Origin of the sequence: Pseudofrankia coriaricola (assembly GCF_001854805.1) — a bacterium.
GTDB lineage: Bacteria > Actinomycetota > Actinomycetes > Frankiales > Frankiaceae > Pseudofrankia.
In genome coordinates this window covers 115,343-166,348 of record NZ_MBLO01000222.1, presented here as the reverse complement: position 1 = coordinate 166,348, position 51,006 = coordinate 115,343, and the positions used below count along the sequence as shown (strand labels likewise).

Genomic DNA, 51,006 nt, shown 5'->3' with positions numbered 1-51,006 from the left:
CGCCGCCTCGCCCGCGACTACGAAGCCCACCCCACCCGTTCCGAAGCCATGATCCACCTTGCCATGATCGACCTCTTGGCCCGCCGCGCCACCGGCGAATCAACCCCAACCTGGCGAGGAACATGAATCCGAATTAAACGAAACCCGCGGGATCGAACACCCACTTATCCGCGGCGGCGTCGCGGCCGCCGTCTCGAGGAGGTCCTCATCGCCGAGGTCGGGGCCAGGAGTCCTCGTCGTCGGATCGCAAGTGAGTCGTCCCGTCGCTCAGCTGATGAATCTTCCTATTTGCCGTGGCCCGAAACGTGGATCGTCGAGTGCCACCGCAGAGAGAACGCAGGACCTCGCATTTGTGATGCGAGTTCGTCGTGATGACGAGGCGTCGTGGCATGTCTGGCGCGCGCAGGCGCTCTGACCAGGACCGTCACCGCCAGCCGGTGGGTTGGACGATGTGCGGGGCCGCCTGTGTGTGGTGTGGGGATGTAGCGGTAGTGAGGCGCCGGTAAGGCTGCCACGCCGCCGGACTCCGTTCGCCGATCTCACGCTGCGTTACGGCCCGTCGAACGGCACCAACGGATCGATGACGCCGACGTGACGCCGAACGGAACGACACAGGCCAGCACTGTCACGCACAGTACGGGATGAGCGTACGGCGACGAACGCCTATAACACCTCGCCCGCCAGCAAGGACATCACTAAACGGCACGCCACGGCATACGGCGAATCTCTACGACAACCCGCATATGTCAGGGAGAGTCATCCTCACAGTCCCCGGGCCATGGGTCCGAGCCCCACCCGCCCCACCACGCTGCGTGACGAGACATCTAACCTGGGCGAATAGGTTAGTTCTGTGAACCCTCGTTGGGTCGAGGTGCGGGAACGCCGAGGCCAGAGGCCAGTGCTCCCGGTTCGAATCCCAGTTGGCTCCAGAGCAATCGACTACAGCGAGTAGATATGCGCGGCCTCGCGGCGAGCGAGCCACGGTCGCAGGCACAACCACGGGCGGGCCGCTGGAGCGGCTGTTCCTCTCCCATCGCACGGTCGGCTCGCACCTTCACCGGATCTTCCCGAATCTCGGCGTCACTGGGCGGGCGCAGCTCGGTGCCGCGCTCGCCGCGCTCGGCTACGCGGCGGACTAGCCCGGACCCGCGACCCGTCCTCGTGACCACGACGGCTCGACCGGCCGAGATTCGACCGACCAAGACTCAACCGGCTGACACAGTCAACATGCGGATTCGCGCGCGCGGTCGACGGCACACGCTGAGCAGGCAGTTTCGAGACCTGCTCAGGAGGACTGATGAACTGGCCGAGCCCACCCAGGACCCACCTCGCGACACTGCGTCGCAAGCTCGCCGTCGCGGCCGTGACGGTGCTGACCGCGCTGGTGGTCGCCGCCGTGCCGGCAGCCTCCGCCGGTGCCTCGCAGTCAGGCGCACCGAAGCCGACGATCGTCCTCGTGCACGGGGCGTTCGCGGACGCCTCCGGCTGGAACGAGGTCGTCGAGCGGCTGCAGCGCAGCGGTTACACCGCCTATGCGCCGGCCAACCCGCTACGCGGCCTGGCGTCCGACGCGGCGTACATCCGTTCGTTCCTGTCCACCGTCCGGGGCCCGATCGTGCTCGTCGGGCATTCCTACGGCGGGGCGGTGATCACGAACGCGGCCACCGGGAACCCGAACGTCAAGGCACTGGTCTACGTCGCTGCATACGGTCTCGACCAAGGCGAGTCGGTGGCCGCGGCCAACTCGCTCGGCGGTGGGCACACCGACCTCACCGAACACCTTGTCGTGCGTCCGTTCCCCGGTTCCGGCGACCAGAACGGCGACGCTTACGTCGACCCGGCCGAGTTCCCTCGCATCTTCGCCGCCGACCTGCCGCGGCAGGAGGCTGAGGTCCTCGCGGCGGCCCAGCGACCCGGCGTCCTGTCGTCGCTGCTGGAGCCGTCGGGCGTGCCCGCGTGGAAGAAGATCCCGTCCTGGTACCTCGTCGCGTCCAACGACAACCTGATCCCGCCGGTGGCGGAGCGGACCATGGCGGCGCGCATGCACGCGACGACCGTCGAGATCGCCAGCTCCCATGTGGCGATGATGAGTCATCCCGCCGATGTGGTTCGTCTCATCCGCGCGGCGGCCGGGCGATGACGGCCTCGGAAGCGCCACGGACCATCGTGTTCGTTCACGGGCTCTGGCTCACGTCCGAGTCGTGGCAGGGATGGCGTGCCCGGTACGAGGCCGCCGGGCACCGCACCCTCGCGCCGGAGTGGCCAGGCATGGGCCTGCCGCTCGACGAGCTTCGCCTGGCGCCCCGCGCGAGCCGGGTCGGCCTCATCGAGATCGTCGACGCCTACGCCGCGGTCATCAACCAACTCGACGAGCGACCCGTCATCATGGGCCACTCGATCGGCGGCCTGCTGGTCCAGCTCCTGCTCGACCGCGGCCTCGGCTCCGCCGGCGTGGCCATCTCGCCCGGCGGCGTCAAAGGCGTCGCGCGAATCCCGCTCAGCACCGCCCGCAGCGGCCTGGCCGTCCTCGGCAACCCGGCCAACACGCGCCGCACCGTCGCGCTGACGAGGCGCCAGTGGCACTACGCCTTCGCCAACACGCTGAGCCGCGCCAAATCGGACGAACTCTGGGAACGGTACAGCGCCCCGACGCCGGGCCGGCCGCTGTGGCAGGCGGCGACCGCGACCCTCAACCCTCGCGCCGCCAACAAGGTCGACCTGCACAACGCCGACCGGCCTCCGCTACTCATCCATGCCAACACCGCCGACCACACGGTGCCGGCCTCGCTCGCCCGCGCGGCGTACAAGGTGCAGCGCAAGACGGGTGCCGTCACGGAGATCCACGAATTTCCCGGTCGGCCGCACCTCACCGGGCTCGTCGAGGGCTGGGAACAGGTAGCCGACGACGCACTCGACTGGGCGCTGGGGTTCCCGACCGGACCTATCGCGGCACCCGCCACGACCGCGACCGCGCACCCCATAGGGAAACACCGATGAGCTTCGTGACCACCGCCTACGGTACCGACATCTACGTCAAGGACTGGGGTGAAGGCCGCCCCGTGATCCTCGCCCACGGCTGGCCGCTCAGCAGCGACAGCTGGGAGGCACAGCAGTACCACCTCGCCGAAAACGGATTCCGGGCCGTCGCCCACGACCGGCGCGGCCACGGCCGCTCCACCCAGACCTGGCACGGCAACGACATGGACCACTACATTCCCACGCTGGTTATCCACGGCGACGACGACCAGGTCGTGCCATTTCCTGTCGGGGGCGGGGCCTCCGCCGCGATCGTCAAGGGCGCGGCCCTGACCGTCTACGAAGGCGCTCCGCACGGCATCACCGACACCCACAAGCAGCAGCTCGCCGACGACCTGGTGCAGTTCGTCAAAAGCTGACCGGCAGCGCTCGCAGGGGCCGGAGCGCTCCGGCCCTTGCGAACGCGCCGCATCGGCACCGGTGAGAGGTCACACCACCCCCTGGGAGGACGTACAGCCATGAAGGACATACGAGTGACGCACATAGGCGGTCCGACAACGCTCATCGAGGTGGGCGGCTGGCGCATTCTCACCGACCCGACGTTCGACGCACCAGGGCGCCGCTATTCGTTCGGCTGGGGCACCAGCTCCCGCAAACACACCGGCCCGTCGCTGCAACCCGACGACCTCGGCCAGGTGGACGCCGTACTGCTGACGCACGACCATCACGCCGACAACCTCGACGACCGCGGTCGCGCCCTGCTCGCCCGAGTGCCGTCCGTGATCACCACGCGGCCCGGGGCTCGCCGACTCGGCGGCACCGCGCGTGGCCTCGCGCCCTGGGAACACACCGAACTCGAAGCGCCGGGGCGGAACACCATCACCGTGACAGCAACCCCCTGCCGCCATGGCCCCCCACTGAGCCGGCCCGTCGCCGGGCACGTGATCGGGTTCGCCCTGCGTTGGGCGCGGCAGGAACACGGCGTCTTCTGGATCACCGGCGACACCGTTCTGTACCGGGGCCTCCGGCAGGTGCCACGCCGGCTGACCGTCGACACCGTGCTGCTCCACCTCGGCGCGGTCCGGTTCCCCATCACGGGCCGGCTGCGCTACAGCATGACCGCGGCCGAGGCCGTAGAACTGTGCGCACTGCTGCGTCCGCGCACAGTCATCCCGGTGCACTACGAGGGCTGGGAGCATTTCAAGCAGGGCCGCGAGGCCGTCGAGAAAGCATTCGCGAATGCGCCCGACGGGCTCGGCGAGCGTCTGCACTGGCTGCCCCTGCATCCCGCAGAACACGCCTGACCCGGATCCCAATACGCAGTGCGTGCGGTGCGGCTCGCGGGGATGCCTCGTGACCTGCATCGTTTGCTTCGGGCCTGGGGACGGGGACGTGTAGCCGGGTCGGGCCGACCAAAAACCGAGGTGGCTGCCTGTCGGTGCCGCCGCGAGACGGTGGATATTCGGTCGACTCCCTGAATCGACCAGCTCGTGCACGACCTGGCCAGCCACGACACTGACGACGACATCGCGCTCCTGGCCGTTCAGATCGCCGGCGGAGCGAGACCGCCCGACGGCACCCGACAGCCAGTCGGTCGACTGCGTCTGCCCGCGTCGGACGGCCGTCAACTGGCTGAGTAACCGCGCGCGGCGAGCGCTTCAACGAGCTGCGTCCGCCCCCTGATGCCGAGTTTCGGGAAGATCCGGTAGAGGTGGGAGCCCACGGTGCGATGGGAGAGGAACAAGCGCTGGCCGATCTCGCGGTTGCTCAACCCGGCCGCCGCAAGCAGCGCGGTTTGCAATTCCTGCGCCGTGAGCTGCTCCGCCGAAGGCAGCACCCGTCCCACGCTGTCCTCGCCGGCGGCGCGGAGCTCCTCTCTCGCGAGCTTGCCCCAAGCCACAGCTCCGAGCCCGTCGAAGCCGTCGCGGGCGGCGCGCAGCGGAACCCGTGACTCCAGGATGCGCTTGCGTCTGCGTAGCCATGCCCCATGAGCGAGCTGCAGCCGAGCACGGTGCACGGGCCAGGCGCCGAGGTCCATGGCCAACGCGCGATCGAACGCCTGGCCGGCGTCGGCCTCCGGCGCCAGCACCGCTCGGGCATAGGCGAGCGATCGGTGCAGCATCGGCGAGGGGAAGCGCGCGGCGCGCGCCTCGGACCGCGAAACGATCTCCTGGATCTCGTCCCGCCGACCCGAACGGACGGCTGCGTCGGCGAGATCTGGCAGTGCCCATCCCGACATGTCGATGTGGTGCGTCGGGTCGGCGGGGTCGAAGACCCGGGCCAGGATGTCGAGCGCCTCGTCGTAGCGCCCGGCGGCGTTCGCCGCCACGCCTCGCGCGTGCTGTGCCGCCTCGGCGGCGAAGCGCACCCCGACGACGAGCGGGCTGGCGAGTACCGAGTCCGCGAGCCGGAAAGCGTTGTCGCTGTCGCCGCGCATGGCCTCGTGCAGCGCCTGGCTCGACCGGGTGGCGCAGACCCAGAAGTGGTCGCCCGTCTCCTCGGCCAGCGTCTCGGCCTCCTCGAGCTCGGCCCAGACGGTCGGCCACCGGCCCAGCCACAGGCGGATGAAGCCGGCCGAGGCCATCGTGCGGGCGAGCAGCGCGGCCCGGCCCTGAGCGCGGTACCCGGCGGCTGCGGCGCCCATGAAGGACGACGCCGTGACGAAGTCACCGAGGATCAGCGCCGCGCCGCCGAGGAAGTGTAGGCCGTCGATGTCGGTGCGGTCCGGTACCAGGGTCGGGAGCCGCCGCAGGACGCCCGCGCCGAGCACGTCGGACTGCGCGTACGCCTCGATCGCGAGCGTCCGCGGGTCGTCGTCGGGTAGGCCGAGGGTGCCGAGCACGGTGGTGACCCGGGCACCGACGTCCGGGGGAAGGCTCGCCCACCAGCAGCGCGAAGCCGCCCGCCAGCAGAGCGCCGCCGCGAGGTCGGTGTTCCCGGCCGCCCGAGCCTCGGCGGCGAGATCGCAGAGCGCGTCGATGCGCCCGGTATCCCGCACGTCTCCGGGCTCGACGACGTCGCGTACCAGCGCCAGCCGCCCCCGATCGACGACATCGACCTGCGCCGGGTCCACCTTCGCGACGAGCTGCACGGCAACGACCCGGTCGTGCAGCTGCGAGGCGAGTTCGGCCGCCTGCAACAGCAGGGACGAGCGCCGGGCCGGATCGTCGGCGAGTTGTGAGGCTCGGTCGAGATCGCTGACCGCGACACCGAGCGCACCACGTTCCATGGCTCGACCGGCAGCCGCCTCCACCTCGTCGCACGCCCGTTCGTCCGGGCCCAGCGTTGCGGCGGCGCGGTGCCACGCACGGCGGTCGGGATCGTCGGACCATGCGTCGGCGAGCGCGGAATGGATCGTCAGCCGCGCGAAGTCCGGCACGGACCGGTAGACCGCCGACCGAGCGAGCGGGTGTCGGAACCTCAGGCGTCGTGCCTGAATCCGTACGAGGCCGGCTTCGATGGCCGGCTGGATGTCGCCGGTCACGACCTCGCCGCTGGTCAACGTCCGTGCCGTGGTCAACAGGACCGGTAGCGGGCATCCGGTGTCGGCGGAGAACACGGCAAGCACCGCGCGGGTCGGCTCGGGCAACCGCGAGAAATGGCCCGCGAACGCGCTTTCCAGCCGTTCGTTCAGCGGAAGGAGCTCCGGCAGGTCATCGCCACGCTGGGCGGCGGCGGTGAGGCAACGGGGCAGCTCCACTAGCGCCAGTGGATTGCCAGCCGCCTCGGCGAGTATCCGGTCCCGGAGGCCGGATGTGAGCCAGGGGGCGTTGTCCGCAAGTACCCGGTGCGCGGCCGCTTCGTCGAGCTCTGCCACACGCAGCTGACCGAGGCCGGTTCCGGCGAGGACGTCACTGTGCTGTGTGCGTACCGCCATCACCGCGGCGATCGGCTCGGCAGTGAGGCGGCGCGCGACAAAGACGAGGACGCCGAGAGTCTCCGGATCCAGCCAGTGAGCATCCTCGACGAGGATGAGCAGCGGAGTTCGTGCGGCCCTTTCCCCGAGCAGCTCGAGGACCGCTAGGCCGACGCTGAACAGGTCCGGCCGGCTGTCTTCATGCCCGAACGCGCCGCGTAAGGTTCGCTGCAATCTGGGGGTCAGTGCCGCCAGGTCGTCGAGCACGGGACCGAGCAGCTGGTGCAGCCCGGCAAACGGCAACGTCGACTCCGCCTCCGCGCCGTTTGTCGACAGGACGGCAAGGCCGAGCTCGACGGCGCGGCGCCGGGCAGCAGCAAGGATCACCGTCTTGCCGATGCCGGCATCTCCCCGCAACACCAGTGCCGATCCCTGACCTGCGGCCGCTGCGACAAGTAGGCGGTCCACAGCGGCCAGTTCACGATCCCGACCGTGCAACGCGCATTGTCCGCGACGCGGAGTCGGCCGCGTTCGCGGCCCGGACACCACGGCATCCGACCCGGCATTCGCCTCGGCATCGATGGAGCGACCGGTCCCGGCGATCACCTACGGAGGCTTTCGAGGGCGTCACGGAGTTGCGAACGCGAAGTCACCGCCAGCTTCGGGAAGATCCTGCGCAGATGCGCCCCGACGGTGCGATGCGAGAGGAAGAGCTGCTCCCCGATCTGACGATTGGTGAGTCCGGCCGCGGCCATCTGAGCGACCTGCAGCTCCTGCGACGTCAAGCGGCCGCGCTGGCTCGGTCCAGGGCGGTGGCTCGCCTCGCCCGAGGCTCGCAACTCACGGCTTGCCCGGTTGCGCCATGACCCGGCGCCTAGGGCGTCGAATCCATCACGGGCCGCGCGCAGCGGCATTCGTGATTCGACGATCCGGCGTTGCCGGCGCAGCCAGGTGCCGTAACCGAACAGCAGCCGCGCGCGGACGAACGGCCAGTGCTGGAGCCCTTCGTTCAAGGCGGCCTGGAAGCCCGCTTCGGCTGCGGCCTCGTCGGCGAGCATCGGCCGGGCATACCTGAGGCTCGCGTGGAGCAAAGGGTTCGGCGTCCGCCGCGCGACGAGTTCCAGCCGATCGAAGACATCGGCTACCTCACGCGTCCGGTGGCATCCGGCTGCGGCCTCGGCCAGGTCGACCACAGCCAGATGGGACAGGGATCCGTGGTGGGACGGATCGGCCACGTCGAAGATCCGCATCAGCTGGTCGACCGCGTCACTGTGCCGCCCCTCGGCGAGCGCCGCCACGCCCCGCACACATTGCACGTGGGCGAGCTGGGGACGCGCGCCCCGAGACGTCGCCCAGCGTTCTACCTCGCTCGCGACCGAGAAGGCGAACGTGGCCTCCCCGTCGTACGCAGCCAGCATCGCCGCGACCAGCCGCGCGGACGTCTCGGCTCCCGGGTACCCGGTCTCGCGCGCGAGGCGAGCGGCTTCATCCGCCGACGAGCGAGCTCTGTCCCAATCGCCGCGCGCGAATGCGCACCAGGCGAGAGACACCAGCGTCTGGGCCAACAGTCCGAGCCGACCGAGGGTGCGCTGGCCGGCGACCGCGTCCGAGAAGTAGCCGGCGGCCTGGTCGAGGGCGCCGACCGTGCTCAGGGCGAGGCCGACCAGGCGCTGTGCCTCAGGGTCGCTCGTCTGGTCGAGAGCGAGGCGGGTCGTGCGGTCGATCACCGCCGCGGCGCGGTCGACCGGTGCGGCCATGGCGACCGTCGCAAGAAGGCGCGGATCGTCGGCGGGCAGCGGCATCCGGTCGACCGCCGCCAGGACGAGGTCCTGCGCCCCGCCCCCCGGCTCGGCCCACCAGGCGACTTGGGCCACGGTGAACAAGCAACGTGAGGCGAGGTCGACGTCGCCGTCCACCCGCATCTGGTCGACGACCGCCACAAACGGCGCCAGGTTCGTGGTGCTTTGCCAGATCTCCCGCTCGAACAACATGCGAAGCCACGCCAACCTCGCCCGCTGCAGCGGGCCGAGATCGAGCTGCTCGGCCTCGGCCACGACCCGTTCGACGACGTCACGTCGCCCCATCTCGAACGCGGTCTCTGCGGCGAACAGGAGCCGGCGACCGCGTGAGGTGGAACCGTCGCTCAGCGCCGCGGCACGTTCGAATGCCGCGACCGCGACCGCGATCTCCCGGAACTGCCGGGCGCGCTGGGCCGCAGCCTCGAGGTCCGCGGCCACCTGTTCATCTCGTCCGACGACGGCGGCGGCACGGTGCCACAGCCGACGGTCAGGCTCGTCGGCCAGTACCTGGGCCAGTGCCGCGTGCGCAGCTCGGCGACCCGATTCGCTCGCGGACTGCAGAATCGCCGATCGTGCGAGCGGGTGGCGGAACTGGACTCGGCCAGCCCCGACAGTCACCAGGTTCGTCGCGACCGCGGGGCGGAGTTGGCCCTCGGTGACGGGTGCGCCCACGACGACCGAGGCGGCGGCCAGGTGCTCTGCCAGCCCGTCGCCATCGGCCACGGCCACAACCAGGAGCATCGCGCGCGTTGTGGCGGGCAGCCGCAGGGCGCGGTCGGCGAAGGCGCTCTCGAGTCGCGTGGTCAGCGGGAGCCAACTCGGGGGAAGCGGCGCCCCTGCCAGGTCCGCGATCGTCGTCGGGAGCTCCACCAGAGCCAGCGGATTGCCCATAGCTTCGCGAAGCACCAGTTCCCGCTGCTGGGCGGTCAAATCCCCGGCGTCGCGGTCCAGGAGTTCACTCGCTGCTTGATCCGTCAGGCCGGACAGCACCAATTCGGGCAGCGCGGCGCGGGTGAATATCTCGTCGGGATCGTCCCTCGTGGAGATCAACACCACCATCGGCTCGGACTCCAGCCGCCGGGCTACGAAAGCGAGTACGTGGCGGGTCGAGCTGTCGACCCAGTGCGCGTCTTCGACCAAGGCCACCACCGGCGCGCTGGCCGCGTACTCGGTCAGCACGGTGAGGGTGGCGAGCGCGACGAGAAAGAAGTCGTCGGCATCGGGAGGCCGCTCGTCTGCGCCGGCGGTGCCGTCCGTGGCGGTGGCGGTCCCCAACGCGGCACGCAATGCGGCGCGTTGCCTGGCCGGCAGGTCATCGATCATGCCCCGAATCGGCTGTAGGAGCTGGTGCAGGCCGGCGAAGGGAAGGTGCGCCTCGGACTGCACCCCGGAGGCGCGTAGCACGCGCAGGCCCATCGCCGCCGCGCGCCGTCCAGCTTCGGCTGCCAACGCGGACTTGCCGATTCCAGCCTCTCCACGCAACACCAGGCAGCGACCCGTCGCGGGACACCCGGCGAGGATGTCGTCGATGACGCCGAGTTCCCGCTCCCGTCCGAGCAACGGACGGACGGCGGACACAGGTCTCATGCTAGGTCGAGTCTGTGTCGTCATCTCAGGTGCCGGGTCTCGCGGTTGCACCCTGACAGGGCTTCTTGGACGACCGCTACCACGGCGCCCGGCTGGGAGACAGGGACAAGATGCGACGCGTTCACTTCTCGGGTGACCGATCCAGCTCGCTCCGCCATCGCGCGCTGTAGGTCGGGATCGATGAACCGGTCGGACGCGGCGACCAGGTACCACGACGGCAGCGTCGTCCACCCGGCCGAGCTCGCCCGTTCTTCGAGCGCCGCAGCGGCTACCGGCCGCTGAGCCACCGCCAGCGGGCTGGTCACCACGGCGGGCAGGTCAGCGGCCAAGGTGTCGGCGTACTCGCCGGGCCCGAGCCGCAGTTCGCTGACTGAATTCCCCGCCGAGTCAAGGAAATCCTCCGGGCGCAACGAAGCCAGATAGGTGCGCCCCCGCGGCGTGGAAACGACATCGACGACGCTCTGCGCCGGAGCCAGGACAAATCCCGCGACGAACACCACTCCTACAGCGTTCGCGAGGTGGGCCGCGGCCACCGAGGCGACGGCGGCGCCGTACCCGTGGCCCACGAGCAGGACCGGTCCGGGGATCCGCCACGAGACGTCGCGGACATACCTCGCATCCCCCTCGAGTGATCGCAACTGCACCGCGGGAGCTGTCACATCGACGCCGGCCTCACGCAGCAGCCTTATGACAGCCGCCCACACGGAGCCGTCCTCGCACTCACCATGAAGCAGCACCACGGCTGTCGCGCCGTCGCTCACAGTCACCCCTCACCCGCTGACATCGTGACAGCGACGTTAGAAGCCCGCGACCTCGCCCGGCTTCTGCCACATGGCCTAATCGCACCCGTGCGAGCCGGCGCAACGGACCGGTTCCCTGGTGACGATCAATGGCGCCGACCGAAGCGAAAGTTCGTCGCGTATCGGGTCGGCGTCCAGATCGTCTATGCAGGCCGGGCAGGCGCTGGTGGTCGACGCTCCTCACGAGAGCGCCGACGTTCGTGTCGAGCCCTTCGCGGCGGCGTTTGGCGCGAGATGGGGATCAGACGTCTACCTCGGCGCCACCAGGGGGCCGTCCGAGGGATGAGCGCGGAACCCTCTCTGTCAGGCTCGACCCGGCAGCCTGGTCTTAACCACCCCCCGGGGGCTACGTGGCGTCGGCGGTAGAGATGTAGCGGGCGCGCATGGCCGAGCTGGCGGCGGGTCCCGCGGTGAAGACGTAGGCGTCGCTGTCGTCGAGGCGGCGGCCGGTTTTCGCGTCGATGACGACGGGTTCGACTTCTTCTCCACTGTTCGCGTCGACGAGGATCATGCTGCGTTGCTCGGCGGGGAGGCGGGAATTGCCCCACGCCGCCAGCGTCACGATCACCGGGCGCAGCGAGCGGCCGAGGTCGGTAAGGACGTACTCGTGCCGGACCGGGTTGGTCTGGTAGGGCCGGCGTTCCAGCAGACCGTCGGCGACGAGGGTCTTGAGGCGGGCGGTGAGCATGCTGGAGGAGATGCCGAGGCTGTCCTGGAACTGGTCGAAGCGGGTGTAGCCGTCGAAGGCGTCGTGCAGGATCAGCAGCGTCCACCACTCGCCGACGTGCTGCACCGTTGTCGACAGCGGGCACTCTCGGTCCTCGAGCCTGATCCGGCTCGCCATGGCGGACCCCCTCCCCAGTAGCTGCTAAAGTCGAAGCCACTTACTTCTATTTTAGCAGTAACTACGGGGTGTGGGCATCGAGGATGCCCGCGCCCGGAAGGACAGCGTCGTGACCTACATCCCTCCTACCGAGTCCCTGCACGGCCGGCGTGCGCTGGTCACCGGTGGTACCGGGGGCACGGGCGCGGCCATCGCCCGCCGCCTCGCCCATGCCGACGCGACCGTGCTGGTGACCGGCCGCCGCCAGCCGGACGACCTCGATCCGAAGCTGTTCATCCCCGCGGACCTCGCCACCGCCGCCGGGGCGGCGACCGTGGTGGCCGAAGCGCTCGACCGCCTGGGCGGCGTCGACATCCTGGTCCACAATCTCGGCGGTTCCGAGGCACCGTCGGGCGGATTCGCCGCCCTCGGCGAGGACGACTGGGCCACCGAGTTGACCATCAACCTGCTGGCCGCGGTCCGCCTGGACCGCGGCCTGCTACCTGGCATGATCGAGGCCGGAAAGGGGGCCATCGTCCATGTCTCCTCCATCCAGCGCCGGATGCCGCTGTGGAACGGCACCCTTGCCTACGCCGCCGCCAAGGCCGCGCTGACCACCTACAGCAAGGGGCTGGCCAACGAGGTCGCCCCGCGCGGGGTACGCGTCAACACCGTGTCGCCCGGCTTCATTCAGACCGCCGCGGCCGACGCTCTCATCGACCGGCTTGCTCAGGGCTCCGGCATCAGCCGCAAGGACGCGTTGGCGGGGCTGATGGACTCCCTCGGCGGCATTCCGCTCGGGCGCCCCAACCGGCCCGAGGAGGTCGCCGAACTGGTCGCCTTTCTCGTCTCCGACCGCGCTTCGTCGATCGTCGGCGCCGAGCACGTCATCGACGGCGGCACCACGCCGACCGTGTGATCCGTCCGCCGCTCACAGTCAGGACAGCCATGAGTGACAACGAGCCCCAGCCCATCGCCCCCGACGCCCTACCCGAGGTGATCGTCCGCTACCTGGCCGCGCACCGCACCCACAACACCCCGGCCGCGATCAGCGCGTTCACCACCGACGCCACCGTGATCGACGACGGCACCACCTACCACGGAACAGCGGCGATCGAAACCTGGCTGACCCGCTCGGCCAGCGAGTTCACCTACACCATCGAACTCACCGCCGCGCAGAAAACCGACCAGATCCACTACATCGCCAAGAACCACCTCGAGGGCAACTTCCCCGGCGGCGTCGCCGATCTACGCTACCAGTTCACCCTCCGCGACAACCTCATCGAACACCTCGTCATCGAGCCCTGAACAGTGCTGGCGACAGACGGAAGACTCAACGCAAGGGTCAAACCGTGCGCCATCGACCCCACGGAGAGATCAGCAGACCAGGCAGCACCGCGGCGACCCACCGCCTTACCCAGGCGGATCGCCGGCCGGGACCTGCGGTCAGATACCACCAGTCGCGGCAGGGGGTGATGCACCTCGACCCCGCACTCGCGGGAGTTGCGATCGTCCGACGTCTTGTATCTCACCGCGCCGCGCTCCCAGCGCGACGGCGGACGCCACGTCGATCAATCCAACCATCGCCAGCTGGTTGGCAGCACGGGAACCGCCCGAGATCCGCAGGTCGATCCCGGGGCGGCCCTCTATGCGAGTCAGATGACCTCAAGATCATCGACCGATGAGGAATACCACAAGGTTTGGATAACGGCACTCCGCCAGTCAACTGAGATTTATCCGCCTCAGATTCATCCGACGCGAGCCGCGTCCAACCGTCCGGCATTGACGACCGCGGGTCGCCAGACAAACAGGTACGCCGCCTTGCGGCATCCGGTCGGGTCCGCAGCCCGGTACGGCGCTCCGCTAGGGCCCGGCGCGGCTTGGGATGAGGAGCGCGATGACGAGGCCGATCAGTGTGATGACCAGCAGCGTCGTGAGGGACAGCGCGAAGGGTCGGCCGCCGGGGTGGGTGGCGGCGACCAGGATCGAACCGGCCGATGCCGTTCCCAGCGATGACCCAAGATTGGAGACACTTCGGGACAGGCCCGAGATATCGCTCTGGTCGCCGTCCGGGAAGCTCGACTGTACGAGGTTGACCGCGGCGGTGAGCATGACGCCTACACCCAGGCCGGTCAGAAGGAGCCCCGGTATGAGGCTGAGGACCCCCGAGGTGGCCCGGACCAGTGCCAGGAGCAGGGCCATGCCTGCCGTGGTGACCACAAAACCCGCTTTGATCAGAGTGCTTTGCGAATGCCGTCTCGCGAGTCTCTCGGCGGCCACAGAGGAGACCAGGATTCCCACGCTGGCGGGGGTGAGCATCAGGCCTGTACGGATCGCGTCGTACTTCCAGACCTGCTGGAGGAACACGCTGACGACGAAGAAGGAGCCCTGCATGGTGAGCCATTGGACGAGCTGTACCCCAAGGCCAAGATTGGCCGTTCGGTTACGGAGGAGACGGCGGCGGAGCAGTGGATCCTTGCCTTTTCGCTCCCACGTGCGCAGGTGCCAGAAGAAACAGGTGAGGATGACCGCGCCGACACCGATGTACAGCCAGACCGGAGACATTCCGCCCTTGGAGATCAGGACCGTGCCCGCGACCGAGAAGTCCTTGCGGGAGACGAACCAGCCATAGGTGTTGGTCTGCAGGATTCCCAGAACCAGGAAGAACAGGCCAGCCGCGGACAGCACTGCGCCGGCCAGGTCGAACGGCGGCCGAGGTCCCTCTCGCGGCTGGTCAGTGAGATTGCGCGCCAGGAAGATGATCAATGCCACCGCCAGGGCCTGGATCAGAAACAGCGCGCGCCATCCGAGCAGGCCTGTGATCAGTCCGCCGATCAATGGTCCGACGGCGGCGCCCAGGGCGCCCGCGCCACTGACCACGCCGAAGTACTTTGCTCGCGTCCTGACCTCGGTGAAGGTCACGGTGACCAGGATGTACACCGGCGGAATCATCAGCGCGGAGCCGGCGCCCTCCAGGATCGAGTTTCCAAAGATCATCAGCCCCAGGCCCGGCGAAAGCGATGCCAGCAGCGCGCCGACACCGTAGACAGCCAGACCGGCGATGAAGCATGTCCGCCGGCCCCAGCGGTCCGACAGCTTGCTGCCGGGGATCATCAGTGCGGCCATGGTGAGCGTGAACAACGTGATCGTTGTCTGCACACCGATCACGGTGGTGTCCAGGTCTTTCGAGATGGCGGTGATGGCCACGTTCAAGCTCGATGCCGCATAGCTGCAGATGAACTGCGCGAGCGCCAGCGGGAGGACGACCGCGCGGGCGTCGATCTCTGACGGACTGCCAGAAGACGGTTTCAGCGTGGTCCTCCTCGGGCGTCCGGCCGGTCGGCTTCGTGAGCTGTCACCCGCCGCCCGCGCGGGACGTCGGCGGAGCCATCACCGGCAAGGGCGAACAGCCAGGTAGGCCCATCCGCGGACCGACGGCCTGGCCCGTGGCGGCCAGGCCAGCGGTCGCCAGGCCAGCGGTCGCCAGGCCAGTGGCGGCCAGGCCAGTGGCGGCCAGGCCAGTGGCGGCCAGGCCAGATCAGCGTCTGGGAATCATTTCCTCGTGTCCGGGATGCCGGTCGGGTCCGGACACGCCAGCCGCTCGTTCGCCGGGTTGACCGCCGTCCGGCTACCCGGGCGCGTTCTCCGCCGCGTCGAGCTCGTCGTCCAGGGCCATGGCCGCGGTGACTAGCGCGAGGTGGGTGAACGCCTGCGGGAAGTTGCCGAGCTGCTCACCGGAAGGTCCGATCTCCTCGGCGAACAGGCCGACGTGGTTGGCGTAGGTCAGCATCTTGTCGAAGGCGTACCGTGCCTGGATCAGGCGGCCGGCGCGGGCCAGCGCCTCGACGTAGAAGAAGCTGCAGAGGTTGAAGGTTCCCTCGGAACCGCGCAGCCCGTCCGGAGAGGCCTCGGGATCGTAGCGGTACACGAGGCTGTCGCTGACCAGTTCCTGGCCCATCGCATCGAGGGTGCTCAGCCACGCGGGGTCCCGTGGGGACAGGAATCCCACGCGGGGCATGAGCAGGAGCGATGCGTCCAGAACGTCGGTGTTGTAGTGCTGGACGAATGCCTCCCGCTTCGGGCTCCAGCCGCGGTCGACGATCTGGTTGAAGATCGCATCGCGGACCTGTGTCCAGCGGGGGACGTCCGCGGGGCGCGAGTACTGGGTCGCCAGGCGAATGCCACGGTCGAAGGCGACCCAGGCCATCAGCCGGCTGTAGGTGAAGTCCTRCTGACCTCCGCGGGTCTCCCAGATGCCCTCGTCGGGCCGGTCCCAGTGGTCGGTGAGCCAGTCGAGCATGGCGGCGAAGGCCTGCCAGCCGCGGAAGCCTCCGATGTCGCCGCTGAGAGCAAGCGCGTCGGCGGCCTCTCCGTAGATGTCGAGCTGGATCTGGTCGGCGGCGGCATTGCCGACCCGAACCGGTGCCGATCCCCGGTAGCCCTCGAAGTGATCGAGGGTCTCCTCACCCAGCTGAGGGTCGCCATCGATCCGGTACATGATCTGCAGCGGCTCACCAGAGGCGGTGCCGCCATCGGTGACCCGGTCACGCAGCCATCGACGAAAGGCCTGGGCCTCCTGGGTGAACCCAAGGTCGATCAGTGATCTGACCGAGAGGGACGCGTCCCGGATCCAGGTGTATCGGTAGTCCCAGTTGCGTTCACCGCCGATCTGCTCTGGCAGCCCGGCGGTGGCCGCGGCGATTGGCGCCCCCGTGGGGGCGTAGGTGAGCAGCTTGAGGGTGATCGCCGAACGGTTGACCGCGTTCTTCCAGCGGCCCCGGTAGGTGCAGGAGCGCAGCCATGTGATCCAGAACCCGCGGCAGGACTCCAAGTCGTCCCGGATGTCGTCCAGTGACAGCGGGCGTGGCGCGATGCTGTCCGGTGCATCGCTGGTCAGGACGATGGCGGCGACGTCTCCGGCCGAGAGAGTGAAATGGGCCGAGACATCGTTGGAGTCGGCTTGGAACGTGACAGGTCCGGTGGCCTGAAGACGCAGATCTACGTTGGGCCCTCGGAAGACCGCGGATCCGCGGTCGATCTGTGTGAGGGTGTGCGGCGCGCGTCCGTAGTCGAACCGGGGCCGGCATGTGAACGTGAAGGGGAGGCTCCCCCGTACCACCCGCGCGACTCTCAGCAGGCGATGCCGGTGCGTGGGCACGGTGGTGTCCAGCGGTTCCATGAAGTCGGCGACCTCTCCGACGCCGCTGGGAGCCATGAATCGAGTGACCAGCACGGCGGTGTCCGACAGGTACAACTGGCGGATTGTGAGCTCGCTCTCGCCCGGAAGGTCAGCGGCGAGCCGGCAGTAGCCACCGCGCTCCCTGTCGAGAAGGGAGGCGAAAATGCTGGGCGAATCGAACCGCGGCGTACACCACCAGTCGATCGATCCTTCGGAGGACACCAGCGCCGCGGTCTGAAGATCTCCGATCATGCCGTGGTCGGCGATCGGTGGGTAGCTGGTCACGGTCGCTTCTCCTTCAGTCGGGCCCACGCAACGGGACTGCTCAGACGCAGGTGTCAGCACGTGAGCCACGTCGTCGGAAGGCCCGGCCGGATGCGAGCCCATTCGTGGGGCGCACGAGAGTCGCGCCCGACGGACGACGCGCGCCGCCCGATCGGCCGATGCACTCCTACGTTCCGAGCGTGCGCTCGAAAGCGGCTCGGCGCACTCCGACCGCCGGGCCATGGCGCGGGCGCATTGGCTCCATATGCACATAGGCGCACCATTCATGCACGGATCCGAGTCGCAAAACCCACCGCAACATCATGTTCGCGCCACCCGGCCACCCGGACGTCGACGCACCAGTCGACGCACCAGTGCCGCCCGCGCGATCCGCGAGTGGCGTTCTCCAGCGTCGCCGTTCCCGCGTGGCCTCCAGTCTGGCATGTCCGGAATCTTCAGTTCGCGGCCGGTCAGGGGAATCGTTGGCATGTCACCGTCCGCGACTGATCGAGTCGACCGTTTCCTTATGCGGCGTGATTGTAGAGGTACTACCGGCTGCGGGTTGGAGGACGGCGTGTCGGCTACCCAGTACCTTGCGTATGACTATCCGGTTCTAGGCGCCTTCTGGACCCTTTTCTGGATCTTCCTGTGGGTTATCCTTCTGGTTCTCGTATTTCGCGTCGTCGTCGACATCTTCCGGGACAGAGAAATGAGCGGATGGGCGAAGGCAGGGTGGCTCCTCTTCGTCCTGATCCTGCCATTTATCGGTATCTTCGCCTATCTCATCGTGAGAGGGAAGAACATGGCCGAGCGGGACGCGCGGCGGTCGCAGGAACAGCGCGGGATGGTCAACGCCTACATCCGTGAGGCGGCTGGCGGAACCAATAGGGATGTCGACGACCTGACCAGGCTCTCCGGGCTCAGGGCCAGCGGCGACATCACCGCAGCGGAGTTCCAACGTGCCAAGGAGAAGATCCTGCGGTGAGCGCGGCCGTCGCTGGACCGGTCCCGGGTGTTGCCGCCTCGCTGGGCGAGGGCGGGACCGGGCGGTCGGCCCGGGCGCCGCCGGGGGTCGCGTGACCACCGCCGCGGGATGACGATGGCGCGCGGCGCCGGCAGGGTGGCCCCGAGGCCGGCGGCGAACATGGTGGCGGCGATGGAGATCACCGTGACGGCTTTGAACAGCGGATGCAGGGTGTCCACGAGGTTGCCCGCCTGGGTGGCGCGGCGTGTCGGGGCGGTGGTGCGCGGTCAGTCCTTCAGATCGCCCAGCCAGCGCAGTGCGTTCAGGCCTGGCAGGAAGCAGTACTCGCCGCCGCGCGTGACGACGAACCGTGGCAGCGGAGACAGACGCCGGCGCAGTGGCCGTCGGGGGATGGTGAAGCCGGTGGTGCCGTCGTGGACTCCGATGATGGGGTCGCGAGCGTCGTTCGCGCCGAAGAAGACGCCGTCGTTCATCCATTCGGACTGGACGAACTCGAACTGGCGCCCGAGGTGGGCGCCGACGAACGTGAACATCAGGCCGCGGTCGGCCCCGTCGTCGTCCAGGATTCCGGGAGGCAGCGGCGGGCCGTAGACGCCGCCGCGCCTGATCATGCGGTGCAGCCGCGGCTCGCCGGCGACCGAGGCGTCGCGGGGGTTGGCCCGCCGGATGTGGCAGCCGCCGGGGGTGGTGAATCCTGCCGGGTCGTCGCGCTCGTAGAGGAAGGTGTTGCGGCGGTCTGGGTCGGCCCCGAGAGCGGGGTCGTCGTGGTGTGGGCTGAGCGCGAGCGGTGCGCCGCTGCGCCATCGACCCATGATCTTGGCGGCCAGCAGCTCCTCGTCCTCGGGGCTGGTGGCGTTGTCCCGCAGGTAGCGCCGGAACGCGCCGACCCGCTGGTGAAGTTTGCGGATGGCCACGTAACTGCCGTTGCGTCCGAGCACAGCCGGTTGCGGGGACTGGACGCCGCCGAGCTCGTCGGGGTAGCCGAGTACGAACTCGCCGGCCTTCAGCGGTGCCTGCAGCGGGTTTGATCCGGCGATGGGGCTGCCCTCGATCGCTGGCTGGCTGATGCCGTCGCGATAGCCGAAATGCTCTGTTTCGGTGGGCAGGGTGTAGCAGTCCTGTCGCCAGATCGCGGTCACGCCGGACAGGTGGTCGTAGGCGGGCCGGGCCCAGTCAATGGCCGCCCGCAGCTGTGTGGCGTCCGGCGCGACCGCCAGGAGCACCACATGGACGGCGGAGGTGCCCAGCGGCGCCTCCCAGCTCTCGGGGCCGCTCTCGCCGACATCACCGAGCGCTCTGGCCCTGGCGGCCATGCCCTGGCGGAACTCCCAGGCGAACGTGGCCAGGGCGGAGTCCGGAACGCCCAGCGCCCGCAGCCCGTGGCAGGTCAGCGCGACGCTCACCCAGGTGTTCCCCAGAGGGCTGACCGGGTCGGCGGCGGAGGTCACTACCGCGCCCACGCGGCGCATCAGCTCCCGGCCGTGCACCGGGTCATCGACCCGGAACAGGAGGTAGGTCGCCGCATAGGGGGTCGGCCGAGGGCTCAGGACCCCACGCTGGATGTCGTCGAGTTGCAATGAGGCACGCGTCCGCCCGCTCACGTTCCCGCTTCCTTCCGGCCTAGGTCTTCCGCCACTAGGTCGAGACGAGGTTGCGCCAGAAGTTCCGCGGGCTCTCGTCACCGCCGAACAACGAGCTGAAGATCGTGGAGTCCGCCAGGAGCACGTCGCCGGCCCGGTCGCCGGCCGGGGGCATCCACAGGAACATGTCGAACTCGGTGGCGCCGGCCTCGGTGAACGGATGCGGCCGTGTCGTGTCGACGGGCTGCCTGGCCAGGACGTGGACGACGCCCGGCTCGTCGGTCGTCACCGCGTAGTGCGGCAGATGCTGGTGGGAGGTGAAGTGGCTCACGCCGTCCAGCCATCCTCTGGGGTCCAGGTCCCTCGCCACGGACAGCGGGGCGAGCTGGTCGCCGTCGCGGACGGCGGGACGCAGCCCGTAGCGGTTCTCGACGGGCACCCCCAGCCCCCGCATCAGGCCGCGGACGTATCCGGCGAACCGCTGCTGGCGGGGAACCAGGAGATCCCCGTGATGGTGGTACTCGATGTCCCGCACGGCCAGGTCGTCCGAGGCCCCGACGTCGTGGTGCGGTCCAAGGACCAGGCAGGCGTCCTCTCGGCTCAGGAAATGCCGCAGCGCCTCGATCTCGGCCTGCCCGGCCTCCTGCCCGGTGGTCGTGTGATCCAGCCCGAACACGAACAAGGTGTCGGTGTCCGCCAGAACCCGCTCGTCCAGCACGGTCCGAAACCCCGCCTGATCGACCCGCTGATACACCGGCACCGCGTGCCCCGTGGCCTCCTGGACGCATGTCTGGAATGGCACCCAGGACCGGAAGAACAATTCCAAAGCCCCTGCGATGCCCTGCTGGAACTGGAACGGGTCGGACCATCGAGGTTTCTCGTAGGCGGGCCAGGAAACCCGTCGGACCTCGGTCATCGTGGAGAACCGGTTGTCAAGCCCGGCCGGATCCCGGCCGGCCTCGGCCGGATAGCTCCACGACACGTAGATGCTCACCCGCCGCCGGCCCGGGGTGTATGGGCGGGGGGCGTGGTTCTGGTTGTAGGTGCGGGCCGTACGCGGCTCGGTCATCACGTTCCCCGATCCACGGCGGAAGGCACGGTCGGCCCGGACGGTGCCATTCTCACGGCGCTTTTCCCTTTTCACGACTGGCGATGGGGGCGGGCCTGGAGCCCGACGCCACGACGGAAACGCTCACTGCATCTGGTCGAGCATCTCCGACAGGGCGTTCTTGATTCGCAGGGCCTTCTTGATCTCATCGGACGTCACGTACGGATACTCGCCGTACTCGATGAAGCTCGGGCAGTGGTGCGCGCGCACGAAACGGACGAACGCCTCGGGGTTGGTCCGCCAGTCCTCGGGGAACCCTTCAAGGTTCTCGAAGGCCGTACTCACCCCCGCCCTGCTGAAAAGCGCGGCCGCGTCCTCGGTGTACTTGTCGAAGTCCGTGTCGAAGATCCCCTGGTACATGAAACGCGTATCGTCATCGAAGAGCACCCAGCGCAGGTAGTGCAGCTTCAGCGGCGCGAGAAGACCGGGATCCTGCTCCAGCGCGCCGGCAAGGGTGCGGCCGTGCGCACGTATCGCCTCGGCCCGGCCAGGCTTCACCTTGGCGATGACGGTGAACCCGTAGCACGCCGGTGTCCTCGGGTAGATAGGGCCGTATTTCCCCTGCTCGAGCTGGTCGATCTCCTTGGGGATGGCCACCGCCTCCGGCCTGATCTCCATCTAGGCTCCTCCACCGCCACGCACAGAAGACCATCACAGCCTCGCACTCGAAGCGGTGGTCCGCCTGGCGAGCGGCGGCGGCTCAACCTCGGGAAAATGGCGAAACCCGGACAGGGTATATGGTTCCTAGCTGCCGCGCCAGCAGATCCGGTAGTCGCCGACTGCCAGGTTCGCCCTAGTTGCACCGTCAACGCAAGTCGGGCGAGTTCCCGACCGCTGATCGAATCGACCGGCCCCTCCTTGAGTGGGACTGTAGATGTCTGACCGCGATGGGCGGGAGCGAAGATAATGACTCACCAGTATATGGCCTACGACCACCCAGTTCTCGGTGCCTTCAGGACCCTGCTCCGCGTCTTCCTGCGAGTTATCAGGCTGGCGCCCATATCGCGTATCATCGCCGACATTTTTCGTGATCGAGAACTGGGTGGGTGGGTGAAGGCTGTATGGATTTTATTGGTGCTCGCCCTCCCGTTCCCGGGCATCTTCGCCTACCTGATCGCTCGGCGCCAGCACGTGGCCGGGCGGGACATCGGGCGTGCGCCAGCAAAACGATCAGGTCCACGTTCATATCCGGATGAAAGCCGCCGGCACCAGGACCCGCTTCTAGCGCCTCGTCAAGGTCTCCGGGCTCGAGGCCAGCGGCGATACTCACGCAGCACAGCTCCGGCGCGTCAATGAGAAAGTACTACGCTGAACCCCGGCGCCGGCTGGTGCCACGTCGAGGGAGACGAAAGTGACCGGCGCCCTGCCGCTGGCCGTTGCCGCCGGCATCTATCCGCTAGGCCTGGCGATCGTGGTGCGTTACCTGGGCGATCCCCCTTCGTTGCGGCGCGCATTTGCCTACCTCGGCGGGGCGGCAACAGTAACCGTCGGCGCCGGAGCCGCCATCTTGGTGGCCTTGCGCTCCGCCGAGCTGTCTGGAAGGCAGGAGCGGACCTTGAGCGCCGGCACGCAGACGTTTCTTGGGGCGGTGCTGCTGCTGGTGGCGCTCTGGATCGCTCGACACCGCGCGACCACGATCCGACGGCCGTCCAGACGCGGCGCGACAACCTCGCGAGAAGCGGACGGCTCGGATGCGGCGCGCGACCTGGCGCCGAAAGAGACTTCCGCCAGCCAGGGGCCCACAGGAACCCGAACTATCTTCTTCCTCGGGGTGGCCACATATCTGCCTTCCGCGCTCTATGTCGCCGCCCTGAAATATCTTGCCGATGCCGACATCGGCTCGGGTGTCACCATTCTGTCCCTGTTCGTCTGCGCTTCGCTCGTGCTACTCATGGTAGAGTTGCCGATCATCCTCAGACTGCTCGCGCCGCGACAGACTGGGCGGATTCTTGCCGCTTACAACGCCCGGATGAGCCAACACGGATGGGATATTGTCTTTCTGATTGCCGCGGCGAGCGGGCTGTACTTCCTCGTTAGCGGCATCGTGACACTCCTCGCATCCGACTAATAGTATTTAGTCGGGCTCCGTGCCAGCCGCCGCGGCCAGCACCGGACGATCAATCACCCGAGCCCCGAGACCTGCGCATCTGGCGGAGCTCGGACATGCCGGGGCCGCTGGCGAGCTCGTCGGCGCCGGCGCGTCCCCACACGCGCGAGCGCGGAAGGGTCGGAAACACCGTGCGGATGTCGTCAAACGGTGCCCCAACAGGATCGCTGGCGCGCCCGATCGTGATTCTGCTGGGACTGGCGTCTCTGGCCGTCGCCACAGCCGGAATGCGGGCCTTCCGGAGCGCACTAGGCCCGGCGTTTCTGGCGTTGGTCCTCGTCGTCATGGTGCACCCGCTGCAGGCACGTCTGCGCCGGCGCGGAGTGCCCGGGTGGGTCGGCATTGTCGTGATGATGACGACGATATATGCGATCCTGGTCGGCCTGGCCGCCGCCCTCGTCGCGTCGGCCGCCCGGCTGATCACGCTGCTGCCGGACTACGGCACGCAGTTCGACAACCTGCTGAACCAGGCCGTCCGGTGGCTGGAGGACCTCGGCGTCCAGCCGAAACAAGCCAGCGCCGCGGTCGGCCGGCTCGACCTGTCCAAACTTGCCGGCGTGCTGCAGAACATCCTTTCCGGGCTGACCTCGGTGGGGTCCAACCTGGTGCTCATCGTCACTCTGGTCTTTTTCCTGGCCATCGACTGCGAGCTGTTTGCGCGCCGACTCGACGTGGTCGCCGAGTCACGGCCGCTCCTGGTGGGTGCATTGCGAGAGTTCGCCCGCAACACACGCCGCTATCTGGCCGTTTCCTCGCTTTTCGGACTGATCGTCGCCGCGCTCGACGCCCTGGCGCTGCAATGGCTGGCAATCCCACTGCCGCTGTTGTGGGGGCTGCTGTCGTTCATCACCAACTACATCCCCAACATCGGGTTCGTGGTGGGTCTGATCCCACCCGCCCTGCTCGGCCTGCTCGAGGGCGGCGTGGGCCGCATGCTCTGGGTCGTGGCGGTCTACTCATCGATCAACATGGTCGTGCAGTCGTTCATCCAGCCGAAGATCGTCGGCAACGTGGTTAGGCTGTCCGCGACGCTGACCTTCTTGTCGTTGGTGTTCTGGGCGTTCGTTCTCGGCCCGCTCGGGGCGCTCTTGGCGGTTCCGATGACTCTGCTCGCCAAGGCTCTGCTCATCGACGCCGATCCCGCGGCCCAGTGGCTGCGTCCGCTTCTGGGTGATACAACTGCCGAGGCAGCGGTAGCGGATGCCTCGAGACCCACCCATCGAAGAACCTAAGAGCCGGGCTGGCTGCCCGGCCGGAAGTAGTGGGCATAGATGGTGTTGCCGCAGGGAACCTGTCGATCGAGGTGCAGTACACGGCGCACTTGTATACATTGTTCAGGGATGAGGCCCACGAGAGGCCGAATATGACCACTTTTGTCACGCATCCTCCCGCGCATGGCTCCCGGCAGCGGCCAGCCGAAGGAACGCACGACAGTGCTGCGCCGCGACCGGCGGAGCGCGCGGCCCAGGGAAAGGCCGCACGAGTCTGGGCCGCGCGCGGGACCCATGCGGAGTACGAACCGGCGCCGGACCGGGCCGACCCGATCGACGTGATTGACCGGCAGTCGCACAGCCGCCTGCCCGAACTCGTCCCTCTCCGCTACCAGCGGATGATGGAATCGCCGTTCAGATTTTATCGGGGTGCCGCCGCGATCATGGCGGCGGATCTCGCCGGGACGCCGACGTCGGGGATCGCGGTCCAGCTCTGCGGCGACGCGCACATGCTGAACTTCCGGCTGCTGGCGTCCCCCGAACGACGCCTTGTGTTCGACATCAACGACTTCGACGAGACCCTTCCTGGCCCGTGGGAGTGGGACGTGAAGCGGTTCGCCGCCAGTCTGGTCATCGCCGGCCGTGCCAACGGCTTCGACTCGTCCGCGCGACGTGAAATTGTCACCGCGGCGGTCGGGGCCTACCGCATGTGGATGCACCGGTTCGCGGCGATGACCAACCTCGACGTCTGGTATGCGCACGTCGATGTCGACGATCTGGTCACGCGGTTCGCGGATGTGCTGGGCCGGCGGGGTTCCAGGCGCCTGTCGCGGGCGACATCGCGGGCCCGGTCTCGCGACCAGCTACGGGCGTTCACCAAGCTGACCGAGGTTGTGGGCGGCGAACGGCGTTTCGCGTCTGACCCTCCGCTGCTCGTCCCGATCGGCGAGCTAGACGCCGGGAGCGAACGAGAGCTGCTGATGGGATGGCTTGGCTCCATCGTGGACCGGTACTCCGCCACCCTGTCGGCTGATCGGCGCTCGCTGCTCGCTCAGTACCGTCTCGTCGACTTCGCTCGCAAGGTCGTCGGCGTCGGCAGCGTGGGCACCCGCTGTTGGGTCGCGCTGCTGCTCGGCCGCGACGATGGCGACCCGCTCCTGCTACAGATCAAGGAGGCGGGAACATCAGTCCTGGCCGATCACCTGGCCGGGAGCGAGTACGGCAACCAGGGCGAACGGGTGGTCGTCGGGCAGCGCCTCATCCAGGCCGCCAGCGACATCTTTCTCGGCTGGCAGCGGGTGGAGGGCCTCGACGGGCGGCGGCGCGACTTCTACGTCCGGCAGCTGCAGGACTGGAAGGGCGTCGTGGAGACGGAGACCATGGGTCCCGACGGCATGACGCTGTTCGGGCGCTTGTGTGCGGCCACCCTCGCGCGGGCCCACGCACGGTCGGGCGACCGTATCGCGATCGCGGCCTACCTGGGCACCAGCGCGGCATTCGACCGGGCGGTCGCTCGCTTCGCGGAGGCATACGCCGACCAGAACGAGGCCGACCACGCCGCGCTGGTCGAGGCGGTCCGAACCGGACGAGTCAGCGCCACCGCGCCCTGACGCCCCGCAGCCCGCTCCTTTGCCCGTCGTGCGATCGCCTACCAGCGCGACCCGGGCGCCCAGTTCGTCCCGATCCAGAGGTCGCTGGCCGGCAAGGTCAACGACGCTCTCAACGAATACATCCAACACGTCGGCAGCGGGCTGTTCGCCTGCCCGCCGGGCGTCCAGCCCGGCCAGTACTGGGGCCAACGCCTCTTCGAATAGGGCGAGACCGGTGTCGCGGGACCACGTCTCGGTGCCAGCGCCCCGCGGTGCGCGGTGACGAGGAACGTCGACCAGCGCGAGCAGGGCAGCCGGGCCAGGGCGGCCGGCGGCAGCTGGCCGGACAGGCTTCACCGCCGGGCGATCGGACGGGCCGAGACCGCCGGCCAAGGTCGCGGTACGGCCACGTGGATTGCTGGTCATCTCGGCCGCGACGTGGACGCGACAGACGCGCCTCAAGACGGCTGCTCCGAGCCGGATGGACGGGCGGACTCGTCCGGCCGTCTTGGCGTGGCGAGATGTGGCGCCGCCCGTAGCCCTCCACGGCGTGTCGGTCGGCCTGACTACTCCCACCGGACCGTTCATCGTGCTCACATGTTCGACGACCGACAATGCGTCGAGCCCGAGCTGGCCGGACGGGGCCATTGGTGCCGCCCAGGCTCGGACAGAGCGGCTTGCAATAGCTTGCAGCAATTTCGGCGCGACGATGGGTGGAGGCAATCGTGGTACCTGACATCGCTCTCGCACGGTGCGTCGCGCCCAGCCGTCCATCCGTGGTCAGGCCGCTGGCGGCGTTGAGCGGCTGATGCGCGGGGTTGTCGCGGTCGTCGACGACGATGAGGCGCTGTGCACGACGATCGTGCGGGTGCTACGCCTTGAGGGGTTCGACGTGGCGTGGTCCGCGGCGACGGGGCGTGACGCCATACGGCGCGCGGCAGGTTCCGTGTCGCCTGACGCACTGATTCTCGACGTCGCGCTGCCCGACACGGACGGGCGGGACCTGCTGGGGGCACTGCGTAGCCGCGGCGTCGCGGCGCCGGCCCTGCTGCTGTCCGCGAAAAGCTCGGTCGCCGACAAAGTGCTCGGTTTCGGCGCCGGCGCCGACGACTATCTGACCAAGCCGTTCGTGATCGACGAATTGCTCGCGCGCCTCGACGTGCTGGTACGCCGAGCGTCCGGCGCCGCCGGGACCGAGTTCGCCCTCGATCCGGTACGGCACGTCGTCGCCGGACCGAGCGGCGCGTGTCCGCTGTCGCCGACCGAGTACCGACTGCTCGCGGCGCTCGTCAGCCGGCGCGGCGAGGTGGTGCGGCGGGCATCGTTGATCTCCAGCGCGTGGCCGCCGGGTTCGGTCGTGCGGGAGAACACCCTGGACAGCTATGTCGCGCGACTTCGGCGCGCGCTGCGCGACGTCGGCAGCCACCCGTCGATCGCGACCGCCCGCGGTGTCGGCTACCGGCTCGACTGATGCGTCGACGATTGGTGTGGCTCACCGTCGCGGTCATCACGACCTCGGTCGCGCTACTCACCGTGGCCTTCTGGCTGCTTCTGCGCGGCTGGCTGCGCCACGACGCCGACGCCCTGCTGGCGTCGCGGGCCCGGGCGGCATCGGCGCTGGTCACCGTCGACGCCGGTCGGTTGGTGCTCGAGGAGACACCGGGCGACGAGGCGATCGAGCAAGAGATGTGGCTGTTCGACCTGAAGACGTCGCCGGTGGTACACCCGCCCGTGGACCGGTCCCTGGCGTCCGCGGCGGCCACGCTCGCCTCAGCTGGGCCGGCCACGCGGATGGTCGGTCAAGTAGAGCTCCGGTCGTTGCCGGTCCTGGACGGGCCTCGACGCATCGGCACGGTGGTGGTCGCGCTCAGTCTGGCGCCCTACATCCACAGCGAACGGCTGGCCGTCGGCGCGGCGGTGGCGCTCGACGTCGTGATCGTCGCGGGCGCGGCCGTCCTGGTACGCCGGCTGGTCGGCTCGGCGCTTCGCCCGGTGGCCGAGATGACGGCGCTCGCCGGTGACTGGGGCGCGCACGACCCGGACCAGCGGTTCGGGCTGGGACCGCCGCGTGACGAGATCACCGGCCTCGCCGCGACCTTGGACGGCCTGCTCACCCGGCTGGCGGCGAGCCTGCGGCACGAGACGCTGGTCACCTCGCAGATCGCCCACGAACTCAAGGCACCGCTGGCCAGGATGCGTGCCGCCGCCGAGGCGAGCGCCCGATATGACATCCGGCCCGAACCGCTGCGGGCGGCGCTCGAGGGTGTCGTCGGCGAGGTCGACCAGCTGGCAGGGGTTGTCGAGACGCTCCTGAAAGCGCCCGGCGGCACCGCGACGACGGGTCGCGCGGATCTCGTCGAGGTGGCCGAACGGGTCGCGTTTGCCGCGGGAGCCGCCGCCGCGGGAGGCCCTCAGACGCGGATGAGTGTCCACGGCGCAGCCCGGCCTGCGCTGTGCGATCCGGACCTGGCCGAACGGATCCTCACGCCCATCGTCGACAACGCGCTACGTCACACCCGGTCAGCCGTCACCCTGCAGATCGACGAGGTAGACCCCGCGGCGGGCGGGGCGAACGCTGCCCGGCTGACCATCACGGACGACGGCCCGGGGTTCACGCCCGACGAGGTGGACGCGGTCTTCGAACCCGGATACCGGGGTGCCGCCGCAACCGGAGACGGCGCGGGCCTCGGCCTGTCGCTCGCGCGCCGGCTGGCCCGGCTCGTCGGCGGTGACGTCCTGGTCCTCCCGGCACCATGGGGCCGCGTGGTCGTCACATTCCCGATGCTGCCCGACGCCTAATGACGAGACCGCGGTCCGGGACGGCCGCGACCGCCGAAGACGACTCCGGTCACCGAGGACACTCGCCGCGTGGAGGCCGTCGGCCGCGCGTCATGCGCGGGACGCCAGCCCTCGACGACGGCGGACCCATCCGTGTCCCGCTAGCCGACAGCTTCTCGAGCGGGGTCGCCATCGCCCAGGCCGCCAGCTGTGGCCCCGGTAGAGCCGGTGTGGACGAGTTCTGTGCGGTCCTTCTTCGCGACGGTCAGGTAGACGACCGTGGCAACGATCGCGACGAGGAACAGCAGGCTCGTAGCCAGGGTGCCAAGCCCCGCGCCGCCCTCGTCGGTGGCGCCGCTGAGGTAGTCGCCGGTCGAGCCACCCAGCGGCCGGGTGAGCACGTAAGCGATCCAGAAGGACAGGATCGGGCCCAGCCCGATCCACCGGTAGGCGGCATAGACGACCGCGAGCGCGACGGCGAAGATGATGACCGCGGTGAGCAGGCTGAGCCCCAGCCGATCGGTCAGCAGGTCGCCCGCGGCGGTGCCGAGCGCGAATGTGGACAGCACCGCCAGCCAGTAGAACGTCTCGCGCCGTCTCGTCACGATGCTGTGGATCGACAGAGTGCGCTCGGTGCGATACCACACGACGAACGTCAGCGCCAACAGCGCGGCGAAGGCAACGGTGCTGACAACGAGGCTGATGTTCAGCCCATCAGTCAGATTGTCGGTGATCAGAGTGCCGACGACGCTGATGAGGACAACGGTGGTCCAATACACGCCCGGGATGTAGCGGCGAAGCCGGAACTGCGCCACCAGCGAGGCGACGAGCAGGACGGACATCACCGTCGTCGTATTGCCGAGCCCGAACCCCAACGTGCTGTTGAGGTAGTCCGCGGCGCTCTCGCCCACGGTCGTGCACAGGGCTTTGATTATCCAGAAGTAGAAGGTGATCTCCGGGACCTTGTTCAACATCGGCCGGCTCGCGGCCCGTGCCTTCACGGCTGGGGTAGACATGGTCACGCCGCCAAGAATGCCGCCGCCAACCTGACGAAAACCTGACTGGCGGCGAGCGCGCCGGCCCCTCCGCGAAGGCTGGGCGGCAAAACCTGATATGCATCGGAACGCCAGCCACACGGGTCCGCGCCCACGTGGTCTACGTACGCGGCCAGCCGCGAAATCAATGACCAGAAAGAGGACGTCCATGACATCGTCAGCCCGGGGAGGGCGGCGGCGTGCCATCAGGCGGCTCGCACCCAAGGTGCCCGAGATCACCGTCATGTTCTGGATCGTCAAGATCCTCACCACCGGGATGGGTGAGGCCGCGTCAGACTTCCTTGCCAACCGCAGCGTGCCGCTGGCGGGCGGGGTGGGCCTCGTCGGGTTCACCTTGGCGATGTGGCTGCAGCTGCGCACCCGCCGCTATGTCACCGCCGTCTACTGGTTTGCGGTCGCCATGGTCGCCGTCTTCGGCACCATGGCGGCGGACGGCGTCCACCGCGTCATCGGCATCCCGTACCCCGTCACGACCCTGTTCTACGCAGTGGTACTGGCCACGATCTTCTTTCGGTGGCATCGCGACGAGCGGTCGTTGTCGATCCACAGCATCGTCACCCGTCGGCGCGAGATCTACTACTGGTCCGCTGTTCTCGCCACGTTCGCGCTCGGCACGGCGGCCGGGGATCTCACCGCGTTCACCCTCCACCTGGGTTTCCTCGCGTCGATCGGCTTCTTCGCGGTCGCGATCCTTGTCCCCGCCGTCGCCTACCGGCTTCGGCGGATTAACGCCGTCGGCGCGTTCTGGTTCGCCTATGTGCTCACGCGGCCCCTCGGTGCGTCGATCGCCGATTACCTGGCCAAGGAACACGACCTGCATGGCCTCGGTTACGGCGACGGGACCGTCGCCGTAACCGCGACGTTCGTGATCGTCATCCTGGTCGCCTATCTCGCCTGGAGCGGGACCGACGTCCAGCGCCCGCCGAAGGCCGCCGATTCGGCGTCGCCGGCGCATCAGGCACCCGCACCCGTGCCTGCCCAGTACGGCGCCCCATACCGTGTCCCAGTGGTCGAAGAGGCGGAACCGTCTGACCGGTGGTGACCGATCGTCGCGGATGCGCCGGTCAACATCTCATTTCGTGCTCATGGCCGACGCGTTCGCGCGGCGGAAATCCTGCACCGGCGACTGCCGACCCGCAGTGACAGCACAGAGTGATTGAGGGACCTCGGCGTCGCCATCGATGCCTGGAGGGAACACCCGGCACTTTTCCCGCGACCCAACCTCACGGCAGCCGGCACCCGAGCCTCGCGGGGCCCGTCAGCAGTCACCCGAACCGGCCGCCGTCCAGAACGTGACGACCCGCCCGCGTCAGCGGTGCGGCCGCCGGGGAGCCCGCGCAGATCTTGGGCCAGGGCCGATCAGATGTGCGACCCTGCCGGGTATGACTCCTGGGTTAGGGACGACCGCGCTGCGTACCTGTCCGCTGTGCGAGGCGACCTGCGGGCTGGAGCTGCGGGTGGCCGATGGCAGGGTCGTCGGCGCGCGCGGCGACGCGGCGCACGTGTTCAGCCACGGGTACGTCTGCCCGAAGGGCGCCGCGCTGCCGCAGCTGCTCAACGACCCGGACCGGCTGCGCCGCCCGCTTGTCCGCGACACCGCCGGCGGCGGTCACGACGGTCGCGGCGGTCACGACGGTCGCGGCGGTCACGACGGTCGCGGGCGCCCCGGTGACGCCGGGTGGCGCGAGGTCGGCTGGGACGAGGCCTTCGACGTCGTGCGGGCCGGCCTACGCCGGGTCGTCGACGCGCATGGCCGGGACGCCGTCGGCGTGTATCTCGGCAACCCGAACGCGCACACGATGGCTGGCACGCAGCACCTTCCGGCGTTCCTCAGCGCGTTGGGAAGCCGCTCGCTGTTCACCGCGGCGACGGTCGACCAGATGCCGATGCACGCCGCCTGCGGTCATGTCTTCGGGCATCCGTCCCTGATCCCGGTGCCCGACCTGGACCGCACCGACTACCTGCTGATGCTCGGTGCGAACCCGGCGGTCTCCAACGGCAGCCTGTGCACCGCCCCCGACTTCCCCGGCCGGCTGGCCGCGATCCGCGCCCGCGGCGGCACGGTCGTCGTCGTCGACCCGCGCCGGACCCGCACCGCCGCCCTCGCCGACGAGCATCTGCCGATCCGGCCGGGCACGGACGCGCTGTGGCTGTTCGCGCTGGTCAACGAGCTGGCGGCGGCGGGCCAGATCAGGCTCGGCGCGGTCGCCGAACACCTCACCGGGGTGGAGCGCGCCGTCGAACTGGCCGCGCCGTTCACCGCGGCGGCGGTCGAGGCGACCTGCGGGATGCCCGCCGAGACGACCCGGCGGATCGCGCGGGAGCTCGCCGCGGCGCCGCGCGCCGCCGTCTACGGCCGGATGGGCACGACGACGGTCGCGTTCGGCGGGCTGACGAGCTGGCTCACGATCGTCCTGAACGCGCTGACCGGCAATCTCGACACCGCCGGTGGGGCGATGTTCGGCCGGGGCGCCCATGGCCGCGCCGACCGGCCGCGTCCTGACGGGCGCCCCGGTGGGCGGGGGTGGCGTACCGGGCGGTGGCACACCCGGGTCCGCGGGCTGCCCGAGGTGATGGGAGAGCTGCCCGTCGCGGCGCTGGCCGAGGAGATCGACACACCCGGCGACGGCCGGCTGCGGGCACTGGTCACCGTGGCCGGCAACCCCGCGCTGTCCACTCCGGACGCGAGGCGGCTGGCGGCGGCACTCGACACGCTCGACTTCATGGTGAGCGTCGACCCGTACCTGAACGAGACGTCCCGTCACGCCGACGTCGTGCTGCCGCCCACCGACCCGGCCCGCGTCGGGCATTACGACTTCATGTTCGGGGCGCTGGCCGTGCGCACCGTCGCCAGCTACTCGCCACCGGTCCTGCCGCCCGATCCCGGCGGGCTGGCCGAGCATGACCTCCTGGCCCGGCTCACGTTGATCGCGCTCGGCCAGCCAGCGGACACCGACGTGTCGGCCGTCCACGAGTCGCTGCTCGACGACGCCCTGCGCCGCGCCGTCGCCGAGCCGGGCTCGCCGGCCGCCGGCCGCGACCCGGCCGAGCTGCGCGCGCTCGTCGACGGCGAGACCACGCCGGAACGCCTGCTGGACGTCGCGCTGCGCACCGGGCACTTCGGCGACGGGTTCGGCGCCCGGCCGGACGGGATACGGCTCGCCCTGCTGCTGGCCAACCCGCACGGTGTGGACCTCGGGCCACTCACCCCGCGGATCCCGGCCATGCTGCGCACCGTCAGCGGGAAGGTCGAGCTCGCCCCGGAACCGGTCGCGGCGGACGTGCCCAGGCTGCGCGCCGCGCTCGACGCCGCCGGCGGGGGCGGTGCCGACGGCGTGGGCAGCGCGGGCGCCGGCCTGGTGCTGATCGGCCGGCGCCACCCGCGAACCAACAACAGCTGGCTGCACAACGTCCCGGCGATGGTCAAGGGCCGGGAGCGCTGCACCCTGCTCGTGCATCCGGACGACGCGGCCCGCCACGGCGTCCGCGACGGCGGCCGGACCAGGCTGGCGTCCGCGACGGGCGCGCTGGAGGTCCAGGTCGAGGTGAGCGACGAGGTGATGGCCGGCGTCGTCTGTCTCCCGCACGGCTGGGGCCACGGCCAGACCGGTACCCGGATGACGGTCGCCGCCGAACATCCCGGCGTGAACACGAACGTCCTCACGGACGCCTCCCAGGTCGACCCGCTGTCCGGCAACGCCGTCCTCAACGGCATCCCGGTGCGGCTGACCGCCCTCGACTGACGGCGGGCCACCGGGTGTCCTGGCTGACGCGCCGGGGCCTGAGGCCTATCCCGTGGACGCTTTCGGGAGTGGCTCGGCGGTCAGCCGGACGCCAGCTGCCATACACCGCCGGCGATCACTGCCCCTCAGTGGACGAGGCCCGATCCATCCGCTCGGGCCGCCTCATGCCCGAGCAGACCCGCCGTGTGTTCCTCCAGGGCCCGCACCGACGAGTCCTCGCCATACACGTCGTCGCCGACCTCGGCGTCCGCCACCGCCCGGCGCATCCCAGGAGTCGGGCGGGTCACGGTGTCACTGCGCGGATCGGCGGAGCCGGCGGCCGCGATGGCGGCCGCCGGCGCGGCGCCGGTGGCCGAGGCGGGGTGGGAGTCCATGGTTCGCGACGGCAACGGCTGTGAGCTGGGCCTTCGCGTGGGGTTTCCCGGTCGCGAGGCACCGCCGAAGGTAGTTACGTCCCGGTACGCCCGCGTGACACGCCCGCAATCTGACACCCCTAACGTTCGGATCCAAGTTCGGATCCGAAGTGCGCGGAGGTGTCCCGGTGGAGGTTCCGTCGTTCTCACTGCCGGAGATCGTCGCGGATGCCCGCGCCGGTCGTACGCCCGCCGGCGGGGAGCTCGACCGGGTCTGCCATGAGATCGGCGCCTTCGTGCTGACCGGGCTGCCGCTGCCCACCGGCCTCACGGGCGAGGTGCTCGGGCGGACGCGGGAGCTCTTCGCCCTGCCCCGGCCGGCGAAGGCCACGCTGGTCAGCCCGGACGACCAGTACGTCGGCTGGCGTGGCACCGACGGCAACCGCAACGAGTACGGCTACGCGGACGAGAAGGAGATGTTCCACATCGGCCCACGGGTCGCCAGCACGCTGCTCGGCTTGGGCGAGCGCGCCGGATCCGGGTCTGGATCCGACCCGGTCGAGCCGACGCCGGGGCGCGCGACCGACCTCGTGGCGACCGCCGTCGCGGACTGCGCGCTGTGGCCGGCCGAGCTGCCCGGCTTCGTCGAGGCCTGGCACCGCTACTACGCCGCCATGCAGGAGTCGGCGGCGCTGCTGGGCACGGCCATGGCGGCGGCGCTCGGCCTTGCGCCCTCCCGCTGGTCGGGCATGGTGGCCGGGAACTGGGCCGATCTCGCCGCCAACTACTACCCGGCGCCCGCGCCGTCCGCCGCGCCGAGGATCCGCAACGCGGTGCACTCCGACCTGACCCTGTTCACCGTCCTGCTCCAGGACCCGCCGGGCAACGGCGGCCTGGTGATGCGGGACCGCTCCGGCGGGTGGCACGACGTCGCGCCCGCCGCCGGCGAGTTCGTCGTCAACGTCGGCGAGCTGCTCACCTACCTGACCCGCGGCGCCTGGTGGGCGGTGCCGCACGAGGTCCGGCCAGCCGGCCCCACCGCCGCCGGCGATCGGCTGACCCTCCCGTTCTTCTACCGGCCGAGCGACCACCGCGAGCTCGTCCCGTTCGATGAGCACGGCGCCAGCTCCGAGCACGGCGACGCGCCGCCGACCGACGGCTTTCTCGCCGACACCGTCCTGGCCGATGCCCTGCGCGACGCCGGCCCGCTGGACGTGGGCGCCTGGGTGCGCCGCCGCAAGCTCCAGCAGCGCGTCACCTCCTGACACCGACCGTTCTCCTCTCGTCCGCCGCGCCCGCGGCCAAGCTCCGGTTCCTTTCCGCCATACCCCGCTCCGCGCCCCTCCCCCGCGGCTCCCCCGTCCTTCCCTGCCTGCTCCTTCGGTGTTCCGGAGAGGAAAACCATGTCTGCGCTCGACTCCACCACCAGCCGCCGTGCCGTGTTGCGTGGTCTGTTCGGCGGGGGTGCGCTGCTCGCCGCCGGCCCGCTGCTCGCCGCCTGCGGCTCGGACGACGACAGCTCGTCCACGTCCGCCGCCGGTCTCACGACCGTTACCTGCCAGCTCGGCTGGAAGAAGTTCACCCAGTTCGGCGGGCACTTCGCCGCGCTGAAGAACGGCTACTTCACCGCCGAGGGCATCGACGCGAAGTTCGTCTCCGGCGGCCCGAACATCGACCCGGTCTCGGTCGTGACCAGCGGCCAGGCCGACATCGGCGACGCGAACGGCTCCGACATCCTGCTGTCCGTCAGCAAGAGCATTCCCGTGATGGCGTTCGCCACGATCTACCAGTCGACCCCGAACGCGCTGATGTCCCTCGAGAGCAACCCGGTGACGTCGCTCGCCGCGATGGCCGGCAAGACGGTCGGCCTGCCGACCACGGAACGCCCGCTGCTGTCGGCGATGCTCAGCCAGGCGGGCGTCGACCCGTCGACCGTGAAGATGGTCCCGGTCGGCACGGACCCGAGCATCCTGAGCTCCAAGCAGGTCGACGGCTACATCGGCTACGGCACCCAGCAGGGCCTGTCGCTGCGCCAGTCCGGCGTGCCGGTCACCATCACCTACTTCTCCCAGCTGGGCAACCCCGACTACGGCAACGCCCTGTTCGCGACGAAGAAGACCGTCGAGGGGAAGAAGGACCTGCTCACCAAGTGGCTGCGGGCGGACCGCAAGGGCTGGGACTACTTCGTGAAGAACCCCGAGGAGATCGCCCAGTACACCTGGGACCAGTACCACAACGAGACGGGCGCGGTGCTCGCCGACGAGAAGGAGTCGGCGAAGGCCGCCGTGCCGCTGATCACCGGGCCGGACACCGAGAAGCACGGCCTGATGTGGGTCGACCAGGCCGCGTTCGAGAAGGTCTACGACCTCTACAAGACCGCTGGCCTCATCGAGAAGCCGGTCGACTACGCCGCCGTCATGACGACCGACATCCTCGTCGGCGCCGGAGCGACGGCGTAGCCGACGTCACCGGGCACGAGGGCGGGACAGGACGACGACCGGGGACCCGATGATGACCGTCCACACCATGAGCGCCACTCGCACCGGCCGCTGGCGGCTGGCCGGCGTCATCGGCGACGCCGGCCTGCCCGAAGCGCGCGCGGGCGCGGGTGCCGAGTGGGAGCTGGCGGTCGACGACGGCGTCATCACGACCCTGCGCCCGGCACCGGCGGCCGGCTCGTCGCCGCCGACGGCGCTGGTGCTCTGCCCGCCGCTGCTGAACGGGCACGACCACGGGCGCGGCCCGGGCACCGTCGACGCGGGCATTCCCGACGCACCGCTCGAGGAGTGGCTGGAAACGCTGGACCGCCCGGTCCGCCCGCGCGGCCAGGACGAGCTGGTCGGGCTCGCCGCGGGCGCCATGCTGCGCGCCGGCGTCGGCGCCGCGGTCTTCTGCGTCAACCCGACGGGGCCCGACGTCGTCGGCGAGGTGCGGGCGGCGGCCAGGGCGGCGATCGCCCGCGGGATCCGCGCCGCCGTCGCGTTCCCGGTCCTCGACGCGGGCGGCGACCGCCGAGGGCGGCGGCGCGACGCGCCCGGTGCCGGCCGCGCCGCCGTCGACGCGCTGATCGAGGACGTCGAGCGGCTCGCCGGCGAGCTGACGGCCGAGGTCACCGGCTCGCGGGCCGCCGGGCTGGTCGACGTCCAGCTCGGCCCGGTCGGCCCGCAGTGGGTCGCCGAGGCGACGCTGGCCCGGCTCGCCGAGCACAGCGCCGCGACCGGCCGCCGGCTGCACCTGCACCTGCTGGAAAGCCCGGGACAACGAGCCTGGGCGGACGACGTGTACCCGGACGGGCTGCTGCCCGCGATGGACCGGCTCGGGCTGCTCACCGAGCGGACCACCGTCGCGCACGGCACCCAGCTGCGCGACGACGAGCTGGCGCTGCTCGGCGAGCGGGGCGTCACGCTCGCCCTGAACGCCTCGTCGAACCTGCGGCTGGCCGCCGGTGTCGCGCCGGTCGCCCGGGCCGCGGCCAGGGTCCGCGCCGCCTGCCTCGGCCTGGACGGGCTCGCCCTGTCCGACGACCACGACGGCTGGGCGGAGCTGCGCCTGGCCCGCGGGCTCTGGCAGGCCCAGGCCCACCGGCGGGTGCCGGGCACCGCGGCGCTCGCGCTCGCCACCTCCGCCGGGCGCGCCGCGTTCGGCGCGGCCGCGCCGCGGCCGCCCGCCGAGGGCCGGCTCGCGGACCTCGTCCTGCTCGACCTGAGCCCGTGGCGGCATCTGTTCGGCCATCCGGACTGGCCGCTCGCCGACATCGCGGTGGCCGCGGCCGGCCCGGCGCACGTCGCCGAGGTGTGGGTCGCCGGAACCCAGGTGCACCACCGCCCCGAACCGTCCAGCGCCCCAGCGCCCCGACCCCGGGAGGTTCCCGCATGAGCATGGCCCCACCCACCACCGGCCGCGCCCAGACCGGCGGCACGGCCACCGCCAGCGGCGGGACCGACGTGCCAGGGCCCAGGTCCGCCATGCCGGAACCAGCACCCACGTCGGCCTCGGCATCGGCGCCCACGTCGGCGGCGGCGGGCCCTGGGCGGTACCCCGCGCCCGCGGTCGCCGGCGGGGCTGGCCCGCCGGTGCTGCGGGTCGACGGCGTGAGCTTCGGATACCCCGGCCGGCGCGGCGCCGTCACCGCCGTCGACGACGTCAGCTTCACCGTGCCCGTGGGCGGCATAGGCGTGCTGGTAGGACCGTCCGGCTGCGGCAAGTCGACGCTGCTGCGCCTGGTCGCCGGGCTGCTGGAGCCGACCGCCGGCACCATCGACGTCGCCGGCGTCTCGCCCGCGCAGCTCAGGCGCGCCCGCCGGGCCGGGTTCGCGTTCCAGGACCCGGGGCTGCTGTCCTGGCGGTCGGTGCGGCGCAACATCGAGCTGCCGTTCGACCTGGCCAGGCTGCCGAAGGACCGGGCCTGGGTCGACCACCTGCTGGAGATCACCGGCCTGGCGGACTGGGCGGGCCGGCGGCCACGGGAGCTGTCCGGCGGGATGCGCCAGCGGGTCGCCCTCGCCCGGGCCCTGGCGACCCGGCCGGATGTGCTGCTACTCGACGAGCCGTTCGGCGCCCTCGACGAGATCACCCGCGCCGACCTGAACTTCGAGCTGCTGCGCATCCTGTCCGACACCGGCACCACCTGCCTGCTGGTCACCCACTCGGTGGACGAGGCGGTGCTGCTGGCCGACACGGTCGTCGTGCTCGGCCCGCGCCCGTGCTCGGTGCACGCCGTGCATGAGGTGCCGGTGCCCCGGCCGGACCGGCGCGAGCAGCGGGACAGCGCCGAGTTCGCGGCCCGCTGCCGCGCCATCCGCGCCGCGCTGGAGGGCGCGCGATGACGGCGGCGGCCGCCCCGGCAGCCGCCGCGGCCTCGGGACCGGCGCCGCCGACGGGGCCGCGGCAGGGGTCAGCGTCCGCGTCGGGGCCGTCGCCGGCCCCGGCGTCCCGGCGCGGGGCCGGGGCGGCCGGTGTGGCGCGCCCGCCGCTCCCGGTCCGCGTGCTCGTCGCCGCCGTGGCGGTCGTCGCGCTGCCCGCGCTGTGGGCCGCGCTCGCCGCGACCGGCTGGCTTGGCGCCGGCCTGATCGGCCCGGCCGCGACCGTGCGGGCGCTGCACGACCAGTGGTCGATGATCTGGTGGAACGCCGAGCCGACGCTGACCGCGACGTTCACCGGGGTCGGGATCCTGCTCGCGGTGACCGCCGTCGGCGTCGTCGTGGTCGCCGCGGTACCCGCGCTCACCCCGGCGCTCGGCGGTGCCTCCGTCGTCATCGGGTCACTGCCGCTGATCACCGTCACCCCGGCGCTCGCGCTGGTGATGACCCGCGGCCAGACGCTCGTGACCACGGTGACCGTGCTGTCGGGGCTGGTGCCGGTGGCCGCGATGCTGGCCGGCTCCGCGCTGGCCACCGCCCGCGGCCGCGACGAGCTCGGCGCGCTGTACTCGACCGGCCGGCTGCGCTGGTGGTGGCACGTCGGCTTCTGGAACAGTGTGCCGGTCATCGACCTGGGGCTGCGCGCGATGCTGCCGGCCTGCTTCGTCGGCGCGATCGTCGCCGAGTGGTCGGGCGCGACCGGCACCCGTGGCCTCGGCCAGGTGATGGTCAACGCGCTGTTCAGCTACCAGCCCGAGGTGCTGTGGGCGGCGCTGCTGCTCGCCGCGCTCGCCGCGCTCGTCCTGTTCGCGCTGGCCGCCGCCCTGATGACACCGCTGCGCAGGAGGATCCGGTGAACGCCCCGTCGACCGACCGCCGCCGAGGCACCACCGCCCGGCAAGGCTCCGCCGGCCGCCGGGGCGTGGCCGCCCGCCGGGGAGCGCACGCGGCCAGCGTCGCCGGGGCGCTGGCCGTCCTGGTCGCTGGCTGGCAGCTCTACGTCTGGGCCGGCGACGTGCCCACCTACCAGGTCGCGTCGCCGGCCGAGGCGGCGCGGGCGGCGTGGTCGAACGCGCCGCTGCTGGTCGATCGCTGCTGGGTGACCCTTCAGGGCGCGGTGCTGGGGCTCGCGGCGTCCGCCGCGGCGGCCCTGCTGCTCGCCGTCGCCGCGATCCGGCTGCCGCTGGTCCGTACCCCGCTGACCGCGTACGCGTTGCTGTTCCGGACCCTGCCGATCGTCGGCGTGGCGCCGCTGCTCACCATGATCACGGGCCGGGGCCTCGGCACGTCGGTCGCCTGCGTCGTCGTGGTCACCGTGTTCACCCTGCTGATCGCCGCGCTGGACGGGATGGAGTCGCTGCCGGCGGAGGTGCGCGAGCTGCAGGACCTGTACGCGACGCCGTTCGCGCGCCGGCTGCGCACCGGGCTGCTTCCGAACGCCGTCGGCAGCCTGCTGGTCGGGCTGCGGGTCGCCGCGCCGATGGCGGTGCTCGCCGCGCTGCTCGCCGAATGGCTGTCTGGGCTGGAAGGGGTCGGAGAGCTGATGACGACGTCCCTGGCGAACCGGGACAGCGAGCTGCTGTGGGCGACGTCGGCCGTCGCCGCGCTGCTCGGGCTCGCCGCCTACGCGCTGCCGTCGGGCCTGGTCGCGCTCGCCGACCGGTTCGGCTTCGCCGTCGCCCCGACCGCGTCGGGGGCGGCCGGGGGTGCCCGGTGACCGGCCTGGCGCTCGCCGTCGCCCCGGCCGAGCTGGCGTTCGGCGAGCCGGGTGGGTCGTCGCTGGCCGGCGTCGTCGACGCCGACCCGGCCCTCGTCGCCCGGGTCGAGGACCATCTCGCCGCCGGGCTTGGGCGCTGGTGGGAGCTTTCGCTGGCCATCCACGCCCATCCCGAGCTGGGGCTGGTCGAGTACCACGCCGCCGACGCGCTGTGCGGCGCGCTCACCGAGCACGGCTTCACCGTCACCCGCGGGCTCGCCAGCATGCCGACGGCGTTTCGCGCCGAGTATGGCAGCGGCCCGCTCACCGTCGCGTTCACCGCGGAGTACGACGCGCTGCCCGGCATCGGGCACGCCTGCGGGCACAACCTGATCGGCACGATGGCCGTCGCCGCCGGCGCGGCGCTCGCGAGCGTCGCCGACGCGGCCGGGCTGCGGGTGCTGGTGATCGGCTGCCCGGCCGAGGAGAACGCCGGTGGCAAGATCTACCTCATCGAGGCCGGCGTGTTCGACGACGTCCACCTCGCCGGGCAGATCCACCCAGCCAACCGGGACGAGCTGTGCCCGGCGACGCTCGCCAACGACACCCTCGCGGTCGGCTACGCCGGCAAGGCCGCGCACGCGTCGTCGTTCCCGGAGCGCGGCCGCAACGCCTACGACGCGATCACCGTCGCGAGCGTCGCGATCGGCCTGCTGCGCCAGCAGCTGCCCGACAGCGTCCGCGTCCACACCCTGGTCACCGACGCCGGCGACGCGGTCAACATCATCCCGGACCGGACCGCGATGACGGTGAAGGTGCGCGCGGCCGACGCCGGCACGCTCGACGGCGTCACCGCCCGGGTCGGCGACTGCCTGCGCGCCGGCGGGCTGGCCGCCGGCTGCGCGCCGACCCTGCGCCGCACCCTGCCGCGGTTCTCCGAGATCCGCTATGACCGGCTGCTGTCGCGCCTGTTCGCCCAGGCGTGTCCCCGGTTCGGCGGCGTCGACCTGAGCTTCGTCAACGTCGACGGCGGCGAGGAGGACGGCGAGGATGGCGCCGGCGAGACGTACACACCTCCGTCCGGGCGGGCCGCCAGCACCGACGTCGGGAACCTGTCCTGGGCGATCCCGATGATCCAGCCGATGCTTCGCCTGGAGACCGGCGGCTGCGGCAACCACGAGGCCGCGTTCGCCGCCGCGTCGGCGTCCCCGAGCGCCCGGCTGCTGCTCGCCGACGGGGCCAGGGCACTCGCACTGAGCTTCCTGTCCGCCGGGACCCGGCACGCCGATCACTACCTCGCCGCCGGGTCCCCGGCGCGGCGGGCGGCGCGGCGCGGCGCGGCCCGCGCCGCCGAGGTGCTCGACCTGGGCGTCCCGCTGCTGGACCCGCCGAGGTGACCGCCCGAACGGCCTGCCGCTGGCCCAGCTGCTGACCAGCCCGACCACGAACCGTCCACCGCCCTGCCCCGTCAGTGATCCTGGGGACAACGGCCGCCGGGTGTGCGAAGGAAGATCATTTTCGCACACCCTTTGGCCCTCTAGTCCGCCGCCCACGCCCATCACAGGAGGAACCGTGGCCCCCAGCGACCATCCCGTCACCGGCCATCTCGTCGCCGGCGAGCTGCTCGAGGGCACCGGCGGCGATGCCCTGCCAGTGCACGACCCGTCGAACGGAGCCGTGATCGGGTATGCCGGGCAGGGCGACGACGCGCTCGTCGCGCGGGCGCTGGCCGCCGCCCAGGCCGCGCAGCCCGGCTGGGCGGCCACCCCGTTGCGGGAGCGGATGGCCTACCTGGACGCGTGGCGCGGCAAGCTCGCCGCCGCCGCGGACTCGCTCACCGAGCTGGTCATCGACGAGATGGGCCTGCTCCCGGCGTTCGCCCGCAACATCCACGTCGGCAGGGCGGTCGCCTGCCTGGAGCACCTGGAGGAGCTGGCCGAGGCGGTGCTCACGCCGCGCCGCGAGGGCATCTCGCTCGTCGTGCGGGAGCCCGCGGGCCTGGTCGCCGCCATCACCGCCTGGAACTTCCCGCTGCACATGCTGGTCAGCAAGATCTCGTCGGCGATCGTGCTCGGCAACACCGTGGTGGTCAAGCCGTCGGAGGTGAAGCCGCTGGCCGCCTGGGCGGCGACCCGGCTGCTCGCCGAGCTGGACCTGCCGCCCGGTGTCGTGGGCGTCGTCGGCGGCACCGGCCCGACCGTCGGCGCCGCGCTGGTCTCCCACCCGGACGTCGATATGATCAGCTTCACCGGCTCGCGGGCGGTCGGCCGGCAGATCCTCGCCGCGACCGCCGCCACGATCACCCGCAGCGTGCTGGAGCTCGGCGGCAAGAACCCGGCGCTGCTGCTGCCGGGCGCACCGCTGGACACCGCGCTGCCGGCCGTCCTCGGCAGCTGCTTCTTCAACAACGGCCAGGTGTGCGGGGCGCAGAGCCGGCTGATCGTGCCGCGGTCGCTGCTCCCCGAGGTGGAGGAACAGCTGGTGGGCCTGGTCGCGGACACCGTGGCCGGGCCGCCGCGGGCCGCCGGGACGCGGCTCGGCCCGGTGGTGAGCGCCGTCCAGCGCGACCGGGTCGCCGGCTACCTCCGCTCCGGAGTCGACTCTGGCCTCCGCCTGCTCGCGGGTGGCCCGGGCGCCCCGGAGGGGCTCCCCGACGGCGCCGCCGGCGGCTACTACATCCGCCCGACGGTGTTCAGCGACGTCCCGCCCGACCACCCGCTCGCCCAGGAGGAGATCTTCGGGCCCGTGCTGACCGTGCACGCCTGCGACGACGTCGACGAGATGGTCGCGGTGGCGAACGGGACCCGCTACGGGCTGACCGCCTCGGTCTGGAGCGGCGACCTGGACCGGTCGGTCGCCGTCGCCCGGCGGCTGCGGGCCGGCCAGGTCGTCGTCAACGGCGGCGGGTTCAACCTGTCGGCGCCGTACGGCGGGGTGAAGGAGTCCGGGAACGGACGCGAGCACGGCCGGGAGGGGCTCGCCGAGCTGACCGAGGTGAAGTCGATGCAGCTGCCCGCCTGACCGGCCGCCGTCACGCCGTCACCCTGGACGGCGTCGCGCCGTCACCCTGCACGGCGTCGCCTGTCACCATCGACGCCGTCCCGCCACCCTGGACACGCAACCGAGGAGCACGCTCATGAACAGCCACGCCGGCCCTGCCGCGGCGGGGCCGCCGTTCGACCTGGTCGTACACGGCGGCACGGTCGTCTCGCACGACCGGGCGGTACGCACCGACCTCGGCATCCGCGACGGCCGGGTCGCCGCGGTCGGCACCGAGCTCGGCGGCGGGCTGCGGGAGCTCGACGCGACCGGCCTGGTGGTGCTGCCCGGCCTCGTCGACGTGCACGTCCACCTGCGCGAGCCGGGGATGACCCGCAAGGAGGACTTCGCCAGCGGCACCAGGGCGGCGGCGGCCGGCGGGGTGACGACCGTCGTCGACATGCCGAACACGCTGCCACCGGTGGAGACCGCCGCCGGCTTCACCGAGAAGCTCGCACTCGTCGCGCCGAAGGCGCACGTCGACTTCGGCCTGTACGGCATGCTCGGCAAGGCGAACGCGGACGAGATCGCCGGCATGGCCGCCGCGGGCGCGATGGGCCTCAAGCTGTTCATGGGGCAGACGACCGGCGACAACCCGTGCCCGGACGACGGCGCGATCTTCACCGGGCTGCGCGCCGCGGCGGCCGCCGGTCTCGTCGTCGGCGTGCACGCGGAGAACGACGCGCTGCTGCGCCGGCTGTCCGCCGAGCTGCGCGCGGCCGGGCGCACCGACCCCCACGCCCACCTGGAGGGCCGGCCGGCCGTCGTCGAGGTCGAGGCCGTCACCAGGATCATCACACTGGCCGGCGCGGCGGGCACCCAGCTGCACATCCATCACCTGTCCACCGCCGCCGGGCTCGACCGGGTCCGCCTGCTGCGCTCGCTAGGTCATCGGGTCACGGTCGAGGTGCTCGTCGCCCACCTGCTGCTCGACGACACCGCGTACGACCGGTACGGGAACCTGGTGAAGCTGAACCCGCCGATCCGGCCGGCGGACGACGTCGCCGCGCTGTGGCGGGGTATCGCGGCCGGCGACGTCGACATCATCGCGACCGACCACGCGCCGCACACCGCCGACGAGCAGACTGAGGTGGACGTGTGGCGGGCGCACGGCGGCTTCATCGGCGTGGAGACGATGCTGCCGTTGCTGCTCACCGAGGTACACCGAGGCCGGCTCACCCTCCCCGACCTGGTCCGGCTGTGCTGCCACACCCCGGCCAGAACCTGGCGGCTCGACGACCGCAAGGGCCACCTCGGCGTCGGCGCCGACGCCGACCTGGTGCTCGTCGACCCGGCCGCGCCCGGCGAGATCGACCCCGGGCGGCTGCACTCCAAGCACCCGGTGACGCCGTACGCGGGCTGGCCGACGGTCGGTGCCGTACGGGCCACCTACCTGCGCGGCGAGCTCGTCGCCAAGGACGGCCAGGCCCTCGGCGCGGCGCGCGGGCGGCAGCTCGCCCCGGTGCCGGCGACGGCCACCGGAACGGCCGCCCCCGTCACCGCGACGCCGATCCCCGTCGCCGCGGCACGCGCCGGGGGCCTGGCATGACCGCCACCGTCGCCGCCTGGACGAGCCTCGCCCCCGGGCCGATCTGGCCGAACGGCGGTCCGGTTCCCGGAGACGACGTCGTCGGCATGACGGTCGCCGCCTTCCTCGCCGCCGAGCTCGGGCCGCTCGGCGTCCGAACGGACGGTGCCCACGTCGGCGCGGCCGGCGTTCCTGGTCCGACGGTCGGGATCGGCGCGATCGGCACCACCGCGCCGCACGCCGTAGGCAGCCCGATGCTCGCGCGCGCGGTCACCGCCGCCGGCCTCACCCTCGGAACGGCCCGTCCCTTCGCCGACCCGGACGCGCTCGTCGCGGACCCCGGCTGGACGCTGGGCGTCGTTCTCAGCCCGTGGAAGCGCGACGTCGCCGCCCGGCTGGGCCGGCTCTCCCCGTCGGCCGCCACCACCGGGGTCGTCGACACCGTGCTTCGGCCACCGGCCGCCTGGGCGCCCGGCGCCCCGGCCGGGACGCAGCCGTCCGGGGCCGGCCCGATCGGGGTGAACACCAACTCGTGGGCGGCGCAGGCCGTGCTCGAGCTGCTCGCCGCCGGACGTGTCCCGGCCAGCATTGTGCTGCTCGGCGCCGGCGCGTCGGCCCGGTCGGTCGCGCTCGCGGTACGCCGCGTGTGGCCGGTGGCGCGCCTGCTGGTCAGCGCGCGGTCGACGGCGGGCGCGGCGGAGCTCGCCGGGCTGGCCGGCGCCGACGCGGTCGCCCCCGTCGACCTCGCGGACGCACTCGCCGGCCGGCCCCCGACGATCCTCATCAACTCCACCACGTGGGGGGAGACGCCCGAGTCCGAGGCCCATCCGTTCCCCTTCCCGACCGAACTGCTGCTCGGGCCAGGAGGCGCGTTCTTCGACCTGAACAACCGCCTGTCCGAGCTGCAGGGGCGCGCGCTGGCCGCGGGCGCCACCGTGAGCTCGGGGACGCTGATGCAACGCGCGACGCACGCCTCCCGCGCGGCGGCGGTCCGCGCGGTCCTGACCCAGGAGAACCCATGACACCCGAGGTACTGCGCCCGTCCGAGCCGGGCGGGCTCGCGCACGGCTCCAGGTCCGGCACCGGGTCCGACGCCTCGCCGGTCGTTGGCGCGGCCCCCACCGACGCCGCGATGGCCCCGGCCCCCACCTCCGCCATGGCCGCTACGGGCGCCGCCGGCGCCGCGACCGTGCGCGAGCGCGTGTACCGCTACCTGCGGCAGGCCGTGATGACGGGCGAGCTGCCACCCGGCACCCGGCTCGTGGAGGACCGGATCGCCGAGGAGCTCGGGGTGAGCCGGACGCCGGTCCGGGAGGCGTTGCAGCGCCTCACCAGCGAGGCGCTGGTGACCCGGATCCGGCGCGGCCAGCTGGAGGTCTGCGCCGTCGGGCCACGGGAACGCGCCGAGATGCACCTGCTGCGGGTCGCGTTCGACGAGGTGGTGGCCCGGCTGGTGAGCCGGCGCGCGGCCGAGGTCGACTGGCAGACGATCCTCGACAAACTCGGCCCGCTGGACGCGGCGTTGCGCGACGGCGGGATCGGCAGCCCGGCGTTCGCGATGGCGCACCTGGACCTGCACATGGCTGTGAACCGGGCGGCGTTCAGCACGCGCACGTCGACCTTCCTGGAGTCGCAGGCGTTCCTGTACCCGACCGACGACTACGTCCAGCAGGGCGGCTACGAGCCGGTCGAGCAGCACAGGGCGCTGATCGCGGCGCTCGCGAGCGGCGACGAGGAGCAGGCCGTCGCCGCGGCCCTCGCGCACGCCGTCCGCGGGCACGCACGCCGTACCGGCCACGCTGCCGGCCCGGTAGGGGATGACTGAACATGACCGACGTGAACATGGGTGCACGGCAGGGCGTCGACGACCTCGGCGTCGGCCTGCCCCACTTCGGCAACCGGTCCGGCATGGTCCGGATGTTCGTCAACGGCCAGGCGATGAGCGGCGGTTCGATCCATGCGCCGCTGGCGGACGCGGAGTTCCTGGGCCGGGCGTGGACGGCGCCGCGCTACCGGTTCTGGTCGTTCCGTGACGAGTTTCCCGGCCTGGAGCCGGTCACCGCCGACGGCTGGTCGGTACCGGGTGAGCTGTACGCCGTCAGCTACGCGGTGCTGCGTGACCGCCTGCTCCCGCTCGAACCCCCCGAGCTGGAGCTGGCGGTCATCGAACTGGCCGACGGCGGCGGTTCCCTGAGCATGCGCGTCCGGGCGGGCGCACAGGCCGACGCCGTCGAGATCCGCCATCCAGACGGCTGGCTCGGCCACCTCGCCGCCCGCCGCACCAGCTGAGGTCCGTCCGTTTCCTCCGCCGCGCGGCGCCGCCTACAGGCGCGCGCAGTCCATGTCGACGGCGCCGAGCGGGCGCCTTTCGAAATGCACCAGGCCAGTTGTTTCTCAGCCCCATCGGTCGAGCACCAGTTAAGGGGTGATCCCCGGCCTTTGGGTCTGGTCGTGGGCCGGGCTCGGAGACGGGTCGCGCCACCGGGAGTAGTCGTCGGCGAGACGGCGCAGGCCCGTTCTCATGCGCGGCTCGCCTAGCTCGGGCAGCAGGGCGGCCACGTGCTCGGCCGCCAGCGCGGCGAGCAGGGTGTGCGCGGCGTGGTCCGGGTCGGGTACGCCGTCCAGCAGGATCGCCACGTGCCGGTGCCAGAACCGGTAGGCCCCGATCCGGTAGCGCGCGCCGGGGGCCGCGGTCTCCGACATCCGCACCAGGTCCAGGTGTTCCAGCAGGTAGTCGAGGTAGGAGTCGACGAACGCGGTGAGCCGTTCGGCGGACGGCGCGCCGGGACCGAGTGGCGCCGGCCCGCGCAGGATCGCCTCCTGCAACACCCGCTCCCGCAGGTCGAGCAGCGCGACCGCCAGGCCCGCCTTGTCGCCGAAGCGGCGGAACAGGGTGCCCTTGCCCACGCCCGCGGCTGCCGCGACCTGGTCCATGGAGACCGCCGCCACCCCGCGCTCGGCGAACAGCCGGGCGGCCGCCTCGAGCACGGCGGCCCGGTTGCGTGCGGCGTCGGCTCGCTCCCTGGGCGGCGGGGCGTGGAACAGCTCCAGTGGGGTTGCGCAACCGGACTGCGGTCCGTTAATATCCTGGGACATAACCGGACTATAGTCCGTCTCCAGGAGGCAGTGGCATGACCGCACTCATCACCCGTGACGAGCTGAAGGCGGCGATCGACGCCGGAAACGTGACCGTCGTCGACGCGCTGGGCGGCGGGTACTACGCACAGCAGCACCTGCCCGGCGCGCTCGCCCTGGTCCCGGCCGAGGTCGACGCCAAGGCGCCGGCCTCGCTGCCGGACCGCGACGCCGCCATCGTCACCTACTGCTCCAACCCGGCCTGCCCCAACAGCGGACAGGTCGCCGACCGGCTCACCGCGCTCGGCTACTCGAACGTCCGCAAGTACCGCGAGGGCATCCAGGACTGGGTGGACGCCGGCCTGCCCACCGAATCGGCCTAGCCCACGAACCACCAGGAGCCATGGGCTGGCGGGGCGCGGGCGTGACCCGTGTCTCGCCAGCCATGGAACCGGCCCCGTCAGCGGCAGGCCGTCAGCCGCGGCCGCGGGCCGTCGGCCGGCTGGACGGACCGAGTGGGCTCGGCCGTGCCTGCCGCACGTCCTACGACGGGCGCCCGAGCTGATCGACGGCAACGGCTCGCCGCGTCGGCGATCCGTCCGGGCGCGTGCTATTCCGGTAGTTCGCCATTCCGAGGTAGTAGGAGGCGTGTTCGGAACAGGTCGAGGACCTGGTCGAGCGCCGCCCGCGTCGGCTGGCCCGGCTCGTCGATCAGGTGCTCGGTGACGACGGAGTGCGGCTTCATCAGCGCCTCGGGGTTGGCGCTGCTGTCGTCGAGTTCGACGGCGACGAAGGCGTCACCGAGCTGCTCCCGCAGGAACTGGAAACGCTGAGGGGGTGCGATGGTGTCGCCCCGGAAACGCAGGCCAAGCACCTGCAGGTTTTCCGCGGCGCACCGCCCCTTGATCACGTCCAGGTCGGCGCCGGAACAGTCGATGGCACCTTTTCTGCCCTTGGTGAGCGGAAACGGTAGGGACGGCGAAGCCAGCACCGGAGCGATCAGGCTGGGGTGGGTCGCCATCGCCAACGCGAACCCGCCGGTGAAGCACATGCCGATGGCCCCCACACCGGGCCCGCCGCAGCGCGTGTGCTCGTCCGCGGCGAGGGCGCGCAGCCACGAGACCACGGGTGACGTCCGATTCGTCGCCAGGACGGTGAACTCGCGGCTGACGCAGACGGGCAGCATCGACGACGCGCCGTATCGCATCCAGCCCAGCCTGCCGCCGGCGAGTGGGTCCTTGCCGGGAACACCGAACAGGTGCGGCATCACCGCGGTGCAGCCGATGCCGACGATCCGGCGCGCGAGCGCGGCCACCTTGGGAGTGATTCCCGGCATCTCGGCGATCACGATCACGGCCGGGCCCGTGCCAGCCCGGTACACCGTCCGAGTCCTGCCGTCGTGGGTGAAGCTCTTCGCCTCGAAGTCGGCGAGACTGTCGTCGGCCACGCCCCGGAGTCAACCAGAACGTCCGCGCTCCGGCGAGATCGGCGCGTCCGCACAGTTCGCGACGCGCCGACGGTGAGCGCCAGCAGCCCTCGCGCACGCCATCCCTCGCGTGCACCATCCCTGGCCGGACGCAACGAAGCCGGCGGTAGGCGACTTCGCCGGCCATCCACGCGCCGTTGGTTGATCACCTTTTCCGTGCCACCGATACTGGGCCGGTCTGAGAACTGCCACGAAGACGAGGGGCCATGCCGACCATCGACGTCAGCGGGGCGACGATCTCCTACTCCGACACCGGAGCTCCCACCGACCTGCCCGACGCGCCGACGATCGTGTTCGGCCACGGGCTGCTGTTCGGCGGCTGGATGTTTCGCCCGCAGATCACCGCTCTGCGCGACAGATACCGCTGCGTGGCGGTGGACTGGCGGGGACAGGGCGCCAGTCCGGCGGCCCCCGGCGGTTATGACATGGACACCCTCACCAACGACGCGGTCGCCCTGATCCAGAAGCTCGACGTGGCCCCGGTTCACTGGGTCGGACTGTCCATGGGTGGATTCGTCGGGCAACGCCTCGCGGCCCGCCACGGCGAGCTGCTGCGCTCGTTGACCCTGTTGGACACGAGTGCCGGCCCGGAAAATCCTGACAGGGTCGGGGAGTTTCGGCTGCTTTCCCTGGCCTACCGGTTCCTCGGCATCAGGCCGGTCAAGAGCAAGGTCGCCCCGCTCCTGTTCGGTGCGGGCTTCCTCGCCGACCCGGGTAGCGAACCCGTCATGGACGAGTGGGTCCGCCGGCTACGCCGTGGCGACCGCGCCGGGATTCGCCGTGCGGTCCTCGCGGTGGCGGACCGCGTGCCGGTGTACCAGGAGATCGGCGGAATCACCGTTCCCACGCTCGTCGTCGTCGGCGCCGACGACCTGGCCACGCCGCCGGCGGACGCCGAACGCCTGGCCGCCGGTATTCCCGGCGCCAAGCTACAGATCATCCCGAACTGCGGGCACACGAGCACCCTGGAACAACCCGCCGCGATCACCGATTTGCTGGCGAAGTTCCTCGACGCGGCCGACCAGGCATAAGCGACGCCGGCAAGTCAGCGGCGCGGCGAACCTGCGCCGGCGGCCGCAGCGGCCGCGCCAGGATGTTTCCCATGGATCTTCCGGGAATGGCCGTCGACGGTCGGCCGGACGCCAGTTCTCATACCCCACCGACGATCATTGACGCTCGACCGATGAGCCTCCAGCCGTGATCGGCGAATGGGTACGCCGCTGGTCAGGTCGTCGAACAGCGCAGGATCGGCTTCTCGGTGACCTCCGCCGTGCACACGGGTGGACACCATCCGGGTCGTCTACGATCCTGACCAGCCCGGACACGTGGCTCTGGCAAGCCAGCTGGATGGCGAGCCGATGTGGTGGGACCTGGCGGGGGCTGCTGCCGGGGCAGCGTTTGCCGTCGTCGGCGCGATCGGCTTGGCCCGCCGCCTGGGCAGATGCCGACGGTGAGCTCCGGAACAGGCGGCTCCGCCAGGGCTCGACGGCGAGGCGGACGCCAAAGGCGCTCAGCAAGAGGCCGGTGACG

Annotated in this window: 44 protein-coding genes and 1 pseudogene; 32 read left to right on the top strand and 13 right to left on the bottom strand. The window is 71.0% G+C overall.

Annotation, left to right across the window (positions count from 1 at the left end; translation table 11 throughout):
- From BCD48_RS52540 to BCD48_RS27150, 6 genes and pseudogenes are all read left to right on the top strand, one after another.
- A pseudogene (locus BCD48_RS52540) lies at positions 1 to 126 on the top strand (IS5 family transposase); the annotation flags it as partial.
- Positions 127 to 920: 794 nt separating this feature from the next.
- Complete coding sequence (locus tag BCD48_RS47305) at positions 921 to 1,139, top strand: hypothetical protein (protein ID WP_083419261.1); 219 nt, start codon at positions 921 to 923, stop codon at positions 1,137 to 1,139.
- A 158-nt stretch (positions 1,140 to 1,297) separates the two neighbouring features.
- Positions 1,298 to 2,140: an alpha/beta fold hydrolase gene (locus BCD48_RS27165; protein ID WP_071051197.1), complete on the top strand. Its 843-nt coding sequence runs from the start codon at positions 1,298 to 1,300 to the stop codon at positions 2,138 to 2,140.
- A 26-nt stretch (positions 2,141 to 2,166) separates the two neighbouring features.
- Positions 2,167 to 2,997 carry an alpha/beta hydrolase gene (locus BCD48_RS27160; RefSeq protein WP_241842015.1) on the top strand — a complete coding sequence of 277 codons (831 nt, stop codon included), beginning with the start codon at positions 2,167 to 2,169 and terminating at the stop codon, positions 2,995 to 2,997.
- Positions 2,994 to 3,395: an alpha/beta fold hydrolase gene (locus BCD48_RS27155; protein WP_071051195.1), complete on the top strand. Its 402-nt coding sequence runs from the start codon at positions 2,994 to 2,996 to the stop codon at positions 3,393 to 3,395. Before BCD48_RS27160 ends, BCD48_RS27155 begins: the two co-directional genes overlap by 4 nt.
- Positions 3,396 to 3,494: 99 nt before the next feature.
- Positions 3,495 to 4,280 carry an MBL fold metallo-hydrolase gene (locus tag BCD48_RS27150; protein WP_071051194.1) on the top strand — a complete coding sequence of 262 codons (786 nt, stop codon included), beginning with the start codon at positions 3,495 to 3,497 and terminating at the stop codon, positions 4,278 to 4,280.
- A gap of 320 nt (positions 4,281 to 4,600) precedes the next feature.
- On the opposite strand, the gene BCD48_RS27145 is transcribed toward BCD48_RS27150, so the two are convergent.
- From BCD48_RS27145 to BCD48_RS27130, 4 genes are all read right to left on the bottom strand, one after another.
- Positions 4,601 to 7,378 (bottom strand): ATP-binding protein, encoded by a 2,778-nt coding sequence (locus BCD48_RS27145; protein ID WP_274536582.1) that lies wholly within the window; start codon positions 7,376 to 7,378, stop codon positions 4,601 to 4,603.
- 56 nt (positions 7,379 to 7,434) lie between these two features.
- Positions 7,435 to 10,209, bottom strand: a complete 2,775-nt coding sequence (locus BCD48_RS27140; protein WP_198543407.1) for an ATP-binding protein — start codon at positions 10,207 to 10,209, stop codon at positions 7,435 to 7,437.
- A gap of 29 nt (positions 10,210 to 10,238) precedes the next feature.
- On the bottom strand, positions 10,239 to 10,979 hold the full coding sequence (locus tag BCD48_RS27135; protein ID WP_071051226.1) for an alpha/beta fold hydrolase: 741 nt from the start codon (positions 10,977 to 10,979) through the stop codon (positions 10,239 to 10,241).
- A gap of 385 nt (positions 10,980 to 11,364) precedes the next feature.
- Entirely contained in the window at positions 11,365 to 11,862 is a 498-nt protein-coding gene (locus BCD48_RS27130) for a winged helix-turn-helix transcriptional regulator (RefSeq protein ID WP_198543406.1), read from the bottom strand.
- Positions 11,863 to 11,971: 109 nt separating this feature from the next.
- Between BCD48_RS27130 and BCD48_RS27125 the strand changes: the two genes are divergently transcribed.
- Complete coding sequence (locus BCD48_RS27125) at positions 11,972 to 12,760, top strand: SDR family oxidoreductase (RefSeq protein ID WP_241842014.1); 789 nt, start codon at positions 11,972 to 11,974, stop codon at positions 12,758 to 12,760.
- A 29-nt stretch (positions 12,761 to 12,789) separates the two neighbouring features.
- A complete protein-coding gene (locus BCD48_RS27120) occupies positions 12,790 to 13,149 on the top strand; it encodes a nuclear transport factor 2-like protein (RefSeq protein ID WP_071051191.1) in 360 nt (119 codons plus the stop codon).
- A gap of 555 nt (positions 13,150 to 13,704) precedes the next feature.
- On the opposite strand, the gene BCD48_RS27115 is transcribed toward BCD48_RS27120, so the two are convergent.
- Together BCD48_RS27115 and BCD48_RS27110 are read right to left on the bottom strand one after the other, a co-directional pair.
- Positions 13,705 to 15,123: an MFS transporter gene (locus tag BCD48_RS27115; protein ID WP_071051190.1), complete on the bottom strand. Its 1,419-nt coding sequence runs from the start codon at positions 15,121 to 15,123 to the stop codon at positions 13,705 to 13,707.
- 346 nt (positions 15,124 to 15,469) lie between these two features.
- On the bottom strand, positions 15,470 to 17,305 hold the full coding sequence (locus BCD48_RS27110; RefSeq protein WP_071051189.1) for a glycoside hydrolase family 15 protein: 1,836 nt from the start codon (positions 17,303 to 17,305) through the stop codon (positions 15,470 to 15,472).
- Positions 17,306 to 17,858: 553 nt separating this feature from the next.
- On the opposite strand from BCD48_RS27110, the gene BCD48_RS27105 reads away from it, so the two are divergent.
- On the top strand, positions 17,859 to 18,269 hold the full coding sequence (locus tag BCD48_RS27105) for an SHOCT domain-containing protein (protein WP_198543405.1): 411 nt from the start codon (positions 17,859 to 17,861) through the stop codon (positions 18,267 to 18,269).
- A 266-nt stretch (positions 18,270 to 18,535) separates the two neighbouring features.
- Here BCD48_RS27105 and BCD48_RS27100 read toward each other — a convergent pair whose 3' ends face one another.
- The 3 genes from BCD48_RS27100 to BCD48_RS27090 all read right to left on the bottom strand — a co-directional run bounded on the left by BCD48_RS27100 (position 18,536) and on the right by BCD48_RS27090 (position 21,575).
- Complete coding sequence (locus tag BCD48_RS27100) at positions 18,536 to 19,870, bottom strand: Dyp-type peroxidase (protein WP_071051187.1); 1,335 nt, start codon at positions 19,868 to 19,870, stop codon at positions 18,536 to 18,538.
- A 34-nt stretch (positions 19,871 to 19,904) separates the two neighbouring features.
- Positions 19,905 to 20,918, bottom strand: a complete 1,014-nt coding sequence (locus BCD48_RS27095) for a hypothetical protein (RefSeq protein ID WP_071051186.1) — start codon at positions 20,916 to 20,918, stop codon at positions 19,905 to 19,907.
- A gap of 123 nt (positions 20,919 to 21,041) precedes the next feature.
- A complete protein-coding gene (locus BCD48_RS27090) occupies positions 21,042 to 21,575 on the bottom strand; it encodes a hypothetical protein (RefSeq protein WP_071051185.1) in 534 nt (177 codons plus the stop codon).
- Positions 21,576 to 21,863: 288 nt separating this feature from the next.
- Here BCD48_RS27090 and BCD48_RS47300 point away from each other — a divergent pair, with 288 nt between their 5' ends.
- The 7 genes from BCD48_RS47300 to BCD48_RS27065 all read left to right on the top strand — a co-directional run bounded on the left by BCD48_RS47300 (position 21,864) and on the right by BCD48_RS27065 (position 28,663).
- Positions 21,864 to 22,253, top strand: coding sequence for a PLD nuclease N-terminal domain-containing protein (locus tag BCD48_RS47300; protein WP_349308051.1), 390 nt, complete (start codon positions 21,864 to 21,866; stop codon positions 22,251 to 22,253).
- 55 nt (positions 22,254 to 22,308) lie between these two features.
- A complete protein-coding gene (locus BCD48_RS27085) occupies positions 22,309 to 23,025 on the top strand; it encodes a GAP family protein (RefSeq protein ID WP_071051184.1) in 717 nt (238 codons plus the stop codon).
- A gap of 95 nt (positions 23,026 to 23,120) precedes the next feature.
- Positions 23,121 to 24,296 carry an AI-2E family transporter gene (locus BCD48_RS27080; RefSeq protein WP_241842011.1) on the top strand — a complete coding sequence of 392 codons (1,176 nt, stop codon included), beginning with the start codon at positions 23,121 to 23,123 and terminating at the stop codon, positions 24,294 to 24,296.
- Between the two features lie 131 nt (positions 24,297 to 24,427).
- Positions 24,428 to 25,885 carry a DUF2252 domain-containing protein gene (locus tag BCD48_RS27075; RefSeq protein ID WP_071051183.1) on the top strand — a complete coding sequence of 486 codons (1,458 nt, stop codon included), beginning with the start codon at positions 24,428 to 24,430 and terminating at the stop codon, positions 25,883 to 25,885.
- A 33-nt stretch (positions 25,886 to 25,918) separates the two neighbouring features.
- Positions 25,919 to 26,089 (top strand): hypothetical protein, encoded by a 171-nt coding sequence (locus BCD48_RS47295; protein ID WP_491677175.1) that lies wholly within the window; start codon positions 25,919 to 25,921, stop codon positions 26,087 to 26,089.
- Between the two features lie 583 nt (positions 26,090 to 26,672).
- Positions 26,673 to 27,335, top strand: coding sequence for a response regulator transcription factor (locus BCD48_RS27070; RefSeq protein WP_071051222.1), 663 nt, complete (start codon positions 26,673 to 26,675; stop codon positions 27,333 to 27,335).
- Positions 27,335 to 28,663, top strand: coding sequence for a sensor histidine kinase (locus BCD48_RS27065; protein WP_083419257.1), 1,329 nt, complete (start codon positions 27,335 to 27,337; stop codon positions 28,661 to 28,663). The genes BCD48_RS27070 and BCD48_RS27065 overlap by 1 nt, the downstream gene beginning before the upstream one ends.
- Positions 28,664 to 28,803: 140 nt before the next feature.
- Here BCD48_RS27065 and BCD48_RS27060 read toward each other — a convergent pair whose 3' ends face one another.
- Positions 28,804 to 29,937 carry a COG4705 family protein gene (locus BCD48_RS27060; protein WP_241842010.1) on the bottom strand — a complete coding sequence of 378 codons (1,134 nt, stop codon included), beginning with the start codon at positions 29,935 to 29,937 and terminating at the stop codon, positions 28,804 to 28,806.
- Here BCD48_RS27060 and BCD48_RS27055 point away from each other — a divergent pair.
- Positions 29,921 to 30,739: a COG4705 family protein gene (locus BCD48_RS27055; protein WP_241842009.1), complete on the top strand. Its 819-nt coding sequence runs from the start codon at positions 29,921 to 29,923 to the stop codon at positions 30,737 to 30,739. The genes BCD48_RS27060 and BCD48_RS27055 overlap by 17 nt on opposite strands.
- Positions 30,740 to 31,079: 340 nt before the next feature.
- Positions 31,080 to 33,440 (top strand): molybdopterin-dependent oxidoreductase, encoded by a 2,361-nt coding sequence (locus BCD48_RS27050; RefSeq protein ID WP_071051179.1) that lies wholly within the window; start codon positions 31,080 to 31,082, stop codon positions 33,438 to 33,440.
- A 125-nt stretch (positions 33,441 to 33,565) separates the two neighbouring features.
- Here BCD48_RS27050 and BCD48_RS56865 read toward each other — a convergent pair whose 3' ends face one another.
- Complete coding sequence (locus BCD48_RS56865; protein ID WP_071051178.1) at positions 33,566 to 33,814, bottom strand: beta-eliminating lyase-related protein; 249 nt, start codon at positions 33,812 to 33,814, stop codon at positions 33,566 to 33,568.
- A 167-nt stretch (positions 33,815 to 33,981) separates the two neighbouring features.
- Between BCD48_RS56865 and BCD48_RS27040 the strand changes: the two genes are divergently transcribed.
- The 12 genes from BCD48_RS27040 to BCD48_RS26985 all read left to right on the top strand — a co-directional run bounded on the left by BCD48_RS27040 (position 33,982) and on the right by BCD48_RS26985 (position 47,204).
- Positions 33,982 to 35,058: a 2OG-Fe(II) oxygenase family protein gene (locus BCD48_RS27040; protein ID WP_071051177.1), complete on the top strand. Its 1,077-nt coding sequence runs from the start codon at positions 33,982 to 33,984 to the stop codon at positions 35,056 to 35,058.
- Positions 35,059 to 35,196: 138 nt separating this feature from the next.
- Positions 35,197 to 36,252 carry an ABC transporter substrate-binding protein gene (locus BCD48_RS27035; RefSeq protein WP_071051176.1) on the top strand — a complete coding sequence of 352 codons (1,056 nt, stop codon included), beginning with the start codon at positions 35,197 to 35,199 and terminating at the stop codon, positions 36,250 to 36,252.
- A 67-nt stretch (positions 36,253 to 36,319) separates the two neighbouring features.
- The gene (locus BCD48_RS27030; protein WP_157910572.1) at positions 36,320 to 37,669 is read left to right on the top strand and encodes an amidohydrolase family protein; all 1,350 of its coding nucleotides are present in this window, start codon (positions 36,320 to 36,322) and stop codon (positions 37,667 to 37,669) included.
- Entirely contained in the window at positions 37,666 to 38,619 is a 954-nt protein-coding gene (locus BCD48_RS27025; RefSeq protein WP_198543404.1) for an ABC transporter ATP-binding protein, read from the top strand. The genes BCD48_RS27030 and BCD48_RS27025 overlap by 4 nt, the downstream gene beginning before the upstream one ends.
- A 131-nt stretch (positions 38,620 to 38,750) precedes the next feature.
- Positions 38,751 to 39,509, top strand: a complete 759-nt coding sequence (locus tag BCD48_RS51580) for an ABC transporter permease family protein (protein ID WP_157910571.1) — start codon at positions 38,751 to 38,753, stop codon at positions 39,507 to 39,509.
- A complete protein-coding gene (locus BCD48_RS51575) occupies positions 39,506 to 40,369 on the top strand; it encodes an ABC transporter permease (RefSeq protein ID WP_157910570.1) in 864 nt (287 codons plus the stop codon). The genes BCD48_RS51580 and BCD48_RS51575 overlap by 4 nt, the downstream gene beginning before the upstream one ends.
- Positions 40,366 to 41,745, top strand: a complete 1,380-nt coding sequence (locus BCD48_RS27010) for a M20 family metallopeptidase (protein ID WP_071051173.1) — start codon at positions 40,366 to 40,368, stop codon at positions 41,743 to 41,745. The genes BCD48_RS51575 and BCD48_RS27010 overlap by 4 nt, the downstream gene beginning before the upstream one ends.
- A gap of 175 nt (positions 41,746 to 41,920) precedes the next feature.
- Positions 41,921 to 43,369: an aldehyde dehydrogenase family protein gene (locus BCD48_RS27005; protein WP_071051172.1), complete on the top strand. Its 1,449-nt coding sequence runs from the start codon at positions 41,921 to 41,923 to the stop codon at positions 43,367 to 43,369.
- 115 nt (positions 43,370 to 43,484) lie between these two features.
- Entirely contained in the window at positions 43,485 to 44,936 is a 1,452-nt protein-coding gene (allB, locus tag BCD48_RS27000) for an allantoinase AllB (protein WP_071051171.1), read from the top strand.
- Complete coding sequence (locus tag BCD48_RS26995) at positions 44,933 to 45,937, top strand: hypothetical protein (RefSeq protein ID WP_071051170.1); 1,005 nt, start codon at positions 44,933 to 44,935, stop codon at positions 45,935 to 45,937. The genes allB and BCD48_RS26995 overlap by 4 nt, the downstream gene beginning before the upstream one ends.
- A complete protein-coding gene (locus tag BCD48_RS55025) occupies positions 45,934 to 46,740 on the top strand; it encodes a GntR family transcriptional regulator (RefSeq protein WP_198543403.1) in 807 nt (268 codons plus the stop codon). Before BCD48_RS26995 ends, BCD48_RS55025 begins: the two co-directional genes overlap by 4 nt.
- Positions 46,741 to 46,742: 2 nt before the next feature.
- Positions 46,743 to 47,204, top strand: coding sequence for an allophanate hydrolase-related protein (locus BCD48_RS26985; RefSeq protein WP_198543402.1), 462 nt, complete (start codon positions 46,743 to 46,745; stop codon positions 47,202 to 47,204).
- A gap of 129 nt (positions 47,205 to 47,333) precedes the next feature.
- On the opposite strand, the gene BCD48_RS26980 is transcribed toward BCD48_RS26985, so the two are convergent.
- The gene (locus tag BCD48_RS26980; RefSeq protein ID WP_071051169.1) at positions 47,334 to 48,011 is read right to left on the bottom strand and encodes a TetR/AcrR family transcriptional regulator; all 678 of its coding nucleotides are present in this window, start codon (positions 48,009 to 48,011) and stop codon (positions 47,334 to 47,336) included.
- Positions 48,012 to 48,046: 35 nt separating this feature from the next.
- Here BCD48_RS26980 and BCD48_RS26975 point away from each other — a divergent pair, with 35 nt between their 5' ends.
- Positions 48,047 to 48,373, top strand: coding sequence for a rhodanese-like domain-containing protein (locus tag BCD48_RS26975; RefSeq protein WP_071051168.1), 327 nt, complete (start codon positions 48,047 to 48,049; stop codon positions 48,371 to 48,373).
- A 227-nt stretch (positions 48,374 to 48,600) separates the two neighbouring features.
- On the opposite strand, the gene BCD48_RS26970 is transcribed toward BCD48_RS26975, so the two are convergent.
- Positions 48,601 to 49,437 carry a dienelactone hydrolase family protein gene (locus BCD48_RS26970; RefSeq protein ID WP_071051167.1) on the bottom strand — a complete coding sequence of 279 codons (837 nt, stop codon included), beginning with the start codon at positions 49,435 to 49,437 and terminating at the stop codon, positions 48,601 to 48,603.
- A gap of 245 nt (positions 49,438 to 49,682) precedes the next feature.
- On the opposite strand from BCD48_RS26970, the gene BCD48_RS26965 reads away from it, so the two are divergent.
- Entirely contained in the window at positions 49,683 to 50,507 is an 825-nt protein-coding gene (locus tag BCD48_RS26965; protein ID WP_071051166.1) for an alpha/beta fold hydrolase, read from the top strand.
- Positions 50,508 to 51,006 lie beyond the last annotated feature (499 nt).

Bases quoted from the DNA above. Each gene is read 5' to 3' on its own strand.
- BCD48_RS26965 (WP_071051166.1), top strand. From the start codon at position 49,683: ATGCCGACCATCGACGTCAGCGGGGCGACGATCTCCTACTCCGACACC.
- BCD48_RS27050 (WP_071051179.1), top strand. From the start codon at position 31,080: ATGACTCCTGGGTTAGGGACGACCGCGCTGCGTACCTGTCCGCTGTGC.
- BCD48_RS26985 (WP_198543402.1), top strand. From the start codon at position 46,743: ATGACCGACGTGAACATGGGTGCACGGCAGGGCGTCGACGACCTCGGC.
- BCD48_RS47300 (WP_349308051.1), top strand. From the start codon at position 21,864: ATGACTCACCAGTATATGGCCTACGACCACCCAGTTCTCGGTGCCTTC.
- BCD48_RS56865 (WP_071051178.1), bottom strand. From the start codon at position 33,814: ATGGACTCCCACCCCGCCTCGGCCACCGGCGCCGCGCCGGCGGCCGCC.
- BCD48_RS27130 (WP_198543406.1), bottom strand. From the start codon at position 11,862: ATGGCGAGCCGGATCAGGCTCGAGGACCGAGAGTGCCCGCTGTCGACA.
- BCD48_RS27165 (WP_071051197.1), top strand. From the start codon at position 1,298: ATGAACTGGCCGAGCCCACCCAGGACCCACCTCGCGACACTGCGTCGC.
- BCD48_RS27035 (WP_071051176.1), top strand. From the start codon at position 35,197: ATGTCTGCGCTCGACTCCACCACCAGCCGCCGTGCCGTGTTGCGTGGT.
- BCD48_RS27080 (WP_241842011.1), top strand. From the start codon at position 23,121: ATGCCGGGGCCGCTGGCGAGCTCGTCGGCGCCGGCGCGTCCCCACACG.
- BCD48_RS27055 (WP_241842009.1), top strand. From the start codon at position 29,921: ATGTTCTGGATCGTCAAGATCCTCACCACCGGGATGGGTGAGGCCGCG.
- BCD48_RS26975 (WP_071051168.1), top strand. From the start codon at position 48,047: ATGACCGCACTCATCACCCGTGACGAGCTGAAGGCGGCGATCGACGCC.
- BCD48_RS27075 (WP_071051183.1), top strand. From the start codon at position 24,428: ATGACCACTTTTGTCACGCATCCTCCCGCGCATGGCTCCCGGCAGCGG.
- allB (WP_071051171.1), top strand. From the start codon at position 43,485: ATGAACAGCCACGCCGGCCCTGCCGCGGCGGGGCCGCCGTTCGACCTG.
- BCD48_RS27030 (WP_157910572.1), top strand. From the start codon at position 36,320: ATGAGCGCCACTCGCACCGGCCGCTGGCGGCTGGCCGGCGTCATCGGC.
- BCD48_RS55025 (WP_198543403.1), top strand. From the start codon at position 45,934: ATGACACCCGAGGTACTGCGCCCGTCCGAGCCGGGCGGGCTCGCGCAC.
- BCD48_RS27025 (WP_198543404.1), top strand. From the start codon at position 37,666: ATGAGCATGGCCCCACCCACCACCGGCCGCGCCCAGACCGGCGGCACG.
- BCD48_RS27095 (WP_071051186.1), bottom strand. From the start codon at position 20,918: ATGACCGAGCCGCGTACGGCCCGCACCTACAACCAGAACCACGCCCCC.
- BCD48_RS27150 (WP_071051194.1), top strand. From the start codon at position 3,495: ATGAAGGACATACGAGTGACGCACATAGGCGGTCCGACAACGCTCATC.
- BCD48_RS27155 (WP_071051195.1), top strand. From the start codon at position 2,994: ATGAGCTTCGTGACCACCGCCTACGGTACCGACATCTACGTCAAGGAC.
- BCD48_RS26980 (WP_071051169.1), bottom strand. From the start codon at position 48,011: ATGTCCCAGGATATTAACGGACCGCAGTCCGGTTGCGCAACCCCACTG.
- BCD48_RS26995 (WP_071051170.1), top strand. From the start codon at position 44,933: ATGACCGCCACCGTCGCCGCCTGGACGAGCCTCGCCCCCGGGCCGATC.
- BCD48_RS27120 (WP_071051191.1), top strand. From the start codon at position 12,790: ATGAGTGACAACGAGCCCCAGCCCATCGCCCCCGACGCCCTACCCGAG.
- BCD48_RS27090 (WP_071051185.1), bottom strand. From the start codon at position 21,575: ATGGAGATCAGGCCGGAGGCGGTGGCCATCCCCAAGGAGATCGACCAG.
- BCD48_RS27065 (WP_083419257.1), top strand. From the start codon at position 27,335: ATGCGTCGACGATTGGTGTGGCTCACCGTCGCGGTCATCACGACCTCG.
- BCD48_RS27070 (WP_071051222.1), top strand. From the start codon at position 26,673: ATGCGCGGGGTTGTCGCGGTCGTCGACGACGATGAGGCGCTGTGCACG.